General features: G+C 68.9%; 54 protein-coding genes and 3 pseudogenes (1 of these 57 only partly in view). 33 read left to right on the top strand and 24 right to left on the bottom strand.

The genetic code is table 11. From position 1 onward, the window contains the following. The 3 genes from ON37_RS20740 to ON37_RS20730 form a co-directional block, all read left to right on the top strand. On the top strand, positions 1 to 166 hold the 3' portion of the coding sequence (locus tag ON37_RS20740) for a CHAP domain-containing protein (RefSeq protein ID WP_051031838.1). It extends 443 nt beyond the left edge of the window; only the last 166 of its 609 coding nucleotides appear in the window; the start codon falls outside the window, past its left edge; the stop codon is at positions 164 to 166. 198 nt (positions 167 to 364) lie between these two features. Beyond that, positions 365 to 1495 (top strand): hypothetical protein, encoded by a 1131-nt coding sequence (locus ON37_RS20735; protein WP_040721581.1) that lies wholly within the window; start codon positions 365 to 367, stop codon positions 1493 to 1495. A 211-nt stretch (positions 1496 to 1706) separates the two neighbouring features. Next, positions 1707 to 2438 (top strand): DUF1906 domain-containing protein, encoded by a 732-nt coding sequence (locus ON37_RS20730; RefSeq protein WP_040721580.1) that lies wholly within the window; start codon positions 1707 to 1709, stop codon positions 2436 to 2438. Between the two features lie 15 nt (positions 2439 to 2453). On the opposite strand, the gene ON37_RS20725 is transcribed toward ON37_RS20730, so the two are convergent. After that, positions 2454 to 2768 (bottom strand): hypothetical protein, encoded by a 315-nt coding sequence (locus ON37_RS20725; RefSeq protein ID WP_040721616.1) that lies wholly within the window; start codon positions 2766 to 2768, stop codon positions 2454 to 2456. Between the two features lie 337 nt (positions 2769 to 3105). Then, a pseudogene (locus ON37_RS20720) lies at positions 3106 to 3885 on the bottom strand (Rv1157c family protein); the annotation flags it as partial. Positions 3886 to 4263: 378 nt separating this feature from the next. Between ON37_RS20720 and ON37_RS20715 the strand changes: the two are divergent. Then, a complete protein-coding gene (locus ON37_RS20715; protein ID WP_245553287.1) occupies positions 4264 to 5457 on the top strand; it encodes a mannosyltransferase in 1194 nt (397 codons plus the stop codon). Here the strand turns inward: ON37_RS20715 and ON37_RS20710 are convergent. After that, the gene (locus tag ON37_RS20710; RefSeq protein WP_040721578.1) at positions 5448 to 5741 is read right to left on the bottom strand and encodes a 4a-hydroxytetrahydrobiopterin dehydratase; all 294 of its coding nucleotides are present in this window, start codon (positions 5739 to 5741) and stop codon (positions 5448 to 5450) included. The two genes, ON37_RS20715 and ON37_RS20710, sit on opposite strands and share 10 nt — an antisense overlap. Before the next feature lie 28 nt (positions 5742 to 5769). Next, positions 5770 to 5946 (bottom strand): hypothetical protein, encoded by a 177-nt coding sequence (locus tag ON37_RS33535; protein WP_085997354.1) that lies wholly within the window; start codon positions 5944 to 5946, stop codon positions 5770 to 5772. Between the two features lie 201 nt (positions 5947 to 6147). Here ON37_RS33535 and typA point away from each other — a divergent pair, with 201 nt between their 5' ends. The 8 genes from typA to ON37_RS20675 all read left to right on the top strand — a co-directional run bounded on the left by typA (position 6148) and on the right by ON37_RS20675 (position 15064). Continuing rightward, positions 6148 to 8049 (top strand): translational GTPase TypA, encoded by a 1902-nt coding sequence (gene typA / locus ON37_RS20705; RefSeq protein ID WP_040721577.1) that lies wholly within the window; start codon positions 6148 to 6150, stop codon positions 8047 to 8049. Positions 8050 to 8199: 150 nt separating this feature from the next. Then, positions 8200 to 9918, top strand: a complete 1719-nt coding sequence (locus ON37_RS20700) for an ABC transporter family substrate-binding protein (RefSeq protein WP_083893162.1) — start codon at positions 8200 to 8202, stop codon at positions 9916 to 9918. After that, positions 9915 to 10814, top strand: a complete 900-nt coding sequence (mshB, locus tag ON37_RS20695) for an N-acetyl-1-D-myo-inositol-2-amino-2-deoxy-alpha-D-glucopyranoside deacetylase (RefSeq protein WP_245553284.1) — start codon at positions 9915 to 9917, stop codon at positions 10812 to 10814. The genes ON37_RS20700 and mshB overlap by 4 nt, the downstream gene beginning before the upstream one ends. A gap of 62 nt (positions 10815 to 10876) precedes the next feature. Next, positions 10877 to 11035, top strand: coding sequence for a hypothetical protein (locus ON37_RS33530; protein WP_167669881.1), 159 nt, complete (start codon positions 10877 to 10879; stop codon positions 11033 to 11035). An 8-nt stretch (positions 11036 to 11043) separates the two neighbouring features. Beyond that, positions 11044 to 11466, top strand: coding sequence for a hypothetical protein (locus ON37_RS20690; protein ID WP_174362128.1), 423 nt, complete (start codon positions 11044 to 11046; stop codon positions 11464 to 11466). 251 nt (positions 11467 to 11717) lie between these two features. After that, on the top strand, positions 11718 to 14216 hold the full coding sequence (locus ON37_RS20685) for a sensor histidine kinase (RefSeq protein WP_168441226.1): 2499 nt from the start codon (positions 11718 to 11720) through the stop codon (positions 14214 to 14216). Next, a complete protein-coding gene (locus tag ON37_RS20680) occupies positions 14209 to 14598 on the top strand; it encodes a roadblock/LC7 domain-containing protein (RefSeq protein ID WP_040721574.1) in 390 nt (129 codons plus the stop codon). The genes ON37_RS20685 and ON37_RS20680 overlap by 8 nt, the downstream gene beginning before the upstream one ends. Positions 14599 to 14692: 94 nt before the next feature. Further along, on the top strand, positions 14693 to 15064 hold the full coding sequence (locus ON37_RS20675) for a DUF742 domain-containing protein (RefSeq protein WP_040721612.1): 372 nt from the start codon (positions 14693 to 14695) through the stop codon (positions 15062 to 15064). A 6-nt stretch (positions 15065 to 15070) separates the two neighbouring features. On the opposite strand, the gene ON37_RS20670 is transcribed toward ON37_RS20675, so the two are convergent. The 3 genes from ON37_RS20670 to ON37_RS20660 form a co-directional block, all read right to left on the bottom strand. Beyond that, complete coding sequence (locus ON37_RS20670; RefSeq protein WP_040721573.1) at positions 15071 to 17026, bottom strand: GMC family oxidoreductase; 1956 nt, start codon at positions 17024 to 17026, stop codon at positions 15071 to 15073. Between the two features lie 61 nt (positions 17027 to 17087). Beyond that, positions 17088 to 18866, bottom strand: a complete 1779-nt coding sequence (locus ON37_RS20665; RefSeq protein ID WP_083893156.1) for a PH domain-containing protein — start codon at positions 18864 to 18866, stop codon at positions 17088 to 17090. A gap of 34 nt (positions 18867 to 18900) precedes the next feature. Further along, entirely contained in the window at positions 18901 to 19416 is a 516-nt protein-coding gene (locus tag ON37_RS20660) for a PH domain-containing protein (protein WP_040721572.1), read from the bottom strand. Between the two features lie 142 nt (positions 19417 to 19558). On the opposite strand from ON37_RS20660, the gene ON37_RS20655 reads away from it, so the two are divergent. From ON37_RS20655 to ON37_RS20635, 5 genes are all read left to right on the top strand, one after another. Further along, a complete protein-coding gene (locus tag ON37_RS20655) occupies positions 19559 to 22141 on the top strand; it encodes a bifunctional FO biosynthesis protein CofGH (RefSeq protein WP_040721571.1) in 2583 nt (860 codons plus the stop codon). 243 nt (positions 22142 to 22384) lie between these two features. After that, entirely contained in the window at positions 22385 to 22708 is a 324-nt protein-coding gene (fdxA, locus tag ON37_RS33865) for a ferredoxin (RefSeq protein ID WP_040721570.1), read from the top strand. 14 nt (positions 22709 to 22722) lie between these two features. Then, the gene (gene dapC / locus ON37_RS20645; RefSeq protein WP_040721610.1) at positions 22723 to 23829 is read left to right on the top strand and encodes a succinyldiaminopimelate transaminase; all 1107 of its coding nucleotides are present in this window, start codon (positions 22723 to 22725) and stop codon (positions 23827 to 23829) included. Positions 23830 to 23997: 168 nt separating this feature from the next. Further along, positions 23998 to 25635: an L-glutamate gamma-semialdehyde dehydrogenase gene (gene pruA / locus ON37_RS20640; RefSeq protein ID WP_040721569.1), complete on the top strand. Its 1638-nt coding sequence runs from the start codon at positions 23998 to 24000 to the stop codon at positions 25633 to 25635. 40 nt (positions 25636 to 25675) lie between these two features. Beyond that, entirely contained in the window at positions 25676 to 26809 is a 1134-nt protein-coding gene (locus ON37_RS20635; RefSeq protein WP_040721568.1) for a proline dehydrogenase family protein, read from the top strand. Position 26810: 1 nt separating this feature from the next. On the opposite strand, the gene ON37_RS20630 is transcribed toward ON37_RS20635, so the two are convergent. After that, entirely contained in the window at positions 26811 to 27677 is an 867-nt protein-coding gene (locus ON37_RS20630) for an oxygenase MpaB family protein (protein WP_040721567.1), read from the bottom strand. Between the two features lie 165 nt (positions 27678 to 27842). Here ON37_RS20630 and ON37_RS20625 point away from each other — a divergent pair, with 165 nt between their 5' ends. Beyond that, complete coding sequence (locus tag ON37_RS20625) at positions 27843 to 28487, top strand: TetR/AcrR family transcriptional regulator (protein WP_040721566.1); 645 nt, start codon at positions 27843 to 27845, stop codon at positions 28485 to 28487. 46 nt (positions 28488 to 28533) lie between these two features. On the opposite strand, the gene ON37_RS20620 is transcribed toward ON37_RS20625, so the two are convergent. Then, on the bottom strand, positions 28534 to 29379 hold the full coding sequence (locus ON37_RS20620; protein WP_040721565.1) for an oxygenase MpaB family protein: 846 nt from the start codon (positions 29377 to 29379) through the stop codon (positions 28534 to 28536). 133 nt (positions 29380 to 29512) lie between these two features. Here ON37_RS20620 and ON37_RS20615 point away from each other — a divergent pair, with 133 nt between their 5' ends. After that, positions 29513 to 30937 carry an acyl-CoA synthetase gene (locus ON37_RS20615; RefSeq protein ID WP_040721564.1) on the top strand — a complete coding sequence of 475 codons (1425 nt, stop codon included), beginning with the start codon at positions 29513 to 29515 and terminating at the stop codon, positions 30935 to 30937. Positions 30938 to 31008: 71 nt separating this feature from the next. Next, positions 31009 to 31380 carry a PPOX class F420-dependent oxidoreductase gene (locus ON37_RS20610; protein ID WP_040721563.1) on the top strand — a complete coding sequence of 124 codons (372 nt, stop codon included), beginning with the start codon at positions 31009 to 31011 and terminating at the stop codon, positions 31378 to 31380. Positions 31381 to 31442: 62 nt separating this feature from the next. Here ON37_RS20610 and dapD read toward each other — a convergent pair whose 3' ends face one another. Then, positions 31443 to 32396 carry a 2,3,4,5-tetrahydropyridine-2,6-dicarboxylate N-succinyltransferase gene (gene dapD / locus ON37_RS20605; RefSeq protein ID WP_040721562.1) on the bottom strand — a complete coding sequence of 318 codons (954 nt, stop codon included), beginning with the start codon at positions 32394 to 32396 and terminating at the stop codon, positions 31443 to 31445. A 97-nt stretch (positions 32397 to 32493) separates the two neighbouring features. On the opposite strand from dapD, the gene dapE reads away from it, so the two are divergent. Genes dapE through ON37_RS20575 form a run of 6 tightly spaced genes read left to right on the top strand, consistent with a single transcriptional unit; the run spans position 32494 to position 38631 of the window. Next, a complete protein-coding gene (dapE, locus tag ON37_RS20600; protein ID WP_040721561.1) occupies positions 32494 to 33594 on the top strand; it encodes a succinyl-diaminopimelate desuccinylase in 1101 nt (366 codons plus the stop codon). An 18-nt stretch (positions 33595 to 33612) separates the two neighbouring features. Continuing rightward, positions 33613 to 34416 (top strand): LOG family protein, encoded by an 804-nt coding sequence (locus tag ON37_RS20595; protein WP_040721560.1) that lies wholly within the window; start codon positions 33613 to 33615, stop codon positions 34414 to 34416. After that, the gene (locus ON37_RS20590) at positions 34410 to 34964 is read left to right on the top strand and encodes an LOG family protein (RefSeq protein WP_040721559.1); all 555 of its coding nucleotides are present in this window, start codon (positions 34410 to 34412) and stop codon (positions 34962 to 34964) included. The genes ON37_RS20595 and ON37_RS20590 overlap by 7 nt, the downstream gene beginning before the upstream one ends. A gap of 58 nt (positions 34965 to 35022) precedes the next feature. Continuing rightward, positions 35023 to 36792: a long-chain-acyl-CoA synthetase gene (locus tag ON37_RS20585; RefSeq protein WP_040721609.1), complete on the top strand. Its 1770-nt coding sequence runs from the start codon at positions 35023 to 35025 to the stop codon at positions 36790 to 36792. A gap of 46 nt (positions 36793 to 36838) precedes the next feature. Then, complete coding sequence (folP, locus tag ON37_RS20580; protein WP_051031835.1) at positions 36839 to 37711, top strand: dihydropteroate synthase; 873 nt, start codon at positions 36839 to 36841, stop codon at positions 37709 to 37711. Beyond that, positions 37708 to 38631 carry a glucosyl-3-phosphoglycerate synthase gene (locus tag ON37_RS20575; RefSeq protein ID WP_040721558.1) on the top strand — a complete coding sequence of 308 codons (924 nt, stop codon included), beginning with the start codon at positions 37708 to 37710 and terminating at the stop codon, positions 38629 to 38631. Before folP ends, ON37_RS20575 begins: the two co-directional genes overlap by 4 nt. 42 nt (positions 38632 to 38673) lie before the next feature. Here ON37_RS20575 and ON37_RS20570 read toward each other — a convergent pair whose 3' ends face one another. From ON37_RS20570 to sigE, 5 genes are all read right to left on the bottom strand, one after another. Further along, the gene (locus tag ON37_RS20570) at positions 38674 to 39504 is read right to left on the bottom strand and encodes a hypothetical protein (RefSeq protein WP_040721557.1); all 831 of its coding nucleotides are present in this window, start codon (positions 39502 to 39504) and stop codon (positions 38674 to 38676) included. A gap of 127 nt (positions 39505 to 39631) precedes the next feature. Continuing rightward, a complete protein-coding gene (tatB, locus tag ON37_RS20565; protein WP_040721556.1) occupies positions 39632 to 40093 on the bottom strand; it encodes a Sec-independent protein translocase protein TatB in 462 nt (153 codons plus the stop codon). A gap of 9 nt (positions 40094 to 40102) precedes the next feature. After that, entirely contained in the window at positions 40103 to 41680 is a 1578-nt protein-coding gene (locus tag ON37_RS20560) for a S1C family serine protease (protein WP_051031849.1), read from the bottom strand. Next, positions 41665 to 42054, bottom strand: coding sequence for an anti-sigma factor (locus tag ON37_RS20555; RefSeq protein WP_040721555.1), 390 nt, complete (start codon positions 42052 to 42054; stop codon positions 41665 to 41667). Before ON37_RS20555 ends, ON37_RS20560 begins: the two co-directional genes overlap by 16 nt. A gap of 67 nt (positions 42055 to 42121) precedes the next feature. Beyond that, positions 42122 to 42739: an RNA polymerase sigma factor SigE gene (gene sigE / locus ON37_RS20550; protein WP_051031848.1), complete on the bottom strand. Its 618-nt coding sequence runs from the start codon at positions 42737 to 42739 to the stop codon at positions 42122 to 42124. Between the two features lie 380 nt (positions 42740 to 43119). Between sigE and ON37_RS20545 the strand changes: the two genes are divergently transcribed. The 5 genes from ON37_RS20545 to ON37_RS20525 all read left to right on the top strand — a co-directional run bounded on the left by ON37_RS20545 (position 43120) and on the right by ON37_RS20525 (position 47569). Continuing rightward, positions 43120 to 43767: an O-methyltransferase gene (locus ON37_RS20545; RefSeq protein ID WP_174362127.1), complete on the top strand. Its 648-nt coding sequence runs from the start codon at positions 43120 to 43122 to the stop codon at positions 43765 to 43767. 149 nt (positions 43768 to 43916) lie between these two features. Beyond that, positions 43917 to 44570 (top strand): TetR/AcrR family transcriptional regulator, encoded by a 654-nt coding sequence (locus tag ON37_RS20540; RefSeq protein WP_040721554.1) that lies wholly within the window; start codon positions 43917 to 43919, stop codon positions 44568 to 44570. A gap of 24 nt (positions 44571 to 44594) precedes the next feature. Continuing rightward, positions 44595 to 45539 carry an ABC transporter ATP-binding protein gene (locus ON37_RS20535; protein WP_040721553.1) on the top strand — a complete coding sequence of 315 codons (945 nt, stop codon included), beginning with the start codon at positions 44595 to 44597 and terminating at the stop codon, positions 45537 to 45539. Then, on the top strand, positions 45536 to 47194 hold the full coding sequence (locus tag ON37_RS20530) for an ABC transporter permease (protein WP_085997353.1): 1659 nt from the start codon (positions 45536 to 45538) through the stop codon (positions 47192 to 47194). Before ON37_RS20535 ends, ON37_RS20530 begins: the two co-directional genes overlap by 4 nt. A 126-nt stretch (positions 47195 to 47320) precedes the next feature. Further along, positions 47321 to 47569, top strand: coding sequence for a hypothetical protein (locus ON37_RS20525; protein WP_040721552.1), 249 nt, complete (start codon positions 47321 to 47323; stop codon positions 47567 to 47569). 9 nt (positions 47570 to 47578) lie between these two features. Here the strand turns inward: ON37_RS20525 and glgC are convergent, their stop codons facing one another. Further along, positions 47579 to 48793, bottom strand: coding sequence for a glucose-1-phosphate adenylyltransferase (glgC, locus tag ON37_RS20520; protein WP_040721551.1), 1215 nt, complete (start codon positions 48791 to 48793; stop codon positions 47579 to 47581). 176 nt (positions 48794 to 48969) lie between these two features. Here glgC and glgA point away from each other — a divergent pair, with 176 nt between their 5' ends. After that, entirely contained in the window at positions 48970 to 50139 is a 1170-nt protein-coding gene (gene glgA, locus ON37_RS20515; RefSeq protein ID WP_040721603.1) for a glycogen synthase, read from the top strand. On the opposite strand, the gene ON37_RS20510 is transcribed toward glgA, so the two are convergent. Next, on the bottom strand, positions 50115 to 50600 hold the full coding sequence (locus tag ON37_RS20510; RefSeq protein ID WP_083893155.1) for a DoxX family protein: 486 nt from the start codon (positions 50598 to 50600) through the stop codon (positions 50115 to 50117). The two genes, glgA and ON37_RS20510, sit on opposite strands and share 25 nt — an antisense overlap. A 129-nt stretch (positions 50601 to 50729) precedes the next feature. Here ON37_RS20510 and ON37_RS20505 point away from each other — a divergent pair, with 129 nt between their 5' ends. Then, complete coding sequence (locus tag ON37_RS20505) at positions 50730 to 51584, top strand: sigma-70 family RNA polymerase sigma factor (protein ID WP_051031834.1); 855 nt, start codon at positions 50730 to 50732, stop codon at positions 51582 to 51584. Between the two features lie 72 nt (positions 51585 to 51656). On the opposite strand, the gene ON37_RS20500 is transcribed toward ON37_RS20505, so the two are convergent. The 7 genes and pseudogenes from ON37_RS20500 to ON37_RS33860 all read right to left on the bottom strand — a co-directional run. Then, a complete protein-coding gene (locus ON37_RS20500; RefSeq protein WP_051031846.1) occupies positions 51657 to 52544 on the bottom strand; it encodes a putative RNA methyltransferase in 888 nt (295 codons plus the stop codon). 170 nt (positions 52545 to 52714) lie between these two features. Beyond that, positions 52715 to 52882: a DUF3117 domain-containing protein gene (locus ON37_RS31890; protein WP_064902036.1), complete on the bottom strand. Its 168-nt coding sequence runs from the start codon at positions 52880 to 52882 to the stop codon at positions 52715 to 52717. A 181-nt stretch (positions 52883 to 53063) separates the two neighbouring features. Beyond that, positions 53064 to 53636, bottom strand: coding sequence for a DNA-3-methyladenine glycosylase I (locus tag ON37_RS20495; protein WP_040721550.1), 573 nt, complete (start codon positions 53634 to 53636; stop codon positions 53064 to 53066). A gap of 731 nt (positions 53637 to 54367) precedes the next feature. Next, positions 54368 to 54649, bottom strand: a pseudogene (locus ON37_RS20490) (DivIVA domain-containing protein); the annotation flags it as partial. A 136-nt stretch (positions 54650 to 54785) separates the two neighbouring features. After that, positions 54786 to 55922 (bottom strand): Mrp/NBP35 family ATP-binding protein, encoded by a 1137-nt coding sequence (locus ON37_RS20485; protein WP_040721549.1) that lies wholly within the window; start codon positions 55920 to 55922, stop codon positions 54786 to 54788. A 140-nt stretch (positions 55923 to 56062) separates the two neighbouring features. After that, complete coding sequence (locus tag ON37_RS33525; RefSeq protein ID WP_040721598.1) at positions 56063 to 56902, bottom strand: lytic transglycosylase domain-containing protein; 840 nt, start codon at positions 56900 to 56902, stop codon at positions 56063 to 56065. 163 nt (positions 56903 to 57065) lie between these two features. Next, a pseudogene (locus tag ON37_RS33860) lies at positions 57066 to 57291 on the bottom strand (lytic transglycosylase); the annotation flags it as partial.

Here is a 57291-nt window from a genome sequence, read left to right as displayed (position 1 = left end):
CGTGATCTACGCGCCGGGCAGTCCGTTCGGTCAGCACACCAACTTCGTCATCGCCGCGAGCGACCGTTCGCTGACGACGATCGGCGGGAACGAGCGCGGCGCCGTGCGAATTCACCGCTACGACCCGGCAACGATCAGCGGTATCGTCGGGTTCGGCCACATGTGAAACGTTTTCGTCCAGTGGTGGGCGACCACGATTCGGTGGGGGAGGTGTCGCGACGCCGGACCCTACGATGTACCCGGCGGCGCCCGGCAGCGCCGTCGTCTGCGGTCCCCGTCCTGCTGTCCCCTCATCCGCAGGACGGGGATCTGCGTGTGTAGGTGATCGCGTGTGTAGGTGATCGTTGGCGAGGAGTGGGAGTACATGGCACAGCCCGGCGCGCACGACGGAACCGAATGGATCGACTACTCCGAGTTCGGCGAACGCTTCGTCGTACACGCGGTCAATCGCGACCGGATCGAGGCCGCGGTGTCGGGTATGGCCGGGCGGGGAATGAGTATCGGGCCGTTCTCGATCGGTCCGGCCGGCCTGGCCGGCCTGGTGGCCGAGGGCAAGGTCGGCAAGCCGGTCATCGCCCGCAGCGAACCGCACGTGACCTTCGAGGTCCGGGTGCCGGTATCGATGCACCTCACGGTGACTCTGGGTGGTCAGCAGTTTCGGATCGAAGCGACCGTCGAGATCGACCTGACCTTGCACGCGCGCACCGCCGACCCGCTGCTGATCGTGATCGACATCCCCCGGGTGCGTTCGCGGGACGTGAGTTTCGCGGTCCGGGCCGAGGCCGTCGGTGCGGCGGTCGACGTCCTGCTCGACCCGATCGCCTCGCTGGTTCGGCGCGAGGTCGCGAGCCGGCTCAACGCCATGCTCGCCGATCCGGCGGCCCGGCGCGGCCGGGTCTTCGATATCGAGGCGATCATGAACGGGACCCGGTCCGAGCATGTGGCGCGCGCGGAATTCGAGTGGATCGACTATGGCGAGTTCGGGCGGCGGTTCTTCCCGTTGATCGTGACCGCCGACCGGGTGCGCGACGTGGTCGAGGGGTTGGCCGGGCGCGTGATCGAGGTGGGCCCGATCCGTACCGGCCCGGGCGATGCGGCGACCGTCGAGGTGTCCGGAACCGTGCGGATGCCCCGGTTGTCGCGGCGGACGGGCGATGCCCCGGTGTCGTTCGATCTGATGATCCCGGTGGGTCTCGACATCACCGTCGACGTGCTCAAGGCCAATCGCTACCGCGCCGAGGTGGAGGTATCGCTCGTGCTGGTGGCCCGTGCCGCCGACCCGCTGCTGATCGTCGTCGACGTGACGCCACCACGCAGCGGTGATGTCAGCGTCGAACTGCAGGCCGAAGGGTGGCGGGCCAAGGTGCTGGGATCGGTCGGCAAGATTCGGCAGCAGATCGCCGCGCAGGTCGCCCAGGTGATCCGTGGTGAACTGGCCGATCCGCGCGGCCGCACGATCGACGTGGCCGCCCGCATCGACGCGGCCATCTCCTGACCTGTTACCTCTGGTGTTCATGTGACGTGGTTGGTCTAGCGGTTCACATGTGGGTGTGGTGAAATGAGTCCACGTTCGAGGCTTCCGGCGCGTGGATGACAGGCGTTGTCGTCGGGGAAGGCGCGCCGGGCAAGCTGGCATTTCCACCGGTCCGCGGGGTGGCCGGCAGCAGGTGAGATCTCTATATCGCTGTAGCGCGAAGGAGTTTTCGATGCGTTCCGTTCCGATGTCCCGCCGCACCCTCTTCGGATATGCCGGCGCCGCCGTGACGGCCGCCGGTCTGGCCGCAGTCGCCCCGGCGGCCGTCGCGCCCCGCGCGGTCGCCGACAAGGGCCTCGGCACTCTGCTCGACTACGCCGGCGGCGTGCCCGACGCCGCGGCGATCCGTGCGGCCGGCCATGCCGGCGCGATTCGCTACGTCTCCGACCGCCGTCCCGGCGCGGAGTGGATGGCGGGAAAACCGTTGCGCGCGAGTGAGGTCGACGCGCTGCACGCCGCCGGGCTCACGGTGGTGTCGTGCTACCAGTTCGGCAAGGGTGCCACCGCGGACTGGAAAGGCGGGCTCGAAGCCGGCAAGCGCCACGCCGACCGGGGACTGCAGCTGCACCGGGAGGCGGGCGGTCCGGACGGTGTCCCGATCTACGCGTCGATCGACGACAATCCGACGCCGGTGGACTTCGCGACGCTGATCGCCCCGTATCTGGAGGGCTGGAAGTCGGTGCTCGGCAACGAGAACGTCGGGGTCTACGCCAACGCGCCGACCATCGAACTGGCCCACGTGGCCGGCCTGGGTTCCTGGTATTGGCAACACAATTGGGGCACGCCCAAGGGATTCGTGCACCCGGCCGCGAATCTGCACCAGATCGAGATCGACGAGCGCTCGGTCGACGGTGTGGGGGTGGACGTCAACACCATCCTTACCCCCGAATACGGCCAGTGGTGAGCCGCGGCCCTCGACCTATGTCTGGCAGTGGCAGGTCGGGTCGGCGAGCAGGTCGGGCTCGTCCGGCACGACCGTGAGCCTGGGCCGCGCCTCCGGGGCGTCGCGCACGCCCATCCACGACAGCAGCGACCACCGCGACAGGCCGGAGAACGCGGAACCGAGGCTGAAGAACGATCCGGCCGATCCCACCGACAGCACCGATCCGACGCTGCCGATGGAGAGGATGGAGTAGGCCGAACCGATCGAGAGGATCGAGCGCTCGGAACGGATCGACAGGATCGAGCGATGGGATCGCGTGGACAGGACCGAACGATAGGACCGTCGCGACATCACCGAGCGGCGTGATCGTCCGCGCCGGGCGGAGACGCCGGTGTCCGGAGCGAGTGGTGCAGACCGTTCGAGCTGATCGACAGTCGACATACCTAGCGGTCTACCACAGTCGTGCGGCTGCCACGGCACATTGACGGCAAACGGCCCGGAGTGTCGCGTTCGCGAACTCCGGGCCGAAATCGGTGGCCGGTGACGGCCGCCGTGGGGATCAGTGCTGCGGTTGTGCCACCGCGGCGGGCTGGGTGGCGGCGCCGGCGGGGGCCTGCGGTGCGACGTGTGCGGCCGGGACCGCGGCGGGCTCCGGCGCGACATGGGCCGCCGCCTGCGAGTCGCCGGGAGCGACCGTGAACAGACCCAGGGTGGGCAGGAACGAGCAGGTGATCGGGGCCTGATCGGCGGCCGGCTGGGTCGTGAGCGACCCGGCGATCACGGAGACCACGCGGCCCGGGCCGGTGTCGACGATGGCCGAGAGGGTGGCCGGACCGTCGGGGTTGATGTGCGCCTCGTCGGTCAGTGCCACGGTGCCGCCGCGGTGGTTGTCCAGGTTGTACCACTGCACGGTCATCGGCGGGTTCTGCTGCGGGGTCAGGCCTTTGGTGCCCAGCGCGGTGAAGACGAAGCCGGCCTGCCCGGCGGCCGGGCCGGGCGGGGGCAGTTCGGCCGGGCCGGGGACGGCCAGTGCGGTGCCGACCGAGTCGGCGCCCGGGCCGATGCAGTTCTTCCCGATGGTCGGGTACAGGAACTGCGCGATCGCCGGACCGTTCTTCGGGATGTCGGGACCGCCGCCGCCGCTGCCGTCGAGGAAGGCGACGATGGCCTGCAGCGTCTGCTTCACCTGCGGCGGCAGGCCCGCGCGGTCGAGCAGTTGGATGGCCTGGTCGAGGATGGTCTGAGCGCCCGGCGAGGCGATATTGCCCGCCTGGGCGGCGGCGCCGACGATGGCCGGTGCCAGCGACGCGATCGCGTCGACCGGAACGCCCTCCGGAACCAGCGGAACATCGGCCGCCGAGGGCTTGGGTGCCGGTTCGGCAACCGCGGTCGTCGACGCGGCGAGTGTCGCGCCGGCTGTCAGGGCCAGCACGGACAATGCGAACCGCGTTCCTCTGGTGCGAAGCACTGGTGTTGCCGTCCTTAACCTCGGGGTTACCTCGTCATCGATGCGAGAACATCGGGCGATGCGGGCATCGCTTCGCGACACTCTAAAGACAGTGCCGCCGTGTTGTACAGCCGTGGGGTGATCTTGCCCGCACTGCTCGAGAATTCCGATCACCACGCCCGGCGAGTTATCAGAACATAACCGCATCGCGCTGTAACGCAAGTGAACAGTGATGCGTTTGTTATCCGCGCGCGACGCTCGCCGATTGCCCGAGGGGCCCGGACTCGCCGGAGCGAAGCGCAGGCAGAATGACAGCCCGTGACCCGACACCTCCGTTTGGCCGACCTCCGCGTGGCAGGGGCCGTCCTGGCCGTATCGGTGCTGGCCCGGCTGGTTCTCATGCTCGTTCTTCCGCACGGGCTCGACGTGGTCGACCTGCGGGTCTATGTCGAGGGGGCGGCCAATCTCGGCAGCGGGCATCTCTACGACTTCGTCTACGCCGACAAGACACCGGATTTCCCGCTGCCGTTCACGTATCCGCCGTTCGCCGCGGTGGTGTTCTATCCGCTGCACTGGCTGCCGTTCGGGTTGGTGACGCTGCTGTGGTTCGGGTTGATCGTGGTGGCGCTGTACGCGTGCGTGCGGATCACCCTGGCACTGCTGTTCGGCGCGGCCGCGGCCGAGCCGAGATGGCGTGCGGCGGCGATGATCTGGACGGCGGTCGGGCTGTGGCTGGAGCCCACCCGGACCACCCTCGATTACGGGCAGGTCAATGTCTTTCTGATGTTGGCGGGGCTGGCGGCGGTGTATTCGACGCGCTGGTGGCTGTCGGGCCTGCTGGTCGGGGTGGCGGCCGGGGTGAAACTGACGCCCGGGGTGACCGGGCTCTATTTCCTCGCGCAGCGGCGGTGGGCGAGCGCGGTGTGGTCGGCGGTGGTGTTCGGTGCGACGGTCGGAGTGTCCTGTGCGCTGTCGTCAGCGGAGACACGAACCTATTTCGGGCCGCTGCTGGGGGACGCGAACCGCATCGGCCCGGTGGGGTCGGTGGTCAATCAGTCGTTACGTGGCGCGCTGAGCCGGATCCTCGGCCACGATGCGGGGGCGCCCTGGTATGTGGCCGGGCACCGGATCCCGTTCGGGCCGTGGTGGCTGGCGGCGGTGGCGATCACGGTGGTGCTGGCCTGGTTCGCTTGGCGCGCGGTGGGTTTCGACGACCGGCTGGGTGTGCTGCTGGTGGTGCAGCTGTTCGGGTTGATGGTCTCGCCGATTTCCTGGTCGCATCATTGGGTCTGGCTGCTGCCGCTGATGATGTGGCTGCTGTACGGGCCGTTGCGGTCGGTCGCGGGCGCCCGGGTGGTGGCCGGGTTCTGGCTGGTGACCACGATCGTCGGAATTCCGTGGGTGCTGACCTTTTTCCAGCCGACGATCTGGGAGATCTCCCGGCCCGGCGGGCTGGCCTGGCTCGGTGCGATCTACGTCTTCGGCGTGGTGGTGACGTATCTGTGGATCATCCGGGCGGGGTCGCGCCGGGAGCGTGCGGGCACGACGGAACCGGCGCCCGCGCCGGGTTCGGTGGGCGCCGGTCAGCTCTGATCGGCGAGGCGGTCGATCTGGCCGGCCAGCGCCAGATCCTTGCGGGTGATACCGCCTTCGGAATGGGTGGACAGGGTGAAGGTCACCCGGCGCCACCGAATATCGATATCGGGATGGTGGTTGACCTTCTCGGCCGAATCGGCGACCCGTCGCACCAGATCGATCCCGGCCAGGAAGGACGGGGCTTCGACGGTACGGGAGATACTGGCGCCGGTGCGGGTCCAGCCGGGCAGTTCGCGCAACCCAGCGGCGATCTCGTCATCGGAGAGCAGTGGGGTACTCATACCTCGGTTCTACCCCAGCCGAGGCGGCTCAGGCCGCACGCGCGTGTTTGAGAGCCTTTTTGAGATCTTTGCCCTTGACCCCGGCGGCCTGGCATTTCTGCATTTTCGCTATCACGACAGGGCATTTCAGGCAGCGCTTCTTCTTGCGGCAGCACTTCTTCTTCGGTTTGAGGTGTGCGACCTCCTTGGCCTTCACCTTGCCCATGACCCCAGCCTAAGGGGTCGGACCGGGAGTGGCAGACCCGGAGCACCCGGGACGAATCCGATGCCGACAACGGCCGCCGGCCGGGTTTCGGTACTGTGTACCTGGCCGCATGCCCGGTGAGTCTCGGAGTCCACCCGTCTTGTTCGGATCCGCTACGGCGCGGGTCGGCCGCCACCCTTTCATTCAGCAGGAGGATTCAACGTGTCGTCTGTCGAGTTCCGCAATGTCGCCATTGTGGCTCATGTCGACCACGGCAAGACGACGCTGGTCGATGCCATGTTGCGGCAGTCCGGCGCGTTCGCCGAGCGGGCCGAGCCGGTCGACCGGGTGATGGACTCCGGTGATCTGGAGCGCGAGAAGGGCATCACCATTCTCGCGAAGAACACCGCGGTGCATCGCCATCACGCCGACGGCAGCGTCACCGTCATCAATGTCATCGACACCCCCGGCCACGCCGATTTCGGTGGTGAGGTCGAGCGTGGCCTGTCGATGGTCGACGGCGTGGTGCTGCTGGTCGACGCCTCCGAGGGCCCGCTGCCGCAGACCCGGTTCGTGCTGCGCAAGGCGCTGGCCGCCTCGCTGCCGGTGATTCTGGTGGTGAACAAGACCGACCGTCCGGACGCCCGGATCGAGGAGGTCGTGGAGGAGAGCCACGATCTGCTGCTGGATCTGGCGTCCGATCTCGACGACGAGGCGTCCGAGGCGGCCGAGCTGGCCCTGGACCTGCCGGTGCTCTACGCCTCCGGCCGGGAGGGCAAGGCCTCCACGAAGCGCCCCGAGAACGGCAGCGCGCCCGACGCCGAGAATCTGGACGAGCTGTTCGACGTGCTGCTGAAGTACGTGCCCGCGCCGAAGGGGGATGCGAGCAAGCCGCTGCAGGCGCATGTGACCAACCTCGACGCCTCCCCGTTCCTCGGCCGGATCGGTCTGGTCCGCATTCACAACGGCACCCTGCGCAAGGGCCAGAACGTCGCCTGGCTGAGCGCCGAGGGCACCAAGACCGTCAAGATCACCGAGCTGCTGCAGACCGTCGGCGTCGAGCGCAAGCCGGGTGAGGAAGCGGTCGCGGGTGACATCGTCGCCGTCGCCGGCATCCCGGAGATCATGATCGGCGATACCCTCGCCGACGTCGACAACCCGGTGGCGCTGCCGCGGATCACCGTCGACGAGCCGGCCATCTCGGTGACGATCGGCACCAACACCTCGCCGCTGGTCGGCCGGGTGCAGGGCCACAAGCTGACCGCGCGCATGGTGAAGGCGCGCCTGGATCAGGAACTGGTCGGCAACGTGTCGCTGCGGGTGCTCGACATCGGCCGTCCGGATGCCTGGGAGGTCCAGGGCCGTGGCGAGCTGGCGCTGGCCATCCTGGTCGAGACCATGCGCCGGGAGGGCTTCGAGCTCACCGTCGGTAAGCCGCAGGTGGTGACCAAGACCGTGGACGGCAAGATCCACGAGCCCTACGAAGAGCTGACCATCGACTGCCCGGAGGAGTTCCTCGGCGCGATCACCCAGCTGCTGGCCGCCCGCAAGGGCAAGATGGTGCAGATGAGCAACCATGCCGCCGGGTGGGTGCGGATGGAGTTCATCGTTCCCTCGCGCGGCCTGATCGGCTTCCGCACCGACTTCCTCACCGAGACCCGCGGCACCGGTATCGCCAACGCGGTCTTCAACGGATACGCCCCCTGGGCCGGTGAGATCCGCGCCCGGCACACCGGGTCGCTGGTCTCCGACCGGGCCGGCACCGTGACGCCGTACGCCATGATCCAGCTCGCCGACCGCGGTCAGTTCTTCGTCGAGCCGGGTGCGGACACCTACGAGGGACACGTGGTGGGCATCAACCCGCGTGCGGAGGATCTCGATATCAACGTCACCCGGGAGAAGAAGCTGACCAATATGCGCTCGGCCACCGGCGACGTGCTGGAAACCCTGGCCAAGCCGCTGCAGCTCGACCTCGAGGGCGCGATGGAGTTCTGCGCCGCCGACGAATGCGTCGAGGTGACCCCGGAGATCGTCCGGGTGCGCAAGGTGATCCTGAGCGCCACCGAGCGTGGCCGGGAGGCGTCGCGGCGCAAGGCCCGCGATCGCGCGGCGCAGGGCGCCTGAGGCTGTGGATTCCGGCGGCCCGGCGCGGTTCCGCACGCTGCCGTCTCCGGGCCGCCGCTCCCACCGCTAAGGTTTCCGATCGTGAAGTCGGGAGTAGGTAGCCGCGCCGTAGGGCGGGTGGCGGTTCTGTTGCTGGTGCTGGCGGTGGGCATGCTCACCGCCTGCACCGCGAATCCGCCGCCGCCGATCGAGAGCACCGACAGTCCGAAGACGACGCCGGCCAAGCCGACCAAATCGACCGTCGTGGTGGCGGTCGACGACATCGGGATCGGCTTCAATCCGCACCTGCGGTCGAATCAGTCCCCGGCCACCAATGCCGTTGCGTCCATGGTGTTTCCGAGCCCATTCCGGCCGGTGCCCTCGCCGACGGTGCCCGGTGGGACCGATTGGGTGCCGGACAACGCGCTGATGGTCTCGGCCGACGTGACCGCGCCCGAACCGTTCACCGTCACCTACAAGATCCAGAATCAGGCGTCGTGGTCCGACGGTGCGCCGATCGCCGCCGAGGATTTCCGGTACCTGTGGCAGCAGATGATCAGTCAGCCCGGGGCGGTGGATCCGGCCGGCTATCGGTTGATCTCGGATGTGGCCTCCTCGGAGGGCGGCAAGACGGTGACGGTGACGATGAGTCAGCCGTATCCCGCGTGGCGGCAACTGTTTTCGGATCTGCTGCCCTCGCATCTGCTCAAGGATTCACCGGGCGGATTCCAGAAGGCGCTCGCCGTGGAGCGCGGCCTGATCGATCAGAACCCGATCTCCGGCGGGCAGTTCCGGGTCAAGCAGGCCGATGCGGGGCGCGAGGAGATTCTGCTCGAACGCAACGATCGCTACTGGGGCACACCGGCGGTGCCCGATCAGATTCTGTTGCGGCGCGGCGGGACCGCGGCGCAGCTGGCCGAATCGCTGCGCGCGGGGGACGCGCAGATGGCGCTCGTCCACGGCGGTGTCGCGACGCAGGCGCAGCTGGCCGCGATCCCCGCGGTGCGGACCGCGATCATGCCGCAGGCCCGGGAGATGCAGCTGGTGTTGAACGGGCGCACCGGCGATCTGGCCGATCCGCGGGTGCGGCACGCCGTGCTGGGGCTGCTGGATCCGGCGCTGCTGGCCTCGGTCGGCGCCGAGACCGGCGCGTGGGTGGAGCCGGTGCGGGCCCAGGTTCTCGCCCCTTCGGATCCGGGTTATGTGCCGACCGCGCCACCGCGGATGGCTGCCGATCAGGCGTTCGGATTGCTCGGCGAGGCCGGATTCGGCCGGGCGCCGGAAACCCCGACGGCTGGCAACTCCACGACATCGCCCGCGCCGCAACCGCGTCCGGTGGCCAAGAACGGCCGCACCCTGACGATCCGGATCGGTGCCGTGGACAAGGATCCGACCACGCTGGCGGTCGCGAATACCGCCGCCGACCAGTTGCGGAGCGCCGGGATCGACGCCTCGGTCCGCAGCCTGCCCGCCGACGAGCTGTACGGCAAGGATCTGTCCGACGGCACGATCGACGCCGTGGTCGGCTGGGAGCGGGCCGGCGAGGATCCGGCGACGATTTTGGCCTCGCGCTACGGCTGCCCGCCGGTGGCCGTGCCGGGGCAGGAGGATACGTCGCAGGCCGATGCCGTCCGCAAGGCGCCCGGCAATGTGTCCGGTGTGTGCGACCCCGCACTGCAACCACAGATCGATGCGGCACTGCGTGGCGTCGACGTGCCGAAGGCGATCGGCGACGCCGAGCCCCGGCTGTGGGAGTTGGCGACCGTGCTGCCGATCGTGCAGGACACCGGGGTGGCCGCGGCCAGTTCCCGGATGGACGGTGTGTCGCTGAGCGGATCGATCCAGGTGGGGATCTTCGGCGGCGCCGCGACCTGGCGGCGGCTGTCGTGACCGAAACCGGCGGCCTGGTTCTGGTGCACGCCCATCCGGACGACGAGACCATCACCACCGGCGGCACCATCGCGCACTATCGCCGCCGCGGTTACCCGGTGACGGTGGTGACCTGCACGCTCGGCGAGGAGGGCGAGGTGATCGGGGACCGCTGGGCGCAACTGACCAGCGCCCACGCCGATCAGCTGGGCGGTTACCGGATCGGGGAGCTGACCGCGGCGCTGGCCGCGCTCGGCGTCGACGCGCCGTATTTCCTCGGCGGCGCGGGTCGCTGGCGTGATTCGGGGATGACGGGCACGACCGCCGATCCGAAGCCCATGGTTCCGACCCACCCGCGGGCCTTCGTCGATTCCGGTCCGGCGGCGGTGGCGGAACTGACCGAGGTGCTGCTGCGACTGCGCCCGCGGGTGGTGGTCGGCTACGACCCGCGCGGCGGGTACGGGCATCCGGACCATCTGCGCGCCCATCGGGTGACCATGGACGCAGTGGCGGCAGCGGCCGAAAAGGGTTGGGACACACCGAAGCTCTACTGGACCGTCACCGATGCCGACGTGCTGCGCCGGCATACCGAGGCGCTGGCCCGCCGGACCGTCGATCGGCTGCCCGGTGCGCTGCCGCGGGGGTGGCGGCTGCCCGCGACCGGTGAGCTGGCCTGCGTCTCGAGCGATACCGTGACCACCACCGTCGACGTGTCGGAGGTGCTGGCCGCGAAACGAGCGGCGCTGCGCGCGCATGCCACTCAGGTCACGCTCGCCCCGTCGGGCCGCGAATTCGCGCTGTCGAACAATATCGCCCAGCCGGTGCTGCCCGAGGAACACTATGTGCTGGTCCGTGGTCGGCTCGGTCCGGTCGGTCCCGACGGCCGCGAGGACGATCTGTTCGCCGGACTGGCCTGAGCGCCGACGGATCGGGCACGCGGGCTGGTCGCATCGCGGACCGGTCGGCTTAGACTGCTCGCATGTACAACTGGAGCCTGCAGGACGCCATCGTCGCGTTCGTCGAGAGCCAGAAGCCGAACTGGCAGGCGCAGCACGATCTGTACCTGTCGGTGCTCTACGGTTTCGTCGATCTGCAGAGTCATCTGTTGACCCTGCTCGGCTTCCCGCCGGTACCGTGACAACTGCGGTGACCAGCCGGGCGACGACGGAGCCCGGTGGATCGAGGTATGTCTGGCCGGTGCTGGGCGGGTTGCTGGCGGCGGTGCTGGTCTTCGACGGGTTTCTGTCGGTACTGCTCGAGGTGCTGTACCTGCCGCTGTACCTGGGCGCCACGCCGTTCCCGATCGCGGCGCCGGTCGCGGCGGTGGTGAACGTCGCCCTGGTGATGGGGATGCGCGCGGTGGCGACGCGTCCGGCGGCGATGGGGCTGCCGGTGATCGGCTGGCTGTTCGGTTTCCTGATCTGCTCGACCACCGGTCCCGGTGGCGATGTGCTGCTGACCGACACCTGGACGTCGCCGCTGCTGCTGGCCTGCGGCATCGTGCCGGTTGGTTTCTACCTGTTCTGGCAGGCGTTCCTGCGGCCGAAGGAGGTCGCCGCCGCGCGCTGAGCCGGCGCGTGTGCTGGAAACCTCTGTCCGGCAACGGATCTCCGCGATCGGCTGTAGCGCTTCCGAGGGTCGGTTAGTCTCTCAGCGTTATCTGTGGTTCTGCCGTCTTCGGGCGGTGCGGTGAGGAAGTGGGGGCCGGTTGCTCAGCTGGCCGGTTGGCTCGGGTGCGCCGATGTCCGAATGCGCGCGGGCGCTGCCCGACAACAGGAAGATCTTCCGTGGTTGAGTGGTCGAAGCTTCCTGGTCTGCCTGTGAAAAGTCGTTCGCGCTGGTTCGGTCTGGTCAGTCGCGGGGTGCGCGGCCGGGTCAGCGTGCGGGTGCGCCTGCTGGCGATCGTGCTGATCTCGAGTATCACGCTGCTCGCCACCGGCGTGGGTGCGGCCGGATATCTGGTGCGGTCGGGCCGCGATGCCCGCGACTGGGCCGAATTGGCGTCCAGCACCGCCGAACCCGCCGCCGCGATCATGACGACCTTCGGCGAGGAACGCCGGCTGTCGATGCTGCAGCTGGCGGGCGACCCCACCGCCGCGGACCGGTTGGTGGCGGCCCGGCAACGCTCAGACGAGGCCCTGGCCGCGCTCACCGCCAAAGGCGACGAGGCGCAGAAGATGAATCAGGACGGGTCCGGAGCCGATATCGCCGCCTACGGCCAACTGCTGGCGCAACTACCGCTGGTGCGCCGCGGCATCGACTCCGGTCAGGCGCCGCCGGAACAGGCCTTCGGCCTGTTCAGCACGTTCATCGCGGCGATCGTGGATGCCTCGATGCTCGCCGCGCGGCTGGCGCCGAATGCCGGAATCGCCGTACAACTCGGCTACGCCGTGGAGGTGCTGCGGGCGTCGGAGGCCCTCTCCAAGGCCGTCGCGGTCGGCGAACTGGCGTTGACGACCGGGGCGTCCACGCCCGCGCAGCGGACCCGGTTCACCGACTACCTGGGTGAGTTCCGCGGCCATGTCGGCTATGCGCAGACGGTGCTGAAAGGGGAGCGTGCGGCGCAGCTCGACGCGATCGTGCACAGCGGACCCTGGGGGCAGGTCAACGAGATGGCCGACGCGATCGCCGCCCGGGGTCTCGTTCCAGCCGAGGCGGATACCGAATCATCCAGCCGGACAAGTGATTCCGGGCGCGCGCACACCACGCGGGACGCGGTGCAGCCGGCCCTGCCGATGACGATGCAGGCCTGGCGGGACAGTTCCGCCCAGGTCGGCTCCGAACTGCTGCAGCTGTGGCAGGACAAGAGCCGGGACGCGCACGCCGCGGCCCGGTCGGAGGGTGATCGCACCGCGGTCGGATCGCTGTTCGGTGGCGGAGCGGTCCTGGTGATCTCGGTGCTGGCGTTTCTCGCGGCCCTGGTGCTGGCGAATCGATTCATCGGCCGGATGCGTCGCCTGCGTCGCGACACCCTGGAGCTGGCCGACGAGCGGCTGCCCGACATCATGCGCCGAGTGTCGGCGGGCGAGGCGGTGGACGCGGTGAGCGAGGTGTCCCGGCTCGACTTCGGAACCGATGAACTCGGTCAGGTCGCGCAGGCCTTCAACCGAGCACAGGTGGCCGCGGTATCGGCCGCCGTCGCGGAGTCGAATACCCGCGCCGGTATCAACACGATCTTCCTCGACATCGCCCACCGCAGCCAGGCGCTGGTTCATCGCCAGCTGGCGCTGCTGGATCAGGCCGAGCGGCGCGAGGAGAACGCCGATCAGCTCGAGTTGCTGTTCCAGCTGGACCATCTGGCGACCCGGGCGCGGCGCAATGCCGAGAATCTGATCATCCTGGGCGGCAAGCAGCCCGGTCGCCGCTGGCGGCATCCGGTGCCGCTGATCGAGGTGATCCGCGGCGCGGTCGCGGAGAGCCTGGACTACACCAGAATTCGGATCGGCCGCATTCCCCGCACGCGGGTCAGCGGTACGGCGGTCGCCGACCTGATCCACCTGCTGGCCGAGTTGATGGACAACGCCACCTCGTATTCACCGCCGCAGGCCCGGGTGGAGGTCCATGCGTCGGTGGTGGGTCGCGGAGTAGCGGTGGAGGTCGTCGACCAGGGCCTCGGAATGTCCGCCGACGAGCTCGATCGCCGTAACGAGATGCTCGCTCGCCCACCGGAATTCAGTGTCGCGGCGCTGTCCTCCGACACCAGGCTGGGATTGTTCGTCGTCGCGAAATTGGCGAATCGCCACGGCATTTCGGTGAAGCTGCGGGAATCGGCGTACGGCGGGGTGCGTGCCGTGGTGCTGATCGGCACTCGCGTGCTCGACGCCGGTGAGGGCGGGATCGAGTTCGACGAACCGGGTCCCGCGACCGGTGAATTCGCGGTGCTCGGCCCGGTGGAACGGGCGGCGGAGAGCTCGACGCCCGCTGCCGATGTGAGCCCCGAGAAGCATCCCGCCGGACCGGAACCCGCCGCGCCGGCCGACCCCGAGGACGGTCCACGCCGTTCGGCATGGTTCACCTCGGCGTCGGATCAGCGGGCTGCGAACGCGCCGGCGACGGGCGTGTTCGGCGCTCCGGTCACGGCACCGCCGACGGTGGTGCGCGCCGGGGCGGGCCGCCCGCCGCTGCCGCGCCGGATGCGCACGACCGGACGTGACGAGCCGCCCGCCGCCGGCGTGAACTCCGTCCGGCGGCGCACCGCCGACCAAGCTCGCAACCTGATCAGCGCCGTCGAGCAGGGAACTCGGCAGGGCCGCCGACCTGCTGCCGAATCCGGCTCGTCGACACCACCTTTCGACACGAACGAGGGCGAAGATGACTGATGCCAACCGCAGTGATGTCGGGTGGCTGCTCGATGATCTGGTGAAGGGTCTCACCGGCGTCCGCTACGCGGTCCTGCTGTCCACCGACGGCTTGCTGCTGGGTAATTCGGCACAGCTGGAAACCTCCGATGCCGAGCGGTTCTGCGCGATGGCCTCGGCGCTGCACAGCCTGGCCCGCAGCGCGGGACATCATTTCGACGCCGGCGGGGTCTGCCAGACCATGGTGGAGCTCGATCGGGCGGTGCTGTTCATCACGGCGGCCGGTGACAACGCCTGTCTGGGCCTGCTGGCCGCGGAGAACGCCGATCTCGGGATGGTGGCCTACGCGATGAATCAGACCGTGCAGCGGGTCGGCTCGCATCTGGCGGTCGATCGGCGATGACGCCGGGCCGGAGCCGGGGGCGGCGCGGCGTCCGCACGCCGCCGTCGCCGGTATCGGATCGGTCGCTGTCGGCCGGCCGCCTCGGGTGGCGGCCGTGAACGACGGGGACGCCTGGTTCGACGACGAAGCCGGACCGCTGGTCCGGCTGTACGCGGTCACGCACGGCCGGGGCCGCAGCACCCGGCCGGAGCTGGATATGCTCACGCTGGTGGTCGACAACGGCCGCGGTTCGGCCCTGCACCGCCACGAACCCGAATACGAGGCGATCGCGGAACTGTGCCGCACTCCGCAGTCGATCGCGGAAGTCGCCGCGCGGCTGGCGCTTCCGCTCACCATGACCAAGGTGCTGGTCGGTGATCTGATCGACGACGGGCGGCTGGAATTCCGGCAGCCGCGCCAGGCCGAGGCCGGCCCCGGTGACGTCAGCCTGCTGCGGGCGCTGCTGGACGGTATCCGCGGGCTCTGATCCGGCTCACCGCAGCCGCGCGGCGAGCCGTGTCGCGTTCATGTAGGCGATCGCCTCGATGGACACCATCGGGTTGACCCCCGACGCGGTGGGAAAACAGGAGGCGTCGGCAACGACGACATTCGGCACGTCCCAGGTCGCGCCGTCCGGGTCGACGGCCGACATGCCGGGTGTGCCGCCCATGCGCGCCGAGCCCATGATGTGCAGCGCGCCCATCGCGCACTGACCGGGTTCGTAGCCGGCGGCGGCGCAGGCGGCCGCGAATTCGGCGTGCGATCCGCTGCGGCCGGGCCGGTAGGACGGTCCCGCCTGGTGTCCGGAATAGATGCGCCGTGCCCCCGCGGCCTCGAGAATCTGTGCGGCTCCGGTGATTCCGGTGTGGAGATGACGGCGGTCGTAGTCGGACAGCCGGTACGAGACCACCGGTTCGCCGTCCTTGTCGATGCGGACGCTGCCGTGATCGCGGTCCCGGGTGATCACCCCCAGCGCCACCGATTTGTGCAGCTCCAGCAGGTTCGCGCGGTAGTCCGCGGCGCCCCGCCAGTTCATGAACCCGACGCCCATGCCCGGATGGATCGGCCCGGTCTCGTAGATGACGCCGTACCCGTTGCCGTCCAGATCGCGGTGCTCGCGGCTGATCCGCGCCTGCATGCCGCCCTCCCACGGCCGGATCGGCTCGTCGAACACCCCGAAGACCGCGGCTGCCGGATGGAGCCGCAGATATCTGCCGATGTTCTTGTTGGCCAGACCCGAGCGCCGCAACAGCGCCGGAGTCTGCACGGCCCCGGCGGCGACCACGACCGCGCGGGCCCGTACCTCGATCGGCGCGCCGGTCGAACTCGTCGCCGAAACGCCTTCGGCGCGACCGTGTTTCACGTCGATCCGGCGCACGTCGGCGTCGACCACGAGGCGGGCGCCGTGCGCGGCGGCATCGGCGAGCCAGGTCTTGGTGACCGACTGTTTGGCGCCGACGCGGCAACCGTAGGGGCACCGGCCGCATTCGACGCCGGCATCGCAGGCGTCGCCGACATTGCGGGGCAGGGTGTCGATATCCCAGCCCAACGCGGTGGCGCCACGCTCGAGCACACTGTCGCGCGCCGAGAGCGGGGAGTGGCGATCGTTGACGCCGAGGCGCCGGGTCACCGCCTGCAGGGCGGCGGTGTACTCATCCTCGGCGAACTGCGGCACGCCGAGGCCGGCCCATTCGGCACGCACATCGTCCGGGGTGGGCAGTGCGGTGCTCCAGTTGACGACCGTGCCGCCGCCCAGACAGGTCCCCGCGACGAGGGTGATCTGGCCTTCGCTGGTGGCCGGTGGTCCCGGTGCGTACAGCGCGAGCAGGGCGTCGAGTTCGCCGCGGCCGAAATCGCGGTCGTCGTAATAGTTTCCGCGCTCCAGCACGATCACGTCGAGTCCCGCCGCGGCCAGTACCGCGGCAGCGGTACCACCGCCGGCGCCCGAGCCGACGACGACGACATCGCAGCTCATGGTGGTCGCCGCCGTGGGTCGTACGACCGGTAGCGGCGGCGCCGGTGCCGAGGCGAGGGCGCCGGGCGGGCCCGGATAGTCGATGGCCTTCCAGAGCGGATGGCTGCCGGTCGGGCCGGGTGTGACGTTGTAGGACAGCAGCGCGGCCTGTTTGAGAGCCTGAAAGAGGATGCGCTTCAACGGAAGCCGGGAATCACCGAGGCGCAGCAGCACCTGTTCGCGTTCGGCCGGGGTGAGCGTGGAGAAGCGGCGGGCCCGGGTACCCAGCAGAAAGCCGGTGACCCGCATGTCCCAGAGGTCGAGCAGCGTGGTGAGCTGTTTGCGTTCGGCGGCACGGGGATTGCGGCGCAGAATCTCGAAAACCGTGTCCACGGAACCGAGTTCGGTGGCCGAGGGCAGCGTCTGCCCGTCGCCCGGGGTGAACGTATCGCAGATGATGCCCAGCGCGGCGCGCTGTCTCGCCGTCGGTTCCATGAAATCTCACCCTTTCACAACGTCGGGTGTGTTGTACCACGGAGTGTGAATAGGCGCTTACTTAATTGCGTAAAGTGCCGGAGCTGGCTGATTGTTCGCCAGAATTATCGCTTACATACGCGGTGCTGACGACCGCATCGGTCCCGGCGTGCGCGGTCGGCCCACGCTCGCCGAGCAGGCCCGGGGTGACCTGCTCGATCAGCGTCCACGCCCGCTCCACCGGCAGATCGACGATGCTGTATTTCTTCTTTCCGGCCGCACTGGCCGCGACCACGGTCGCCAACCCGGCTCGGCGTTGGAAGTAGCTGCGCCGCACGGTCCAGCCGATCACGCCCGGCGCCTCCAGACAGTCGCGATCGCGATCCAGCGATCCGCGGCGGGTGATCAGCCACACCGGTCGCACTCCGTCCGACGGAATCACCGCATGCCCCAGGCCGCGATAGCGGTCGTGGGCCAGCGCGGCGGAGGCCACGGCGAACACCCCGAGCACGATCCATGCCCACATCGGAACGGGCTGTCCCGCCAGCGATACGAGGAGCAATGCCGCCAGCCCGCCCCACACCGGAACGAAGGCCCGGGTGTACCGGCGCCATCGCGCTCGCGGCCCGTGCCGGTCGAGCGTCACCAGGGCCGGCGCGGCGGCCGTCGGCTCGTCGCCCCAGAGCTGGTCCCACCGCGGCGCGTTCTCGGGGGTGGCCGCGCCCGACCGGCGCGAAGGGCTCATCAGGAGGGCGGCGAGGGTGCGGTCGACAGCGGTGCGCGGCGCCTGGGGCAGCAGCTTCTGCCGCGGGCTGGTGCCGGTCATGATGGCCTCGAGTTCGGCGCCGCCCGCCAGTCGGAGCAACAACGGTTCCTGCACGGTCGCGCCGCGCAACCGGCTCAGGTCGAGGGTGGTCCGGCGGGTGGTGAACAAGCCGCTGCGGATATGCAGGGCCGCGCCGTCGTCCACCACCCGCAGCCCGAAATATGTGCCGAGGTAGTGGATGCAGGCGGCGATGGCCGCGATCACCAGCAGCGCCGCCACGGCCGCGGTGACGGCCAGCGCGATGAAGACCGCGCTGTGCCTGGTCAATCCCTGGATCGCATGGGAGCGCACCAGCACATCCGCCACGCCCACCTTCGCGCCCAGACCGATCACCGGCCCGACGATCGCCAGTCCGGTCAGCGACAGCGGCGCATAACGCACCCACTGTGGCCGCCAGTGCCCGATCTCGACACCGGCCTCGGGTTCGCCGTCCCCGCCGGTGAGCGCTCGCCGCAGCGCCGCCCGCCGGGCCGTTCGCGACGGGCGGGGCCCGGGCGCGAGGTGTTCGCGGCCGCGTTCGGATTCGGCGACCAGGTGGTCCGCGGCGTGAACGCTCGCCCGGGCGGTGCTGTCCTCGGTATCGGTGTCGCCGGGCTCGGCTCGTTTCAGCAGCAGCGCCCGCAGTTCCGGCACCTGGCGCGCGTCGACGCCGTCGAGATGGAAGCGTTCCTCGCGCTCGGCATGCCGGCCGGTTCCGATGACGAGCACCACCAGGCCGAGTAGTCGATGCATGACATCGGCGTGCACATCCACCGACCGGATCCGGGAGCGCGGCACGGTCAGGGTGCGGCGTTGCAGCAGGCCGCGGCGCAGCTGCACGCTATCCGGCCCGATCCGGTAGGCGGTGGTGAACCAGCGGGTGAGCGCGAAAACGACGATCACCCCGGCGACGATCGGGCTCCACGCCGGATTGTCGCTCTGGCTGCCGAGGACGACCGCGCCGAGCAGGACCGGAACGAATCTGACCAGCTCACGTACCGGATGGATCAGCAGCATCCGCTTGTCCAACCGCCGCCAGGGCTCGGGTCCGCTCATCGTGCACCCATCGTGACCGGTGCCGGTGCGGCGATCACGTCGCGTCCTCGCGATGCAGCGCCGCGATATCGGTCAACCGCCGCACGGTCCGTTCGGCCACCGCGAGATCCAAGGCCGCGATCCGCACCGCGCCCGCGGACGACGCCGTCGTGACGGTGACGGTGGCCAGACCGAACAGCCGTTCCAAGGGGCCGCGATGGGTGTCGACGGTCTGCACGCGGGTGATCGGCGCGACCCGGCTCTCCTGGGTGAACCACCCGGTGCGGGTGTACACCGCGGTGTCGGTCACCTCCCACCGGTGCACCGCGTACCGCCACAGCGGTACCACGACGACGGCCGCCACCCCCAGCATCGCCGCGGCGACGATCGAGGCCACCGCCCAGGCTCGGTGCCCGGCATCCAGTACGGCCCACAGGACCGTGCCGACCAGCATCAGCGCCCAGAAGACGGCCGGACCGGTGGCCCACAGCAGCGGTGCCCGGGTGCTCGCCCGCCATGCCGGTGCGGCCATGATCGTGCCCGGCGGTGCGATCTCCGGCGGGCTGCGCATGTCGCCATCGTGGCACGAACTCGCGGTGTCGCGCCGAAACCGGCGACGAAACTGGGTCGGCGATCCAGGAATAACCCGCGAAGGCCGCCGGGTTGACTCACGTCACAGGGCACCGAAGGGAGAACAGTCGGATGGTTGGCGCATGATCGACGGCGTGACAGAGCAACCGAACACCCCACCTCCGCCCTCGGCCATGCGCCGGGCGCTGCGGCGCGCGCGGGACGGGGCGACGCTCAATCTCGACGAAGCCGTGGTGCTGCTGCACGCACGCGGTGCGGACCTGAAGGATCTGTGCGCGTCCGCGGCGCGGGTGCGCGATGCCGGTCTGCGCGATGCGTACGGCGGCGAGGCGCTGCCCATCACCTATTCGCGCAAGGTGTTCATCCCGCTGACCCGCCTGTGTCGCGACAAATGTCATTACTGCACGTTCGTGACGGTGCCCGGCAAGCTGCGCGCCGCGGGGCACGGTATGTACCTCGAACCCGACGAGGTGCTCGAGATCGCTCGCAAGGGCGCCGAACTGGGTTGTAAGGAAGCGCTTTTCACCCTCGGTGATCGACCGGAGGAGCGCTGGCCGGAGGCGCGGCAGTGGCTGGACGAGCGCGGCTACGATTCCACCCTCGACTACGTGCGCGCGATGTCGATCCGGGTGCTCGAGGAGACCGGCCTGCTGCCGCATCTGAATCCGGGCGTGATGAGCTGGGCGGAGATGTCGCGGCTCAAGCCGGTCGCTCCGTCGATGGGCATGATGCTGGAGACCACCTCCGAGCGGCTGTTCACCGAACGCGGGCAGGCGCACTACGGCAGCCCGGACAAGGATCCGCAGGTCCGGCTGCGGGCGCTCACCGATGCCGGGCGGCTGAGCATTCCGTTCACCACCGGGATCCTGGTCGGGATCGGCGAGACCTATGCCGAGCGCGTCGACTCCATCCTCGCGATCCGCAAGTCGCACAAGGCTTTCGGGCACGTGCAGGAGGTGATCGTGCAGAACTTCCTGGCCAAGTCCGATACCGCCATGCGCGACACCCCCGACGCCGACCTGGCGGAATTCCGGGCCACGATCGCGGTGACCCGGTTGCTGCTGGGGCCCAAGATGCGGATCCAGGCGCCGCCGAATCTGGTCTCGCTCGATGAATGCCGTGCCCTGATCGAGGCCGGTATCGACGACTGGGGCGGAGTCTCGCCGCTGACCCCCGATCACGTGAATCCGGAGCGGCCGTGGCCGAACCTCGAGCTGCTGGCCGAGGTGACCGCACAGGCCGGCTATGTGCTGACCGAGCGCCTGACGGCCCATCCGAAATATGTGCTCGCCGGGAACCCGTGGATCGACCCGCGGGTGCAGGGACATGTTGCGGCCCTGGCGGATTCGCGCACCGGACTGGCACGTGCGGTGAATCCGGTGGGCCGGCCCTGGCAGGAACCGGATCAGTCCTGGGAGTCGCTGGGGCGTGTCGATCTCAATACCGCGATCGACACCGAGGGCCGCAATACCGAAGCGCGCAGCGACTCCGGGCTGGACACGGACGGGCTCGGCGCCTTCGGTGACTGGGAAACCGTTCGCGAACAAGTGCTTTCGTTGAGCGCCCCGGTGAAACTCGACACCGATGTGTTGAGTGCCCTGCGCGCCGCGGAGAAGGATCCGGCCGGACTCACCGACGATCAGTATCTGGCCCTGGCCACCGCCGACGGCCCGGAACTCGACGCCATCGCGGCACTGGCCGATCAACTGCGCCGCGACGCCGTCGGCGACGACGTCACCTATGTGGTCAACCGCAATATCAATTTCACCAACATTTGCTACACCGGCTGCCGGTTCTGCGCGTTCGCGCAGCGCAAGGGTGATGCCGACGCCTTCACCCTGTCCGCCGACGAGGTCGCCGAGCGTGCCTGGGAGGCCTACGTCGAGGGCGCGACCGAGGTGTGTATGCAGGGCGGTATCGACCCCGATCTGCCGGTCACCGGGTACGCCGACCTGGTGCGCGCGGTCAAGAAGCGGGTGCCGTCGATGCATGTGCACGCGTTCAGTCCGATGGAGATCGTCAACGGCGCTTCGCGCGGCGGTCAGAGCGTGCACGATTGGCTCGCGGCGCTGAAAGAGGCTGGGCTGGACACGATTCCGGGCACCGCCGCCGAGATTCTGGACGACGAGGTGCGCTGGGTGCTCACCAAGGGCAAACTGCCCACCTCGGCCTGGATCGAGGTGATCACCACCGCGCACAAACTCGGCATCCGATCGAGTTCGACGATGATGTACGGCCACGTCGACAACCCCAAGCACTGGGTCGGTCATCTGCGCGTGCTGCGCGGCATCCAGGACGAAACCGGTGGCTTCACCGAGTTCGTACTGCTGCCGTTCGTGCACCAGAGCGCCCCGCTGTATCTGGCCGGCGCCTCGCGGCCGGGACCGACGATCCGGGACAACCGGGCGGCGCACGCGCTGGCCCGCATCATGTTGCACGGCCGCATCGCCAACATCCAGACCAGCTGGGTGAAGCTGGGCGTCACCGGCACCCAGGTGATGCTCAACGGCGGTGCGAACGATCTGGGCGGTACGTTGATGGAGGAGACGATTTCCCGGATGGCCGGATCGGAACACGGTTCGGCGAAGTCGGTGGCCGAACTGATCGAGATCGGCGCGGGGATCGGTCGTCCGGTGCGGGAGCGCACCACCACCTACGGCGTTCCGGAACACCGGGTCTCGGCCCTGCCGCTGACAGTGGGCTGATCGGACGGCGGCGCCGCCCGGCCGTCGGGTCCTCCGCACCGACGGCGGCGGCGCCGCACCTGTTGCCGGACCGGCAGCTGAGACTCCACCGGCCCGGTGAATCGGACACCCTCGGATTCGGCGCGCCCCACCGCGCCGGATTCGAAAAGTTAGGCAAGGCTGACCAGTTGTAATGTGAGTCGCCGGGATACTGTTGCGCGGGCGGAAGTGTCCCGCAGGCAAGGACAGACTAGGAGAACGGCAGTGCCGTACATCATCGCTGAACCGTGCGTTGACGTGAAGGACAAGGCGTGCATCGAGGAATGCCCCGTGGATTGCATCTACGAGGGTGGCCGCATGCTGTACATCCATCCGGACGAGTGCGTGGACTGTGGTGCATGTGAGCCGGTGTGCCCGGTGGAGGCGATCTTCTACGAAGACGACACCCCGGATCAGTGGAGCGGCTACGTCAACGCCAATGTCGACTTCTTCGACGACCTCGGTTCGCCGGGTGGTGCGACCAAGGTCGGCAAGACCGACTACGACCCGCCGTTCATCGCCGCGCTACCGCCCATGGCGAACGAATAGGTAGCGCCCCGGTGATCCGCGATCGTGTGCGGGTCAGCAGTCTGCTGCCCGATTTTCCCTGGGACACCATCGCCGCGGCCAAGGCGCGTGCTGCCGAACATCCCGACGGCATCGTCGACCTGTCGGTGGGCACCCCGGTGGATCCGGTCGATCCGCTGATTCGCAATGCGCTCGCCTCGGTCGCGGAGGTGCCCGGATATCCCGCCACCTACGGCACCCCGGAGCTGCGCGCGACCGCCGTCGCGGCGGTGGCGCGCCGGTTCGGTATGACCGGGATCGATCCGGACGCGGTGCTGCCGGTGATCGGCACCAAGGAATTGATCGCGGGCCTGCCACGGCTACTCGGCCTCGGCCCGTCCGACCTGGTGGTGATTCCGGAGGTGGCGTACCCGACCTACGAGGTGGGTGCGCTGCTGTCCGGTTCGCGAATGCTGCGGGCGGACGGTATGACTCGGCTCGGCCCGGAGTCGCCCGCCCTGATCTATCTGAACTCGCCGTCGAACCCGACCGGTCGGGTGCTGGGGGTGGACCACCTGCGCAAGGTGGTTTCCTTCGCCCGCGAACGCGGTGCGATCGTCGCCTCCGACGAGTGCTACCTCGGGCTGACCTGGGACGCCGAGGCGGTCTCGATCCTCGACCCGCGGGTGAGCGACGGCGACCACACCGGCCTGCTCGCCATCCACTCGTTGTCGAAGACCTCGAATCTGGCGAGCTACCGGGCCGGGTTCGTCACCGGTGACGTGGCATTGGTGCGCGAGCTGCTGGAGGTGCGCAAGCACGCGGGCATGATGGTGCCCTATCCGATCCAGGCGGCGATGACCGCGGCCCTGGCCGACGATCGACACGAGGCGCACCAGCGGGAACGCTACCGCGCCCGGCGTGAGGTATTGCGAAAGGCATTGGTGGACGCGGGTTTCCGCATCGATCATTCCGAGGCGGGCCTGTACCTGTGGTCGACGCGCGGCGAGAACTGCCGGACCACCCTGGACTGGCTGGCCGAACGCGGCATCCTCGCCGCGCCGGGCGATTTCTACGGTCCGGCCGGAACCGAGCACGTCCGGATCGCGCTGACCGCCACCGACGAGCGGATCGCGGCCGCCGCCGTCCGGTTGTCCGCCTGAGCTGCCCGGCCCGTCACCGCGCGGGCGCGTGCACCAGATGCAGCAGCGGGTACGGGCGCCCGTCGGCATCCGCGCGCGGGCAATCGATCGGCAGCCTCGATCGCGCGACGCGCGCGGTACTTGCCGATTTGGCGCAGCCTCCGGCAACGACCGGACTAACCTGGGGTGATGGACGCTGTCACGGTTGTCCCGACTCCGGCGAACGAGCCGGTTCACTCGTATGCGCCGGGGAGCCGGGAACGAGAATTACTACTGGGCAAACTCGCCGAGATCTCCGGGCGCGTGGTCGATGTGCCATTGGTGATCGGCGGCAAGCATCGGCCGGGCACCGGCCGCCGCTCCGATATCGTGATGCCCCATCGGCACAGCCACGTGCTGGGCAGCTACACCGATGTCACGCAGGAGGAGGGGCGGGCCGCGATCGAGGCGGCGACGGCCGCGGCGCCGCAGTGGCGGTCCCTGCCGTTCGACGAACGCGCCGCGGTGCTGCTGCGGGCCGCCGATCTGCTGGCCGGACCGTGGCGGGAGACGGTCGCGGCGGCCACCATGCTGGGCCAATCGAAGTCGGCCTATCAGGCCGAAATCGACGCACCGTGCGAACTGGTGGATTTCTGGCGGTTCAATGTCGCCTTCGCCGGTCACATCCTGGCCCAGCAGCCGGAATCCGCTGCGGGCGGGTGGAATCGGATGGACTATCGGCCGCTGGAGGGGTTCGTCTACGCGATCACGCCGTTCAACTTCAGCGCGATCGCGGGAAATCTGCCGACCGCCCCGGCCCTGATGGGCAATACCGTGGTGTGGAAGCCCTCGCCCACCCAGACCCTCGCCGCCTATTACACGATGCGGGTGCTGGAAGAGGCCGGGTTGCCGCCGGGGGTGATCAATCTGGTCACCGGGGACGGTCTCGAGCTGTCGGAGGTGGCGCTGACCGATCCACGGTTGGCCGGTATCCACTTCACCGGATCGACCCGGACGTTCCAGCACCTGTGGCAGCAGGTCGGTGCGAATATCGGTAGATACCAAGGATATCCGCGGCTGGTGGGGGAGACGGGCGGTAAGGATTTCGTCCTCGCCCACCGCTCGGCCGATCCGGATGCGTTGCGGACCGCGCTGATTCGCGGCGCCTACGAATATCAGGGGCAGAAGTGTTCGGCCGCCTCGCGTGCCTACCTGCCGCGGTCGCTGTGGCGGGAGATGGGCGACGATTTCCTCACTCAGGTCGACGAACTCGCCTACGGCGATGTCGCGGATCTGACGAACTTCGGTGGCGCGGTGATCGATCGGCGTGCATTCGACAAGAATGTCGCGGCGATCGAACGGGCGCGCGCGGCCGGGCTGGGCATTCCGGCCGGCGGCACCTACGACGACAGCGAGGGGTGGTTCGTCCGGCCGACCGTCCTGCTGGCCGATACCCCCCGCGACGACGCGTTCACGACCGAGTACTTCGGGCCGGTCCTGGCGGTGTACGTCTACGACGACGATGATCCCGAAGCCTTCGATTCGATGCTGGCGGAGGTGGATTCGGCCGCGCCGTACGCGCTCACCGGTGCGGTCTTCGCGCGCGATCGGGTCGCGATCGACCGGGCCGCCACCGCGCTGCGCTTCACGGCGGGCAATTTCTACATCAACGACAAACCCACCGGCGCCGTGGTCGGCCAGCAACCCTTCGGCGGTGCGCGCGCCTCCGGCACCGACGACAAGGCCGGGTCGTATCTGAATCTGCTGCGCTGGGTGGCGCCGCGGACGCTCAAGGAGACCTTCGTCCCGCCGACCGATCACCGCTATCCGCATATGGAGTCCGAATGAGCGGCGAACCGGTGGCGGGCGCCGGCGCGGCGGTGCGGCGATGAACCCGTTACGCCCCGCGATCCTCGCCGCCGCCGGTTCGTCGCGAATGAAGCGGGCCATCACCGGTTTTCCGGTGACGGCCGAGGTCGTGCATCGCTTCGTGGCGGGGGAATCCCGGGCCGACCTCGCCCCGGTCGTGGCCGAGCTGCTGGCGAGTGGCCGCATGGTCAGCGTCGACTTCCTCGGCGAGTACACCACCGAACGATCGATGGCCGACGACGCGGTCGCCGAATATCTGGCCCTGATCGACGAACTGGCCCGCTGGCGGCGAGCGGCGGGCCTCGACCGTGATTCGACTGCCCGGCCGCGCGGTGCGATGCGCCGGCACGTCGACGGGGAAGCGGCCGGGCCGCGGCCGGACGGTTCCGGTGGCGGGAACCGGGCGCGGCAACCCGGTGCGACGACCGCCGGGGCCGCTGTCGACGCTTCCCGCGCGGAACCGGGCACGCCCCCTCGGCCGGCGCAATCCATTGCGCCGGTGGAGGTTTCGGTGAAGCTCTCGGCGCTCGGTCAGTCGCTGGGACTCACGGGCCCCGAGATCGCCGCAGCCAATTTACGGACGCTGTGCGAGCGAGCCCAGCAGGCTGGGGTGTGGATCACCGTCGACGCGGAAGATCACACCACCACCGAAACCACGGAGTCGACCGTGCGGGCGCTGCGTCCGGACTATCCCTGGCTTGCGGTGGCCACCCAGACCTATCTGCGCCGGGCCGAGGAACGCTGCCGGATCGCCGCGGCCGAGGGCGCTCGAATTCGCTTGTGCAAGGGCGCCTATCGGGAACCGGAGAGTGTCGCCTATCAGCGCGGCGCCGATGTGGACGAATCCTATCTGCGCTGCCTGGAACTGCTCATGGCCGGCTCCGGATACCCGATGGTTGCCACCCACGATCCGGTCATGATCACCGCCGCCCACGACCTGTCCGGCCGCAACGGCCGCGCCCCGGGCGATTTCGAATTCCAGATGCTCTACGGCATCCGTTCGATCGAACAGCGCCGGCTCGTCGAGGCCGGTCACGCGGTGCGGGTCTACGTGCCCTACGGCACCCAGTGGTACGGCTACCTGATGCGCCGGTTGGCCGAACGCCCGGCCAACCTCGGCTTCTTCCTGCGGGCGCTGGCCGAGCGTCGATGAATCAGACCAGCGGCCGGCCGAATCGGCGGCGCAACCGCATATCGGCGAGATAGAAGTTGAACGGAAAGATCCGGACGACGGTGGGCATGCGCCTACACACCGCCGAGATCGCCCGCAGAACGAACCGGAACCGGCGTTCGTCGCGCGCGGTCCAGCGCATCCCCATCTGGTCGCGCAGATGCTGCGGGAGCAGCGCGGTGACGGTGAAGCGGTGGAAGCGCCCGGCCAGCAGCTGGATCAGGCGCGGCTGCATCTTCAGATCGATCAGATCGTCGAAATAACGCCGCAGCGGTTCGTCGATGGTCTTGGTGGCGAGGTTTTCCTCCCAATACGCGTAGAAGGCCTCCCGGTCGGCCGGCCACAGCTCCGGCCGCATCTGCAGACCGGTACCGAGCCGGATGCTGTAGCGGTAGAACCGTTCGGCGAGTTCGGGATCCATCGGTCCGCGCATGCGCTGATACAGATCGTCGACGCCCCAGTACAGGCAGGCCGCCACCCACAGCTGCAACTTCGGATCGAAGGCGTTGTACTTGACCGGGCTGTTCGGGCCCGAACGCACCGGTCGATGCGATGCGTTGACCGCTTCCCGGTAGCTGCGCACGTCCTCCTCGTTGCCGAGCCAGGCGACAGCCAGATAGGTCAGCGTGGTGCGCAGCCGCTTGATCGGGTGCAGCGTCACCTTCCCGCTGTCGACCGTGCTCTCCAGCACGCCGTAGCCCACGGGCGGGTGGCTGAGCTGCATGATCACGTTCGCCGCGCCGCCGAGGAAGGCGGCGACGCCGTCGATGTGTTCGCGCACCGTCTCGGGGGTCAGCTCGTCGCCCGGAACCTCGGGCTGGTACTCGCTCGCGCGCAGGGGGGCGGTCATCGTCGACTCGTCTCCTGTTCCTCCTCGCCGACCGGCGAGAGAATATGAGAAGCTTTCATATAAACCTTCTCATCGGGTCGGCATCGTGTCAATCGGGGTGCCTGACCATATGGGATGATGAGAATGTCACCGTGTCCACGACCCGGGCGGATGAGAGGAAGGGCCATGACCGAATCGACCGGACTGTCGACTCGGCTCTTGCCGCTGGTTCGCGGCGCGGGCCCGGAGGATCGCAATCAGACCACGGTACTGGACGCCGCGCTGCTCGCATTCCTGGATTTCGGTATCAAACGCACCAGCATGGTCGAGGTGGCCCGCCGCGGCCGGCTGTCGCTGGCGACGCTGTACCGGCGCTTCGCCGGGAAATCCGATCTGATTCAGGCGGTGGGGTTGTGGCAGGCGCGCCAGTTCGTGGAACAGGTCGATGCCGCGGTGCAACGCCAGATCGATCGTGATGCCAGCGCGGAGGATCAGATCGTCGAGCTGTTCGTCGCCTTCCTGGACGGGTTGCGCGGCAACAAGTTGCTGGACCGGTTGCTGACCACCGAACCGGAGATCGTACTGCCCTATCTGACCGTGCGGGGCGCACCGGTGATCGAGCTGGGTCGCGATTACGTCGCCGAATTCATCGGCCGGTTGCAGGCGGAAGGCAAACTGCCGCAGTACGATCCACGCCCGCTGGCCGAGCTGGTCGCCCGCAACGCGTTGTCGCTGGCCCTGACTCCGCAGACGCTGATTCCGGTGGACGACGAGGCCGCGTGCCGGCAGTTCGCCCGCGACCACGTGGTACCGGGATTCCGGATTCCCTGATCTCGAATCCGAATGTGGCCCTCGGGTTTCGACGCTTCCCGAACGGCTACACCAGCCGCAGTCCGAGTCGCCGCCGCATGCGCATATCGAACAGGTAGAGGTTCACCGGGAACATCTCGAGCTGCCGCGGAACGCGTTGCTCCACCGCGCCGACCGCGTGCAGCAGCCGAGCCAGGCGTCGATCGTCCGCATCACTCCACGGCATATCCATCTGGGTGCGCAGGTGCTGCGGGAGCAGGCCCGCGACCATCCAGCGGTGAAAACGCCCGAACAGCAACGGGATCGGCTGCGGGAACATCTTCAGGTCCACCAGGTCGTCGAAATAGGCGCGGATCGGCGGGTCGATGTGCGTGGCCGCGAGCTGTTCGGACCAGTACCGGTCGAAGGCCGCGCGATCGACCGGCCACATCGCCGCCGGCATCTGCAAGGTGGTCCCGAAGCGGGCGGCGTGCCGATAGAAGGCGTCGGCCTCGGCCGCGGGCATCGGACCGTGCATCCGCTCGTAGAGGTCACGCGCGCCCCAGTACAGGCAGGCGGCCACCCACAGCTGCAGCCGCGGGTCGAAGGCGTTGTAGCGCACCGGACTGTCGGCCGTCGAGCGCACCCGGCGATGCTGCCAGTTCACCGCCGCGCGATAGGCGGCGCGTTCGTCGTCGCTGCCCAGCATGGCCACCGCCAGATAGGTGAGGGTGGTCCGGGTGCGTTTGACCGGATGCAGCATGACCTTGCCACTGTCGACGGTGCTCTCCACCACGCCGTAGCCGACCGGCGCGAGCGACAATTGCATGATCACGTTGGCCGCGGCGCCGAAGAAGGCGGCGGATCCGTCCAGATGGGCGGCGACGTCGTACGCGGCGGGCGGTTGCGTCGCGGTGCGAAGTGCTCTGGTCATCGTCGACCCCCAGCTCGCGTGAGAAGGCTGTAGGTCAACGGTCTCACCGCCTCAGGGTGGTGTCAACGCCCGGCCGCAACGGCAATGAATTCGCAATCGGCCGGCTGCTGGGCGGTGTTGATAGGTTGATGCGGTGCGCCACAGTTCCTCACCGCTGTTGCCCTCGTTGAATCCGGCCGCCGTGGCCGCCGGGTACGACATTCCGGATGCGGTCACCATCGACGGTGTGACCCTCTCGCGCAGCGATCTGGTCGGCGCGGCGACCTCGGTCGCGGAGCGGATCGCGGGCGCCGACCGGGTGGCGATCCTGGCTCGGCCGACCGCGACGACGGTGCTGGCCGTCCTGGGTTGCCTGATCGCCGGCGTCGCCGCGGTTCCGGTCCCGCCCGATGCCGGAGCGGCCGAACTCGACCACATCCTCGCCGATTCGGGCGCGCGCGCCTGGCTGGGTGCGGCGCCCGAGCAACCGAGCCTGCCGGTGATCCCGGTTCGCAGGCATGCCCGTTCGTGGCACAGCTATTCCGAACCAGCCCCGGACACAACGGCTTTCATTCTCTATACCTCGGGGACGACCGGAGCCCCCAAGGGCGTCGTGCTGAGCCGGGGCGCGATCGCGGCCGGGCTGGATGCCCTGTTCGACGCCTGGTCGTGGACCTCGAAGGATGTCCTGGTGCACGGACTTCCGCTGTTCCACGTACACGGCCTCATCCTCGGCGTCCTGGGGCCGCTGCGGATCGGGAGCCCGCTCGTCCACACCGGCAAACCGACTCCCGCGGCCTATGCCGCGGCGGCGGGCACCATGTATTTCGGGGTACCGACGGTGTGGTCGCGGATCGTCGAGGACCCCGCCGCGGCAAAGGAATTGGCGAAGGCGCGACTGCTGATCTCCGGTAGCGCGCCGCTGCCGGTGCCGATCTTCGAGCGGTTGCGGGAGCTGACCGGCCAGGCGCCGGTGGAGCGCTACGGGATGAGCGAAACCATGATCACCCTGTCCACCCGGGCCGACGGCGAACGCCGGCCCGGCTGGGTCGGGCGGCCCGTCGCCGGCGTCGAAACCCGGCTGCGCGACGAAACGGGTGCGCCCGTGCCGCACGACGGGGAGAGCATCGGTGGTCTTCAGGTGCGCGGCCCGATGCTGTTCGACGGCTATCTGAACCGCCCCGAGGCCACCGCGGCCTGCTGGACCGAGGACGGCTGGTTCGTCACCGGTGATGTGGCGGCCATCGATCCGGAGGGATTCCATCGCATCGTCGGCCGGGAGTCGGTGGATCTGATCAAATCCGGCGGATATCGCATCGGCGCGGGCGAGATCGAAACCTGTCTGCTCGGCCATCCGGCGGTCGCGGAGGTGGCCGTGGTCGGCGTCGAGGACGCGGATCTGGGCCAGCGCATCCGCGCCTATGTGGTGCCGCGGGCGGAGACGGCGATGTCGGAACGGGAACTGATCGACTTCGTCGCGCAACAACTCTCGGCGCACAAGCGCCCCCGCGAGGTGCTGATGGTGACCGAGTTGCCGCGCAATGCCATGGGCAAGGTGCAGAAGAAGCTACTGGGGTGAGCCGTCGGTCCCCGCCGCCTGGAACGGGGCGGGGTTGACCTGCACCGCACTCGAGGTTCTAAGGTCGGCGCATGATCGCAACGCTGTCTGCAGCCCAGATCGAGTATCTGGCAGGTCAACGCCTGGGCCGGCTGGCCACCATCCGCCCGGACGGCTCGCCGCAGAACAACCCCGTGGGGTTCCGCTACAACGAGGCGCTGGGCACCATCGACATCGCGGGCCGCGATATGGGCGCCTCGCAGAAATTCCGCAACCTCGACAAGGAGGAGCGGGTCTCCTTCGTCGTCGACGATATCGCCTCGGTGGACCCGTGGCAGGTGCGCTGTCTCGAAATCCGCGGCGTGGCACAGGCTTTGCGTGATGTGGACACCTATCTTCCCGGCGGCTCGCGAGAGCTGATCCGGATCACGCCGCAGCGGGTGCTGGCCTTCGGGATCGAATAGCCGAATTCCCCCACACGCGCGATGCCCCCTTCCGAACCGGAAGGGGGCATCGCGCGGACGGATCAGTTGGCGTGCAGTGCCGCGTTGAGCTCGATGCCGGTGCCCTTGCGGGCGACCACCTCGACGCTGCCGGTCAGCGAGTTGCGCCGGAACAGCAGATTCGACCGGCCGGACAGTTCGGCGGCCTTCACTGTGCCGCCGTCGGGCAGGGCGACCTTGGTACCGGCGGTGACGTAGAGGCCCGCCTCGACCACGCAGTCGTCGCCCAGGGAGATCCCGAGTCCGGCGTTCGCGCCGAGCAGGCAGCGTTCGCCGATCGAGATGACCTGCTTCCCGCCACCGGACAGGGTGCCCATGATGGACGCGCCGCCGCCGACGTCCGAGCCGTCGCCGACGACCACACCGGCGGAGATGCGGCCCTCCACCATGGACGCGCCCAGGGTGCCGGCGTTGAAGTTCACGAAACCCTCGTGCATGACCGTGGTGCCCTCGGCCAGATGCGCACCCAGGCGGACCCGGTCCGCGTCGGCGATGCGCACGCCCGCGGGCAGCACGTAGTCGACCATGCGCGGGAACTTGTCCACGCCGTACACCGTGACCGGGCCACGGGCGCGCAACCGGGCGCGCACCAGCTCGAACTCCTCGACCGCGCACGGGCCGTGGTTGGTCCACACCACGTTCGCGAGCAGGCCGAACTGGCCCTCCAGGCTGGTGCCGTGCGGCCGGACCAGGCGATGCGAGAGCAGGTGCAGCCGCAGGTAGACGTCGTGGGTGTCGATCGGCGCCGCCGACAGATCGGCGATCGTGGTGCGCACGGCGACCACCTCGACCCGGCGAGCCTCGTCGGGGCCGACCAACTCGGCGAACCGAGCGTATTCGGGGTCGGTGGGGCTCAGCTGGGCGGTGCCGGATTCGTCGAATTCGCCCAGTTCCGGGTACGGGTACCAGGTGTCGAGGACCGTCCCGTTCACGGTCACCGTCGCTAGGCCGACTGCGGATGCTCCCTGAGTGCTCACGGCAGCTCAGCCTACTGGGTGCGGGTCACGCGGTGGTGGGCTGCCCGGCGGGCCGTTCCGCCCGGTCGTGAGGCGAGCGAACAATTAGGCTGGTCCGGTGACCATCGATCTGCGCGCCGACCCGATTTCGATCACCGCGACCCTCGTCGACATTCCCAGCGTCTCCCGCGACGAGGCGGCGATCACCGACACCGTCGCCTGGGCGCTGCGGGAGCAGACCGAGGGCTTCGAGGTTGTGCGGCACGGCAACACCGTGCTGGCGCGCACCAACCGCGGGCTGCCCACCCGGGTGATCATGGCCGGACACCTCGATACGGTGCCCATCGCGGACAACGTGCCGGGTCGATTCGAGACGATCGACGGCGAGGAGGTGCTGTTCGGCTGCGGCAGCGTCGATATGAAATCCGGCGATGCGGTGTTCCTGCACCTCGCCGCGACCGTCGCCGACCCGGTCTGCGATCTGACCCTGATCTTCTACGACTGCGAGGAGATCGCCGCCGAATACAACGGCCTCGGCCGGATCGAGCGGGAACTGCCCGAATGGCTCGAGGGTGACCTCGCCATCCTGGGGGAACCGTCCGGCGCCTGGATCGAGGCGGGATGCCAAGGGACGCTGCGGGTTCGGCTGGGACTGTCCGGTACGCGCGCCCACACCGCGCGAGCCTGGCTGGGCGACAACGCGATTCACAAACTCGCCCCGGTCCTGCAGCGACTGCGCGACTATTCGCCGCGCGAGGTCGAGATCGACGGCTGCACCTACCGCGAGGGATTGTCGGCGGTCCGCGTCGAGGGCGGCGTGGCCGGCAACGTGGTGCCCGACGAAGCCGAGGTGCTGGTCAATTTCCGCTTCGCCCCGGACCGCAGCGTGGACGAGGCCACCGAGCATGTGCGGGAGGTGTTCTCGGGTCTGGACGTGAGCTTCGAGCGCACCGACGGCGCGCCGGGGGCCCTGCCGGGGCTGTCCGCGCCGGCGGCCAAGGATCTGGTCGAACGGGTGCACGCGCACGGCGGTGGTGGCGTGCGGGCCAAATACGGCTGGACCGATGTGTCCCGGTTCGCCGCCCGGGGCATTCCGGCGGTCAACTTCGGTCCCGGTGATCCGAATCTGGCGCACAAGGTCGACGAGCGGGTACCCACCCGCCAGATCACCACGGTCACCGAGATCCTGCGCAACTATCTGACCGGGCAGCGGGCCTGAACCGGTAGGTTGGCGACTATGTCCACCGACTCCGACGCCGTACCCACCAGATCGCCGAAGTCGACTCCGAGGTTCCGCGGCCCGATCATGTTGCGCCGGGAGCGTAAACAGGGGGTCGGCACCACCGACCAGCATCTGCTCGACGGTCGCGGCCCGACCGACTGGGTGCATACCGACCCCTGGCGGGTGTTGCGGATCCAGAGCGAGTTCGTGGAGGGCTTCGGGGCACTCGCCGAAATTCCGAGGGCGGTAGCGGTTTTCGGCTCGGCGCGGACACCGGTCGACACCCCGGAGTACGAGGCCGCCCGGGCGATCGGCGCCGCCCTGGCCCGTGCCGGTTTCGCGGTGATCACCGGTGGGGGACCCGGTGTGATGGAGGCGGCCAACCGCGGCGCCAGCGAAGCCGACGGTTATTCGGTCGGCCTCGGAATCGAATTGCCGATGGAACAGGGCCTGAACGAATGGGTCGACCTCGGCATCAACTTCCGGTACTTCTTCGCTCGTAAGACGATGTTCGTCAAATATTCGCAGGCGTTCATCTGCCTGCCCGGTGGCTTCGGCACCCTGGACGAACTGTTCGAGGCGTTGACACTGGTGCAGACCCACAAGATCACCCGCTTCCCGATCGTGCTGTTCGGCACGCGGTACTGGGCCGGACTGGTGGACTGGTTGCGGGATTCGGTGGCGGGTTCGGCCAAGATCGCACCCGCCGATCTGGCGTTGCTGCACGTCACCGACAGCGTCGACGAAGTCGTCGAGATCGTGCTGCGGGCGGCCGAGCGGCGCGAGCCGGGCGGCGCCGGTCCGGAGGATCAGTGGTGAGCGGGCGGCCGTTCGCGGTGTGCGTCTACTGTTCGGCCAGCGCCACCGATCCGGACGCGTTGCGGCTGGCCGCCGAGGTGGGCAGTGAAATCGCCCGCCGGGGTTGGGAATTGGTCTCCGGCGGCGGGCATGTGTCGATGATGGGCGCGGTCGCGGTCGCCGCCCGGGCCGGCGGGGCGCGCACCACCGGTGTGATTCCGAAGCGGCTGGTCCACCAGGAGGTCGCCGATGTGGACAGCGACGAACTGATCGTCACCGACACCATGCGCGAGCGCAAACAGATCATGGAGGATCGGGCCGACGCGTTCCTGACCCTGCCCGGCGGCATCGGCACGCTGGAGGAGTTCTTCGAAGCGTGGACCGGCGGCTATCTGGGCCTGCACGGCAAACCGCTGGTGGTGCTCGATCCGCACGGCCACTATCGGGGGCTGTTCGCGTGGCTGGACGAGCTGAGTGCGAACGGCTTCATCGGACGGCCCGCGCTCGATCGGATTACGGTGACCGCGGATGTGGCATCCGCCTTCGAAGCCCTGACCACGCCGGTCTGAACCGCCGGCCGGCAGCCTGCCGCACCGTCGCGGCGGCCGAGAACCGTTGGAGGAGAATGTGTCCGCCGAGGGCCGCAACACCGTCAGTCTCGTCGATCTGGTGCGCAACCTACCCGCGATGGCCCTCGAGCTACCCGGAATGATGCGCGGCGCCGCCGGCATGCTGGTGCGCTCGGACGACAAATCCTCGGTGGGACTGTATTTCCAGCGTGCGGCCCAGCGGTATCCGAATCGGCCGTTCCTGCGCTACGAGGGACGCGAATACACCTACGCCGAAGCCAATGCCGAGGTGAACTGCTTCGCGCAGGTGCTGCAGCGGCGTGGTGTGCGGCGTGGCGATGTCGTCGGTGTGCTGATGACCAACCGCCCGGAAACGCTGTTCGTGGTGCTGGCGACGGTGAAGTTGGGGGCCACGGTGGGCCTGCTCAACCACAATCAGCGCGAACAGGTGCTCGCGCACAGTTTCGGCCTGCTGAACTCGGTGGTCAACGTGATCGGCGAGGAATGCCAGGAGGCGGTGCGCTCGCTGCCGGAGCCGCCGGCGAATCTGCTGTACTCGGCCGAACTGCAGGAACTGGCCCGCGCCGCCGATCCCGCCGATCCGCCGGTCTGCGCCGATATCCGGGCCCGCGAGCGAGCGTTCCTGATCTTCACCTCCGGGACCACCGGCCTGCCGAAGGCCAGCGTCATGACCCATCTGCGCTGGACCAAGAGCATGGCGGGGCTGGGCGGGCTCGGTATCCGGCTGCGCGGCGACGACACCATGTACTGCTGCCTGCCGCTCTACCACAACAACGCGCTCACCGTCGCGCTCGGCGCCGTCCTGGGCGCGCGGGCGACGCTGGCGCTGGGCCGCAAGTTCTCGGTGTCGAACTTCTGGAGCGAGGTCATCGCGACTCGCACCACGGCCTTCATCTACATCGGCGAGCTGTGCCGATATCTGCTCAACCAGCCGGAATCACCGCGCGAGCGGGAACATTCGGTGCGACTGGCGGTCGGCAACGGATTGCGGCCGGAGCTGTGGGACGAATTCCGGCGGCGGTTCGGGATCGGCCGGGTGGTCGAGTTCTACGGGGCCAGCGAGGGAAATATCGCCTTCATCAACGCCTTCGGCGTCGATCGCACCGCCGGCTTCGGCCCGCTGCCGTACGCGGTGGTCGAATTCGACGAGGCCACCGGGAAGGCGCGGCGATATCCGGACGGCCGATTGCGGCGGGTGCCCTCCGGCGGCGTCGGCCTGTTGCTGGCGAAGGTCACCGCTCGCTCACCCTTCGACGGCTACACCGACAGGTCCGCGACCGAATCCAAGTTGGTGCGCAACGCCTTTCGCGAGGGCGACTGCTGGTTCGACACCGGTGATCTGGTGCGCGACCAGCATTGGCGCCATATCGCCTTCGTCGATCGGCTCGGCGACACCTTCCGCTGGAAGGGCGAGAACGTGGCGACCACCGAGGTCGAGGGCGCCTTCGACGGTGCGCCCGGAATCACCGAGGCGGTCGTCTACGGCGTGGACGTCCCGGGCGCCGACGGTAAGGCCGGTATGGCCGCGATCACGCTCGATCCCGGTGCCGAATTCGACGGCCGGGCGTTGGCGAGCCGGCTCTACGACCGCCTGCCCGGCTACGCCGTCCCGCTGTTCATCCGCGTCGTTCCGGAGCTGGAAACCACCTCGACGTTCAAGAGTCGCAAGGTGGACCTGCGCAAACAGGGCTACACCGTCGACGAGCACACCACCCTGTACGTGCTGACCGGCCGGGAGCGCGGCTACGTCCCCTTCTACGACAGTTATCCCGACGAGGTGGCCGCCGGCACCGCACCGCGTGGCTAGGTTGCGCCCGATCGGCGGAATCGGGCCGGCAATTACACTCGGCTCCATGAGCTCTCCGTTGTCGACCTTGTGCGGGAAGCCGGTGGCGACGGATCGGGCGCTGGTGATGGCGATCGTGAATCGCACACCCGACTCCTTCTACGACCGGGGCGCGACGTTCTCCGACGAGGCCGCGATGGCGGCGGTGGCGCGCGCGGTGCGCGAAGGCGCGGATCTCGTCGATATCGGCGGGGTCAAGGCCGGCCCGGGGGAGGAGGTCGACGCCGCCGAGGAAGCACGCCGGGTGGTGCCGTTCGTCGCCGCCATCCGGCAGCGCTACCCCGAGCTGTTGATCAGTGTGGACACCTGGCGCAGCGGGGTGGCGCGGGCCGCGGTGGCCGAAGGCGCCGATCTGATCAACGACACCTGGGCGGGGGCGGACCCGGACCTCGCGGGGGTGGCGGCCGAACTCGGGGTCGGCATCGTCTGCAGCCATACCGGGGGTGCGCGGCCGCGGACCCGCCCGCATCGGGTGCGGTACGCCGATGTGGTGTCCGAGGTCACCGATACACTGGTCCGGGCCGCCGAGGCGGCGCGGACCGCGGGGGTGGCGGCGGATGCGATTCTCATCGATCCGACCCACGATTTCGGGAAGAACACCTATCACGGGCTCGAACTGTTGCGGGCCGTGGACATTCTTGTAAATACCGGATGGCCGGTCTTGATGGCGCTGAGCAATAAGGATTTCATCGGAGAGACTCTTGGTGTCGGACTTTCCGAGCGATTGGAGGGCACATTGGCGGCAACCGCCTGGGCGGCCGCGGCCGGCGCGAGAGTCTTCCGAGTTCACGAGGTCGCCGCAACCCGGCGCGTGGTGGACATGATCGCGGCGATTCAGGGCATCCGGCCCCCCGCACGAACCTTGCGAGGTCTGGTATGACGTTCGATTGGACTGCCACGAATACGTGGGATCGGCCACAGTGGGCGATCGACGAATTGGTCGACGCGAAGGACGGGCGCACCGTCTCGGTGGTATTGCCCGCATTGAACGAGGAACGCACCGTCGCCGATGTGGTGGGCAGTATCCGTCCCCTGCTCGGGACGCTGGTCGACGAGCTGGTGGTGTTGGATTCGGGCTCCGTGGACGCGACCGCCGAGCGGGCGCGCGCGGCCGGCGCCCGGGTGATCAGCCGGGAAGAGGCCGTGCCGGAATTGGAACCGGTGCCCGGCAAGGGTGAGGTGCTGTGGCGGTCGCTCGCCGCCACATCGGGTGATCTGGTCGCGTTCGTGGATTCGGACCTGATCGATCCCGATCCGATGTTCGTACCCAAACTGTTGGGCCCGCTGCTGACCGTGGACGGAATGCACCTGGTGAAGGCCTACTACCGGCGTCCGCTGCGGCAGGGCGCGGCGGTGGAACAGCACGGCGGCGGCCGGGTGACCGAACTGGTGGCGCGCCCGCTGCTGGCGGCGCTGCGACCGGAGCTGTCGAAGGTGTTGCAGCCCTTGGGCGGTGAGTACGCCGGCACCCGGGAACTGCTGACCGCCGTGCCGTTCGCGCCCGGCTACGGCGTGGAAATCGGTTTGCTGCTGGATACTTTCGATCTGCTCGGACTGCAGGCGATCGGGCAGGTGAACCTGGGCGTGCGCACCCACCGTAACCGCCCGCTCTCGGACCTCGGAGTGATGAGCCGGCAAATCCTCGGAACGGTGCTGGGTCGCAGCGGGATTCGTGACTCGGGTGCCGCGCTGACTCAATTCCCGCTGGTCGGCGAGGAATTCACCGCACTCACCACCGATGTGCGGCTGGCGGACCGACCGCCCATGATCACGCTGCGGCCGGAGCAGGTCGCCGCCTGAATCCCGCGGCGGAGCGAACGACCGCTCGGTGGCGACAGCGATTCAGTGGCGATAGATGGGGGTCAGCAGATCCGCTTCGATGGGCTCACCGGTATTGCGGTCGTAGCGCACCCCGACCACGGCGGAGAACGTTCGCGTATCCGCGCGCTCGTGCAGGGTGGCCAGCCGGGTCGCGAGAAGCCGTACCGCCCCGAGTGATCCGGGCGGGTGCAGTCCGTCGATAACCAGCACGGTGCCGCGGCGATCCGGCCGCGGCAGCCGGGCCAGATAGGCGATGTCGTAGGGTTCGGTGCCGCCCGGACGGTAGATCCGCCGCGCGGCCCGGTCCTCGATCGCTCGTCGGACCCGCCCCGCGCGGGCGAGTGTGCGGCGCAGGCGCGGATCCGCCGCCACCAGATAGCGCAGACTGGGTGACAATTCGGGTCCGCCCAGGATGATCAGCCCGTCGCGGTCGAGGTTCAGCGGTCGGCCGGGCAGAAATCGCTCGACGGTGACGGTGAATCCCAGCTCCCGCAACAGTTCTGCCAATCGGTTCGGCGCGGCCGCGTCGGGTGCGCCGACCAGCGGTGCGGTGCGGGTGGCGGCCCGTTGGTCGGGCGTGAGGACGGTCAGCGGTCCGTGTCCGAAGAACAGGCCCTCCGGGACCGGGCCCTGGGTGCTGACCTGGTGAATCCGGGCACGTGAAAGTCCCGCTGCCGCACCGATCCTGGCGAAGGTCCAGCCCTCGGCATGCAGGTCCCGGATCACCGCTCGGCGGATGCGGGTGAGTTCGTTGATGGTCTGCTGGGCCGCCGCGACCCCTTCGGTGGCAGCCTTGAGACGCTCGACCTTGTCTTCGATCGCGAACACCCGTGCCACCTCATCGGCTGACATGTGCGAAGTCTAGATAGCTCGACAGCCGGATGCGTCTAGTCCGGTTGACGAATTCCGGGCTTCCGGTGAATCCGGTGAGCACAGCGGGCATTTCGCCGCTTCGGTAGCTGTCGTGATGCCCGGCCGATCAGGTCGCGTCGAAATCGATCGGTGGTTTTTCGTTGCGTTCGAGCGGTTTCGGCGGTTCCGGGACCGAATAGTTCGGCGTGGACGCGGAATTCGCCGGACCGGAATTTCCGCCGGCGGAATTACCGGAGCCGTTCGCCGAGTTCGCCGTGCCGAAGCTACCGGTGAACAGCGAGCCGTCACCGTCGAAAAGATGTTTCGTGACCACCGACCGCGGGGTCATCCCGCGCAACCCTTCGAGCGGTTTGCGCAGTTCGTTGAGTTCCTCGAGCGGTTTGCGCAGCTCGTCGAGTTCGGGTCCGAGGTCGTTTCGCAGCTGGCTGGTGGCGCCGGAGGCGTAGTCGCGAACCTGACGCAGACTCTGCGCGGTCCAGCGAATCGCCCCCGGAAGCCGCTCCGGGCCGAGAATCACCAGCGCGGCGACCACCAGGATCACCATCTCGGGCCAGCCGATATTGAACATAAGACCAGGCTACTGGGGCGGTTGCGGGGCGTTCTTGTCGGATTCCAGGGTCACCGGGACGGTGACCTGACGGCCGTCGCGGATCAGCTGTAGATCCACGGTCTCGCCGATCCGATGCGACTGCACCGCAACCGTGAGCTCGGCACGCTCGGTGACCTGCCGGTCACCTACTCGCACGATGATGTCGCCTTCCTTGATGCCGGCCTTTGCAGCCGGGCTGTTCGCCACGACGTCGGCGACCGCCGCACCACTCATGGCGTCGTTCTCGACCTGCTGGGTCCGTGCGCTGACACCGAGCCATGGGTGGTACATCACACCGTCGCGAATGAGGGTCTGCGACACCTCCTGGACCAGGTCCACCGGGATCGCGAAGCCCAGCCCGACCGAGCCGCCGCTCTCACTGCGGATCGCGGTATTGATACCGATCAGCCGGCCCTCGCCGTCGACCAGCGCGCCACCGGAGTTGCCGTGGTTGATCGCGGCGTCGGTCTGCACCGCGTCGAAGGCGCCCGCGGTGTCGTCGCCGGCCTCCGGGCTCTCCTGGATGGCCCGGTGCAGGGCGCTGACGATGCCCGAGGTGACGGTCTTGCTCAGACCCAGCGGCGAACCGATGGCCAGCACGTCGTCGCCGACCTGCACCTCGGAGGATTTGCCCAGCCGGGCCACGGTCAAATTCTTGACGTCGACCTTCAGCACGGCGAGATCGGTCTTGGGATCGCGCCCGACCAGCTGGGCGGGGGCCTTGGTGCCGTCGGAGAAGCTGACCTGGATCTTGGCGCGGCCGGACTTGTCCTGCGCGGCCATCGAGATGACGTGGTTGTTGGTCACGATGTAGCCGTTGCCGTCGATGACCACACCGGAACCCAGGGCGCCGTTGTCGCCGACGGTTTCCCGGATCGAGACCACCGACGGCAGCACCGCATCGGCCACCTTCGCGACCTGGCTGTGCGGCTTATCCGAATTGGACTCCTGCTGCAGTGCCACCTTGCGGGAGGTCAGCGCGGAGGTGTTCTCGGCGGTGAACCGGCCGACCAGGCCACCGACCACCCCGATGACCAGAGCTGCCACGCCCAGGATGGCGAGGGCCTTGGGCGCGACCTTGCCGCCGAACAGGACTTCGCGGGCGCTGAGTTTGGTGCCCGGCGGCAGCGGCTGCGGCGCGGGGGTGTGGATCGCCGGCTCGCCCAGCCGGGCGGCGGCCTGCGGGTCGCGCCAGGGATCGGCCGGGACGGCGGAGGCGGGGGCCTCGGTGGCGGCGTCGGGGTCGCGCTGCAACAGTTCGTCGGACCCGGCGGGGCGGCCGAACGCCTCGGCCAGCACCGCATCCGGCGGCCGATTGACCAGTTCCGGGGTGTCGTGGCGCGGAGCCGCGGTGGCCGTGGCGTGTGGGGCGAAGGATCCGACCTGCCCTTCGGGGCGGCGGAAGGCGCGTGCGGTGTGCTTGTCGATATCCGGGCGGTATACCGGGCGCGGCCCCAGAACGGGCGCGTCCGACGGCCTCAGGTTCCCCCTGTGGGCCGCCGAATCCGAAGGGGTGGACGGCGTCGATTCGGTGGTCACGTTCGTGAACTCTACTTGCGCCACCATCCCGTCCACCGCCTGCTCTCGAAACCGATTTCTCGATTCGAGGAGGAGGCGAAACGGAACGAATCCGCCCGCAGGCCGAGGAAACTCGCGCCACGAGACATGTTTTCGGAGGTACTTCCGGTGAGGTCGGCCAACGGGATCCGGCTGAGCGTGTCCTGGAGGCCCGTGGGTGCGGAGATCTGCATCTGCGCGGCCCGGCGCAGCGCGACCCGGGCCTGCTGCTGTGCTTCGACCTCGGCCGCGCATTCCGGGCAGCGGGACAGATGTTCGGCCGCGCGCAGATAGGCGTTCATTCTCAGCTCGCCGTCCACGTAGGCGACGACGGCCTCACTGGCCAGGTGTTCGGTGGGGGCGAAACGACCCTCGCCAGTCATACGGATGCACACCCTTCCGACGGACTACAGCTTCGCCGGGCAGTGCCACGGCGCCTCGAGACGCTGTTTACCCGACCTTCTCCTCAGCGGTGAACCGCTGCTGAGAACCATTATGCGCAAGGTAGTCGCGCAGTGCCTGACGGCCGCGATGGATCCGGCTGCGCACGGTACCCAGTTTCACCCCGAGGGTAGCGCCGATTTCCTCGTAGGACAGGCCCTCGATATCGCACAGCACCACGGCGGCCCGGAATTCCGGCGCCAGCGCGTCGAGCGCCCGCTGCAGGTCCGGATCCAGCCGGGCGTCGTGATAGACCTGCTCCGGCCCGGGGCCCTCGGACGGCACGCGGTCGTAGTCCTCGGGCAGCGCCTCCATCCGGATGCGATTGCGCCGGCGGACCATGTCCAGGAACAGGTTCGTGGTGATCCGGTGCAACCAGCCCTCGAAGGTGCCGGGCTGATAGTTCTGCAGCGACCGGAACACCCGGATGAAGGTTTCCTGGGTGAGATCCTCGGCGTCCTGCGGATCGCCGGTCAGGCGGTAGGCGAGCCGGTAGACCCGGTCGGCGTGTTCGCGGACCAATTCGTCCCAGGACGGCATCACGGACCGGTCACCGGTGGCGTCGAAGGCGGCGGTACCGCTGAGCGCCTCGTCGTCGACGGCGGCCTCGAGCCCATCGCCGGGCACACGGGTATCGTCGAATTCTGTGCCGGTGTTCACATCGGGTCCGGCCGCACCGGGCAGCTCGTAATCCGACGAGACGCCGATCGGCAGACTCGACTCGGGCAGGGTGGCGTATTCGCGCGCCGCATCGACCTTGTGGATGGGGTGACCTCCTACTCGGGACCGTGGTAGGCGCACGACGACTGGTGGTCGTCGCGTACCGGGTACAACCCGCGACCTGAGTCCGGTGTTCCCGGGCGCCGTCCGGCGGTCGGCCGGCCCTTGCTTGGTCATTACTCTGGCGGTTCCCGATGTGCCGGTGGTATGGGGAGGCTGAGGGACACCTGAGAAAAACAGCGGCCGTCGTCGCGCCCCCGGGGTCGCACGCCGTTAGCCTCATATTCGTGAGCCACAACCCAGCGGCATCAGCCCTGCAGCGCAACCTCGCCTACGTGGAGGAATCCGTGGTCGAGGACGAGATCCTGATCGCCGCGCGCGAGCGGGCCACCGAACTGGGCGCCGCGCCGGTGCCGCCGTCGGTGGGCGCACTGCTCAGCATGTATGCCCAACTGCTGGGCGCCCGGGCCGTGGTCGAGGTCGGCACGGGCGCCGGAATCAGCGGATTGTGGTTGCTGGACGGTATGCGCGAGGACGGCACGCTGACCACCATCGACTCCGAACCCGAACATCAGCGCGCCGCCAAGGACGCCTTCCGGGCGGCCGATATCGCACCCGCCCGTACCCGGCTGATCAACGGCCGCGCCCTGGATGTTCTGCCGCGTCTCGCCGACGGCGCCTACGATCTCGTCTTCATCGATGCCGCGCCGCTGGAACAGCCGCAGTACGTGGAACAGGCCGTACGTTTGCTGCGCGAGGGTGGCGCGGTGCTGATGTACAACGCGTTGCTCGGCGGCCGGGTGCCCGATCCGGCGCAGCGAGACGCGGCGACGCAGGCGGTGCGGGCCGCGACCCGGGCCATCGCCGAGGATCCGGACCTGACCAGCGTGCTCATCCCGGTCGGCGACGGCTTGCTCTGCGCTTCCCGCGGCTGACGGTTCGGTCGTCCGTGACGGGCGGCCCGGCGGCGGTGCTGTCCGGAAATAGCTGATCCGACGCTGTAGACCTGCGCATTTACCTTTTCGGATTCCCTGACGGGAAAGTATTGCGTGCCGATTGAACGAGTGTTTAGTATATTGAACATGTGTTTAAGGGAGCAGCCGTACCGGAAGGATCCGCCTCGGATCTGAGCACGCCCGCTCGGATCCGGGACGCGGCGATCGTGGTCTTCGGAGAAGAGGGATTCGGGGTCGGGGTTCGGGCCATCGCCAAGGCGGCGGGGGTCTCGCCCGGACTGGTCAATCACCACTTCGGTTCCAAGGACGGCCTGCGCGAAGCGTGTGACGAGCACGTGCGGGCAGTCATTCGGACAGCGAAGACGGAATACGTACAACAGCCCTCGCCGAATTCGACGTGGAAGGCCCTCGCCGAGATCGAGGAGTTCGCGCCCTACACCGCCTACCTGATGCGCAGCTTTCAGGCCGGCGGAAAGCTGATGACCTCGCTGTTCGATCAGTTGCGCGCGGACGTGGAGGCCTATCTCGAGATCGGTATCGCGGCCGGCACGCTACGCCGGCCCCGAGACGTCGCGGCGACGGCGAACTACCTGGCGGTGCAGAACGGCGGCGGATTCTTCTTCTACCTGCAGCTCTACGCCGCCCGCCATGAAGAAAAGCTCGACTTTCGACAAGCGTTGCGCGAGTACGCCGACCAGATGATGCTGCCGGCGATCGAGGTCAACACCCACGGTCTGTTCGCCGACTCCTCGGTGCTGGACTCGCTGCTCGCCGAAATGTGAACCGTCATCTCACAAGGAGATTCGATGTCAGCGGCAATCGAGGTCCGGAATCTGCGCAAGGATTTCGGATCGGTACGGGCTCTCGACGGCCTCGATCTGGAGGTCGCCGAAGGCGAGGTACACGGCTTCCTCGGACCCAACGGAGCCGGCAAATCCACCACCATCCGCATCCTGCTCGGCATTCTCGCGCGCACCTCCGGGCAGGCGCGGGTGCTCGGTCGCGATCCGTGGACCGATGCGGTCGCGTTGCACAGCGACATCGCCTATGTGCCCGGCGATGTCACGCTGTGGCCGACGTTGTCGGGCGGCGAGACGATCGACCTGCTGGCGCGGATGCGCGGCGGACTCGACGCCGGGCGGCGAGCCGAGTTGATCGAGCGATTCGAACTCGATCCGCGCAAGAAGGCGCGCACCTATTCCAAGGGCAACCGGCAGAAGGTCGCCCTGGTTTCGGCCTTCTCCTCGAATGCCCGGCTGCTGTTGCTCGACGAGCCGACCTCCGGGCTGGACCCGTTGATGGAACAGGTGTTTCGGGAATGCGCGCGGGAGGCCGCCGAGCGCGGGTGCACCGTCCTGCTGTCCAGCCACATCCTCTCCGAGGTGGAGGTGCTGTGCGAGCGGGTGACGATCATCCGCGCGGGCCGGACCGTGGAAAGCGGCACGCTCGCCGATATGCGCCACCTGAGCCGCACCTCGATTCAGGCCGAATTGATCGGTGACCCGGGCGATCTCGGTGCCATCGCGGGGGTCGAGGATGTCACCGTCGAGGGTCATATGCTGCACTGCCAGGTCGACGGCGAACATCTCGGCGAGCTCATCCGGGTGCTCGGCGATGCGGGGGTGCGCAGCCTGGTGAGCCAGCCGCCGACGCTGGAAGAGCTGTTCCTGCGCCACTATTCGCTCGACGGGCAGCCCGCCGCCGATTCCCGCGAAGCCGCGGACCGCGCACTCAGCGAGGCGGCGAAATGAGCACCGCCACCATCGCCCGCCCGTACGGTGGTTTCGCCGAATCCGCCCGGGGCGGTTCGGAATTCACCGGCACCGGCCAACTGCTGCGGCTGGCGCTGCGCCGCGACCGTATCGTGCTGCCGCTGTGGGTGCTGCTGTTGTCGCTGCCCCTGGGCAGTGTGTACGTGGGCAGCATCGACAAACTGTATTCCTCGCCCGCCGATCTGGAAGGTTTCGCGCGGACCGTCCTGTCCAGCCCCGCCCAATTGGCGATGTACGGCCCGATCTACAACACCACCCTCGGCGCGGCCGGTGTGTGGAAGGCCGGGGCGTTCTACACCCTGATCGGCATCGCCACCATTCTGACCGTCATCCGGCACACCCGCGCCGAGGAGGAAACCGGCCGCGAGGAACTGCTCGCCTCCACCCGGGTCGGACGGTTCGCCCCGCTGACGGCAACCCTGCTGCTGACCTGCGGCGCCTGCCTAGCTGTCGGACTCGTCGCGACGGTGAGCATCGCCGGAGCCGGGGTCCCGGTCGACGGCTCGCTGGCCTTCGGCGCCGCACTGGCCGCCTCCGGTATCGTCTTCGCGGCCGTCGCGGCGGTGACCGCGCAGCTCAGTGCCGGCGCCCGGATCGCCCGGGGGATCGCCCTGGCCGTTCTGGCGGTGACCTTCACGCTGCGCGCGATCGGTGACGCCCGGGCCGCCGACGGTCCGACCGACATCCTGACCTGGTTGTCCCCGCAGGGCTGGTCGCTGCAGGTCCGTCCGTTCGCCGGCGACCGATGGTGGGTGTTGGTGCTGCACGCGGTGGCCGCGACCGTACTGATCGCCGTGGCGTACACCCTGCTGCGCCGGCGCGACACCGGCGCCGGCCTGATCGCCGAACGTCCCGGTCCGGCGGCCGGCTCGGCCCTGCTGAGCGGACCGCTCGGGCTGGCGTGGCGGCTGCAGCGCGGCACCCTGCTGGCATGGACGGTCGGGCTGGCACTCTACGGCCTCATCATCGGCAGCGTCATCCACGGCATCGGTGACGAGATCGGTTCCAGCCAGGCCGTGCGCGATGTCATCGCGCGACTCGGCGGTTCGCAGGGTGTGGAACAGGGCTTCCTCAACACCGCCTATTCGATGGTGGGGTTGGCCGCGGCGGCCTACTCGATCTCGGCCGCGCTGCGAATGTTCGCCGAGGAGAGCAACGATCGCGCGGAAATCGTGCTGACCGGAGCGGTCGGCCGGATCCGCTGGGCGGCAACACATCTGATCTTCGCCTTCGGCGGACCGGTGCTCGCGCTGTTCATCTCGGGCGCGATCGGTGGACTCGCCTACGGGATCGCCGCCGACGATCTGGGCGGCAAGGTCCCGCAGACCCTGGGCGCCGCGCTGATCCAGGTTCCGGCGGTCTGGGTCTTCACCGCCGCCACCGTGCTGCTGTTCGGGCTGCTACCCCGGTGGACCCCGGTCGCGTGGGGGGTGTTCACCGCCGGCGTCGCCGTCTATCTCCTGGGCTCGATTTCCGGTGTGCCGCAATGGGTTCTGGATGTCAATCCCTACGCTCACCTGCCGAAACTGCCGGCCGAGGAGTTCCGTGCGACGCCGGTGCTCGCGCTGGTCGCGCTCGCCGCGGCCCTCACCGCCGTGGGGCTGGCGGGCTGGCGTCGACGCGATCTGCGCTGAACGCCATCGCAGGTCACCGCCCGGCCGCGACAGATTTCGCGGCCGGGCGGTCCGCTTCCGGGAGCGGTCGCGGTGCCGAGCCGATACCATTGGCACAGTGGGTAATTCGGTGCGGGGAGGCGGGGAGTGTACGAGCGCGGAATACTGATCGAGGTCGCGCCCCGTGGCTGGCTGATTCTCGCCATCGTCTGCCTGGGCGGCGCGGTCTTCGTGGCGCTGCTGGTGATGCTGCTGGTCAGCAATGACAAATTCGACGATCCGTCGCGAGCGCCGACCGTTCCGCCCGGAACCTGTACGCCGTTCTGCTACCGCCCGGGCACCCCCGGCGTCACCCAGCCGCCGCCTCCGGCCCAGTACCCGATGCCGGGTCGCTGACGGTCGGGTTCAGACCCACACACCCTTGCCGACGGTGACCACGCCGCCGTTGCTCACCGCGAACCGTTCCCGGTCGCGCTCGAGGTCGACGCCGATGATCTCGCCCTCGCCGACCATGACGTTCTTGTCCAGAATCGCGCGGCGCACCACCGCGCCCCGGCCGATCCGCACACCGGGCATCAGCACGCTGCCCTCCACGGTCGCCCCGTCCTCGATGAGCACGTTGGAACTGAGCACCGAATTGCGAACCGTCGCCGCGGACAGAATGCTGCCGGCCCCCACGATCGACTCCTGGGCCAGTCCGCCCTGGGCGAATTTCGCCGGCGCCAGATTCTCCGCCGCGCCACGGATGGGCCAATGTTTGTTGTACAGGTTGAAGATCGGATGGACCGAGACCAGATCCATATGGGCGGCATAGAAGGCGTCGATGGTCCCCACATCACGCCAATAGCCGCGGTCGCGGTCGGTCGAACCCGGGACGTCGTTGCGGGCGAAGTCGTAGACACCGGCCTGGCCCTGGGCGACCAGCGCCGGAATGATGTCGCCGCCCATATCGTGGTCGGAATCGACGTCGTCGGCATCGGCGCGGATCGCGTCGACCAGCACCTTGGTGGTGAACACGTAGTTGCCCATCGACGCGAAGGTCATATTCGGGTCGTCGGGGGTACCGGGCGGATGGACCGGCTTCTCCAGGAATTGCGTGATGCGTCCGGACTCGTCGGAATCGATACAGCCGAACGCCCCGGCCTCGCTGCGCGGTACCCGGATCCCCGCGACCGTGACCCCGGCCCCGGAGTCGATGTGGTGGGCCACCATCTGTTCGGGATCCATGCGGTAGACGTGGTCGGCGCCGAATACGACGATGTAATCGGGGTCCTCGTCGTAGATCAGGTTCAGCGACTGCATGATCGCATCGGCGCTGCCGGTGTACCAGCGCGGTCCGAGGCGTTGCTGGGCCGGCACCGGGGTGATGTATTCGCCGCCGAAACCCGACAGCCGCCACGTCTGGGAAATGTGCCGGTCCAGGGAATGCGATTTGTATTGAGTGAGTACGCAGATGCGCAGATATCCGGCGTTGACGAGGTTGGAGAGGACGAAATCGATCAGGCGGTAGGCGCCTCCGAACGGGACCGCGGGCTTGGCGCGGTCCTTGGTGAGGGGAAAGAGTCGTTTACCCTCACCACCGGCTAGCACTACCCCGAGTACGTGCGGCTGGCTCCTCACGGAATTCAACCTACCGTCCGAGGCCAGAGCCCGTCCGATGCCGGTTCGTCCGGCGTGGCCGTCCGGAGCGGGATGGCGGGTCGAGTGTGGTGGCGACCGGGCGCACGGATTAGGTTGGACCGGTGAGTTTCGCGGATGGCGGCCGCGAGCCGATTCTCCCGGTGGACGCCGACCGGCTGCGGGTCGCGATGCTGACCCGTGAGTATCCACCCGAGGTGTACGGCGGGGCCGGGGTGCACGTGACCGAGCTGGTCCCACAGCTGCGTCGGCTGTGCGACGTGACGGTGCACTGTATGGGCGCCGAGCGTGCCGACGCGGTGGTGCATCAACCCGATCCGATGCTCTACGCGGCCAATTCCGCCCTGCAGATGATGTCGGCCCAACTGCGGATGGCCGATTCCGTCGGCAACGTCGACGTGGTGCATTCGCACACCTGGTACACCGGGCTGGCCGGACACCTCGCGGCCACCCTCTACGGCATTCCGCACGTGCTCACCGCCCATTCGCTGGAACCGCGGCGGCCGTGGAAGGCCGAACAGCTCGGCGGTGGATACCGGCTCTCCTCCTGGTCGGAACGGGCTGCGATCGAGAACGCCGACGCGGTGATCGCGGTGAGCGAGGGGATGCGGCACGACGTCCTCGACGCCTACCCCACGGTCGATCCGTCCCGCGTCCACGTGGTGCACAACGGCATCGACACCCGGGCCTGGTTCCCCGGTGGACCGGTCGCGGAGGCCCGGGACGTACTCGCCGAGCTGGGGGTGCGCACCGACGCGCCGATCGCGGCCTTCGTCGGGCGCATCACTCGGCAGAAGGGCGTCGCGCATCTGCTGGCCGCGGCCCGCGATATCGATCCCGATATCCAGCTGGTGCTGTGCGCGGGTGCGCCGGACACCTCGGAACTGGAGGCCGAGGCCGAGCGCGCGGTGCGTGAACTCGCCGAGATCCGCGGTGGTGTCTTCTGGGTGCGCGATATGCTCCCGGCCGAGCAGGTTCGGCAAATCCTCTCGGCCGCAACGGTATTCATCTGCCCGTCGGTCTACGAGCCGCTCGGAATCGTGAACCTCGAGGCGATGGCCTGCGGTACCGCCGTGGTCGCCTCGGATGTGGGCGGAATTCCGGAGGTGGTCGCGGACGGTCAGACCGGTCGGCTGGTGCACTACGACCCGCGGCGGCCGCGCGAGTTCGAACGCGATCTCGCCGCCGCCGTGAACACGCTGGCCGCCGACCCGGATACGGCCGCGCGCTACGGCGCGGCCGGCCGGGCCCGGGCGATGGCGGAATTCAGCTGGGCGCAGGTCGCCGCCCGCACCACCGACCTCTACGACCGCATCCGTAAGGGCTGACGCCCGGGCAGGCAACGCTGCGCCGGGCGCAGGGCCCACGAGGCGATCGTCAGGACCGCCAACACGGTCAGCACCGCGACCTCGCCCCGGGCGTAGCCGGTCGTCAGATGCGAGACGATGGCACCGGTGTAGACGAAAAACGTTCCGGCATAAGCCCATTCCTTCAGCAGCGGCAGGCGCGGGAGGGTCAGTGCGATCGCCGCCGCCAGTTTCCAGGCGCCGAGGAGGACCAGGAAGTATTCGGGATAGCCGAGGTGGGTCACCACATCTCGGACGAACGGGATGCGGGCGATATCCCAGATGCCGCCCACCGCCGCTTCGGCGACGACGGCCGCGGTGGCGACCCGGTACCCGATGACGCGGTAGCGATCGGTCGTTGCCGCGCGTTCCGTGGATGGCGTCCGATGGGCGCCGGGCACGGACCCGGTGTCGACCGAATCGGTGTGGGGAAGGTCACTCATGAGCGTCTCCTCGCTGGCTATGGTGGACGCGGATACCGACACCGCGCCGGGCCCCGCAGGATGCGAGGGGACCGACGGCAGTCCCACGGATCCACTGATACGGCGGATCGCATGCCGAGGATGTGACGGGTGAGCGAGCGCGAACAGGCCCTGCGCCGACTGCACGAACAACGCCCGCGGCTGCGCGCCCTGGCCCATCGCATCCTGGGGTCCGCACGCGATGCCGAGGACGCGGTCCAGGAGACCTATCTGCGGATCCACCGCAGTCCACCGCACGGCGTCGGCAATCTCGACGCCTGGCTCACCACCGCCGTCGCGCACACCTGCCTGGACCGGCTGCGCGCCGAACGGGCCCGGCCGGAGCTGCCCAGCGGTACCGTGCTGCCGGATCCACTGCTGGTGAGTACCGACCACGGCCCGGAAGAGCAAGCGCTACTGGCGGATTCGATCGGGCTGGCCATGCAGGTGGTGCTGTCGCGACTGGCACCGGCCGAGCGGATCGCGTTCGTCCTGCACGACAGTTTCGGCGTGCCGTTCGAGCAGATCGCGGTGCTGCTGGACCGAACGCCGGCCGCCGCACGCCAATTGGCCGGCCGGGCCCGCCGCCGGGTGCACGAGGCTCCTGTCCCCGACGGTGATCGCGCGGCGCAGCGGCAGGTCGTCGACGCCTTCTTCGCCGCGGCCCGGCGCGGCGACTTCGATGCGCTGGTGGCTCAGCTGGATCCGCAGATCACCCTGCGGGCCGATGCGGGCCGGGGCACCGGTTGGGAAATCCACGGACCGGGCGATACGGCGCGGCGGGCACTGCTGTTCGCTCGGCCTTCCTCCGATGTGCGTCCGGTGCTGGTGAACGGCGCGGCCGGCGCACTGATCATGTTCGACGATCGGCCGGGAGTGCTGATCGGCTTCACGGTGACCGGGGGACGCGTCGCCGACATGTCCGTCTATGCCGAGCGGGAGCGGGTGGCTGCACTGCTCGGATGAGAGCGGCCGGCCATCGGTCCGGGCGGCGGACGATGGAGACCGGCATCGCCGAGCGCGGGAATCGCGATCGGCTCAGCGGTGGTAGGTGGTGACGGTGACCGATGCGGTCACCGGGACCGGGTTCGGGAGGGCGGCGATCAGATCGTGGCGGGATTCGGCGGCGTGGTGGGCCGACGGGCCCATGCCGACCACCTGCGCCACCGCCGCGTGCGCCAAGGTCATCGGATATTCCACGGTGTTCCGCTCACCGAGCCGAAAATGCGCGGACAGGGCGCCGGTCAGCCGCTCGTCCTTGTCGGCCTGCACGCCGACCATGCCGAGCGGCGCAATGAGCTCACCGAGATGGCGCGGGGTCGGCGTGACGACGACGAACCTGCCACCGGGCCGGAGCACGCGCGCGACCTCCTCGGGGTTGCGCGGCGCGAAAACCGACAGGACCCGGCTCAGCGCGTGATTCCGGATCGGCAGCCCACGCCACACGTCGGCAAGGACCGACGCCGCGCGGGGATGGACGCGAGCGGCTCGGCGCGCCGCCGGCTTCGACACGTCGAGCGCGATACCGCGAGCCTCCGGGACGGCATCCAATGCGGCGCACAGGTAATAACCGGTTCCGGCCCCGATCTCGAGGATCGTGCCGCTGTCGTCGACGTCCGTCGGTCGCGCCACGGCGTCGGCCACGGCGCGGGCGATGGGTTCGAAATATCCGGCGGACTGGAACCGGGCACGGGCGTCGAGCATGTCGGCGGTATCACCGCTCATCTTGGTCGCGGCGCCGGTCAACAGGCTGACATAGCCCTGTCTGGCGATATCGAAGCTGTGGCCGGATGCGCACAGGAGGCGGCGCTCTCGCACCACGACATCCGCGCGGCATTCCGGACAGGCCAACGCCGGGGCGACGGCCGCCAGCGGCGAAGCGGCGGCCGGGTGCCGATCCGTTGCCGACGATGCCGCACCGGGCATCGGCGCAGGCGTGAATTCCGGCTCACTCATGCCATGTGACCGGGGGACCGGCTACTCCGCCGAGCGGATCGAGGTGGCGCGCGCAGATCCGGCCATCGCAGCGGCCGGATCTGCGCGCACGGGGCCGCGCCGGCAATTTCGTCACCGGTTGTTTCGGTTGGGTCGAGCGGCTAGCTGGTGACCGCGGTGAGCTCTTTGCCGAGAGCTGCCGCTTCCTCCGGCGTGAGCTCGACGACCAAACGCCCGCCACCCTCGAGTGGAACCCGCATGACGATTCCACGCCCTTCCTTGGTTGCCTCGAGGGGACCGTCCCCGGTGCGGGGCTTCATGGCCGCCATCCTCTGCTCCCTCCAGATCCGCGCGGTCTGCTGCGCACTTCTCGGAACTAATGTGTGTTGTCACCAACAGACAGCCGCCGGACGCGAGGCACGCGTCCGGTGGGCTGCACCATGCCTATTCTTCCTTATCAGCGAACCGGCCGGGTACCTGAGTTCGAAAACCGACCGGCGTGGCGCGCGATCAACGCCGCAGATCGACCCAGCAATCGGCCAGATGATCGTCGACCATTCCGGTCGCCTGCATCAGCGCGTAGGCCGTCGTCGGGCCGACGAAACGAAACCCTCGTTTCTTGAGTTCTCTTGCGAGAGCTACGGATTCGGGTGTGACGGCGGGCACGTCGGCCAGTGTGCGCGGGCGCGGTCGCGCCGGCGGGGCGAAGGACCAGAGCAGCTCGTCCAGTCCCGGATTCAGCTCCAGCGCAACCCTGGCATTGGCGACACACGCGACGATTTTGGCGCGATTGCGCACGATGCCGGGATCGGCCAGCAGGCGTTCCACGTCGGCGTCACCGAATTCGGCCACCCGTTCGATGACGAAGCCGTCGAAGGCCGCTCGGAACGCGGGCCGTTTGCGCAGGATCGTGATCCACGACAATCCCGACTGGAACGCCTCCAGGCACATCCGCTCGAACAGCGCGTCGTCCCCGTGCAGTGGCCGGCCCCACTCGGTGTCGTGGTAGTCCCGATACAGCTGCGACGACTGCGACCACCCGCACCGCACCTTCCCGTCGGCGACTGCCGCCTCGACGCTCAACGCGGTCCTCCGGTGGCCGAATTCGGATCTCCGGGCAGCGGTGGGGGAGCCCAGGACCCCGTCGACCCGAGATCGGACGGCGCGGTGAATCCGCCCTGCGGGCCGCTACCCGGAATCCCGGTATTCGAGATTCCCGGACTCGCGGGCCCACCGAGGCCGGGCGGCTCCGGGACCGCCGGGATGCCCGGTGCGGTGCCGCCGAACCCAGCGGTGCTCGAACCTGGCCCGGGTTGGGCCGAGCCCGGTGCCGCGGGGGCCGGGAACTCGCTGGTGCCCGACGGCGGGACGGCGGCGCTGTTCGCGCTCGGTACGGCAGCGGCACTCGGATGCGCGGCGTCGAAACCGTTCGGGTTCGGCGATGGGCTGGGGCCGGGACCGCCGCTGGGCGTACCGGAGCCGGATGCGGGGATCGGGCCGGCCGGTGCGGGGCCGAACCCGGTGGCGGCGGGTGACGCGGGCTGTGCCGTGCCGAACGGGTAGGCGTCGGATGCCGCCAGGGTGGGCGGGTACGCGCCGCCGAATCCGTTCGTACCCGCAGCGCTCGCCTGGGGCGGCACGAAGCCCGCGCCGGGGGAGGCGGGGCCGGCCGGCGTACCCGGGAACGTGCCGGTGACGAAATTGGATGTGGTCCCACTGTCGGGCCCGAGGGTGTTGTACGGAGTCGAATTCGATTGGGGCGGTGCGGTTTCGGTGTGCCCGGCGGCGATCGTGGGGGCGCCGGCCGAGGTCCCGCCGCTGCTCTGCGCCAGCTGCGCCTCCAGCTCGTCGATGCGCGCGGCCAACCGGCTCAGTGCCCAGTCGACCTCGCCCGCCTTATAGCCCCGGAACACCTGCTGGAATCGCAACGCGCGCACGTCGGCCCCGCGAATCCCGGTGGCCGGCAGCACCGTCACCGTCGTGCCCTCGGGCAGCGGACCCAATTCCTCCCCGCGCCCGAACACCGCGCTGGCCACCAGGAACAGCAGCGCGGCCACCAAGCCGACGATGAGCACGTACAACAGCAGCGTGAGCATGTGTCGAGCTTAGGTGGCGACACCGACAGTGATCCCGGCAGCCAGGGCCGTCGCGGCGGCGTACCGGGGCTTCGCGGCGCGCAGCCGTGCGGGCGCGCCGCAGCCCTGTCCGGGATGGGCGCGTGCGCCCGGGCTTCTACAGGTGGCGGGTGGTGTCGATGCCCAGCGACATGCCCGCCAGACCGCGACGGCGCACGGCCAACTTGTCGGCGATACCGCGAAGCGCTCGAGCGGCAGGGTTTTCCGGGTCACGCAGCACGATCGGGGTGCCTTCGTCGCCGGCTTCGCGCAGTTCCTGGGTGATCGGAATCTGGCCGAGCAGCGGGACGTCGGCGCCGACCGCGCGGCTGAGGCGATCCGCCACGGCCTGGCCGCCGCCGGAACCGTAGAGGTCCATGCGGGAACCGTCGGGCAGGTCCAGCCACGACATGTTCTCCACCACGCCCGCGATGCGCTGGCGGGTCTGCAGGGCGATGGCGCCGGCCCGCTCGGCGACCTCGGCGGCGGCGGGCTGCGGAGTGGTGACCACCAGGATCTCGGCATTCGGGATCAGCTGCGCGATGGAGATCGCGACGTCGCCGGTGCCGGGTGGGAGATCCAGCAGCAGGACGTCCAGATCACCCCAGAACACATCGGCCAGGAACTGTTGCAGCGCGCGGTGCAGCATCGGGCCGCGCCACACCACCGGCGTATTGCCCTGGGTGAACATGGCGATCGAGATGACCTTCACATCGTGCGCGATCGGCGGCATGATCATCCGCTCCACCTGCGTGGGGCGCTGCTCGGTGCCGAGCATGCGCGGCACCGAGTGACCGTAGATATCGGCGTCGAGAACACCGACGGACAACCCGCGCGCGGCGAGCGCGGCGGCGAGATTGACGGTGACGCTGGACTTGCCGACGCCGCCCTTACCGGAGGCGACGGCATATACCCGGGTCAAGGAGCCGGGCTGGGCGAATGGGATGACCGGTTCGGCGGAATCGCCGCGTAACTGCTTGCGCAGTTCGGTGCGCTGCTCGTCGTTCATCACGTCGAGGTCGACCGTCACCGCGCCGACCCCGGCCACGTCGGCGACCGCCTTGGTGACCATGTCGGTGAGGGTGGTGCGCAGCGGGCAGGCCGCCGTGGTGAGGTAGATCTCGACGTGGACGCTGCTGTCCTCGCGAACCACGACGCTCTTCACCATGCCGAGTTCCGTGATCGGCTTGCGGATCTCCGGGTCGTTCACCTTTGCGAGCGCGCCCCGCACATCCGTTTCCGTAACCACTGGCATACGGCTGAGTCTAGCGACCGGAGCGACGCGGCCGGAGACGGCAGCCTGCGTAACCACGGAGGCCGCCGCGAAGGTCGCCAATTGATACAGCGACCGGAGCGACGCGGCCGGAGGCGGCAGCCTGCGTGACCGGGTCTCGCTCAGATCCGCGGTAGCTGGCTCGGCTTGGGGGCGACACCGGTGCGGTAGGCGACTTCCCAGGCCATCACGTTGGCGACATACGCCATCGAGTTGTTGTAGCGCATGATCGCCTTGGACTGCTGGGACAGATCCGACATGTCCAGTCCGCCCGAGCAGAGGTAGTTACCGGCGGTGAGGGCGGCGTCGAAGAGGTTCTGCGGGTCGGCGATCCCGTCGCCGTCGCCGTCCCCGGCGAACTTGCGCCAGGTTTCGGGTAGGAACTGCATGGGGCCGACCGCGCGGGTGTAGCCCTGCATCCCGCCGTCCAGTTCGTCACCGGTCGCGTGCACGACGTTGTTGCCCGCGAGGCTGCCGTCGAGGACCGGGCCGTAGATCGGTTCGAGGGCGACGCCCTTCGAGTCCGCCTTGCCGTAGGCGTGGTGGGATTCCACCTGACCGATACCGGCCAGCACCGACCACGGCATATGGCAGTCGGGCTGTTCCTGCGCCAGAATCCGTTCCGCGTTCTGATATGCCTCGTAGGCGATACCCGGAATGCCGTTCGGGCCGGCCGGCAGATCGGCGGCGACCCGACCCGCCGGCTGCGCAACGGTTTTCGAGATCGGGGGTCCCGGATGTTTTGCGGCACGCAGCGTTTCGTCCGCGGCCTCTTTTTTCTCGACGGCCTGCCGGGCGCCGTCGGGAGTGTGTTGCGGCAGAGCCACGGCGGTGAATTCGCCGGTGTTCACCTCGGCGGCAGAGGCGCCGACGGCGACGAGTCCCGCGGGGACGAGTCCGGTCAGTGCGATAACGGATCCGCGCCGGACAGGGGTGGCCGGCTGCTTACGGTGACGTCCCACGATGTGGTGACCCTCCAATGCTCGCTGTGAGCTTTTCGTGACACAACGAGATCAGATTACCGCATCCGAGACCTTTTCGTTACTGCTTCGTGACCGGGTGTCCCGTTTACGCCGAAACCCCTGCCTCAGCAGGGGTTCCGATCGTCGCGCGAGGGGGTGCGGCCTATCTCGGTGGGGCCGGCGGAGCGGGCAGCGGAATCACGATGCCGAACGGCAGCGTGATCCCCGGCGCCTGGGTCGGCGGGGGCGGTGCGGCCGGTGCGGGAGCCGCCGCCTCCGGCCCGGGTTCCGGTGTCTTGGAAGGCATTTGTGCCTGCTCCGGAGCCGGGCTGTCGTCCGGCCGGCCGGGCGCGGGCGGCTGCGCCGGGGCCCCGGGTGCGGCCTGCCCC

Source organism: Nocardia veterana NBRC 100344, assembly GCF_000308855.1.
GTDB classification, from domain to species: Bacteria; Actinomycetota; Actinomycetes; order Mycobacteriales; family Mycobacteriaceae; genus Nocardia; species Nocardia veterana.
Note: the sequence above shows the minus strand (reverse complement) of the source record. Positions and strands in the feature narration are given on the sequence as shown.

What these genes read in the sequence shown, in the direction of transcription:
- ON37_RS33530 (WP_167669881.1), top strand. Translation starts at nt 10,877, where the DNA reads ATGTACAACTGGAGCCTGCAGGACGCCATCGTCGCGTTCGTCGAGAGC.
- ON37_RS20620 (WP_040721565.1), bottom strand. Translation starts at nt 29,379, where the DNA reads ATGACCAGAGCACTTCGCACCGCGACGCAACCGCCCGCCGCGTACGAC.
- ON37_RS20530 (WP_085997353.1), top strand. Translation starts at nt 45,536, where the DNA reads ATGAGCACCGCCACCATCGCCCGCCCGTACGGTGGTTTCGCCGAATCC.
- ON37_RS20510 (WP_083893155.1), bottom strand. Translation starts at nt 50,600, where the DNA reads ATGAGTGACCTTCCCCACACCGATTCGGTCGACACCGGGTCCGTGCCC.
- ON37_RS20625 (WP_040721566.1), top strand. Translation starts at nt 27,843, where the DNA reads ATGACCGAATCGACCGGACTGTCGACTCGGCTCTTGCCGCTGGTTCGC.
- ON37_RS20535 (WP_040721553.1), top strand. Translation starts at nt 44,595, where the DNA reads ATGTCAGCGGCAATCGAGGTCCGGAATCTGCGCAAGGATTTCGGATCG.
- ON37_RS20670 (WP_040721573.1), bottom strand. Translation starts at nt 17,026, where the DNA reads ATGGAACCGACGGCGAGACAGCGCGCCGCGCTGGGCATCATCTGCGAT.
- ON37_RS20655 (WP_040721571.1), top strand. Translation starts at nt 19,559, where the DNA reads ATGATCGACGGCGTGACAGAGCAACCGAACACCCCACCTCCGCCCTCG.
- ON37_RS33535 (WP_085997354.1), bottom strand. Translation starts at nt 5,946, where the DNA reads ATGGGCAAGGTGAAGGCCAAGGAGGTCGCACACCTCAAACCGAAGAAG.
- ON37_RS20610 (WP_040721563.1), top strand. Translation starts at nt 31,009, where the DNA reads ATGATCGCAACGCTGTCTGCAGCCCAGATCGAGTATCTGGCAGGTCAA.
- ON37_RS20635 (WP_040721568.1), top strand. Translation starts at nt 25,676, where the DNA reads ATGAACCCGTTACGCCCCGCGATCCTCGCCGCCGCCGGTTCGTCGCGA.
- ON37_RS20710 (WP_040721578.1), bottom strand. Translation starts at nt 5,741, where the DNA reads ATGAGTACCCCACTGCTCTCCGATGACGAGATCGCCGCTGGGTTGCGC.
- ON37_RS20595 (WP_040721560.1), top strand. Translation starts at nt 33,613, where the DNA reads ATGTCCACCGACTCCGACGCCGTACCCACCAGATCGCCGAAGTCGACT.
- ON37_RS20725 (WP_040721616.1), bottom strand. Translation starts at nt 2,768, where the DNA reads ATGTCGCGACGGTCCTATCGTTCGGTCCTGTCCACGCGATCCCATCGC.
- ON37_RS31890 (WP_064902036.1), bottom strand. Translation starts at nt 52,882, where the DNA reads ATGGCGGCCATGAAGCCCCGCACCGGGGACGGTCCCCTCGAGGCAACC.
- ON37_RS20555 (WP_040721555.1), bottom strand. Translation starts at nt 42,054, where the DNA reads ATGACTGGCGAGGGTCGTTTCGCCCCCACCGAACACCTGGCCAGTGAG.
- ON37_RS20575 (WP_040721558.1), top strand. Translation starts at nt 37,708, where the DNA reads ATGACGTTCGATTGGACTGCCACGAATACGTGGGATCGGCCACAGTGG.
- ON37_RS20665 (WP_083893156.1), bottom strand. Translation starts at nt 18,866, where the DNA reads ATGAGCGGACCCGAGCCCTGGCGGCGGTTGGACAAGCGGATGCTGCTG.
- ON37_RS20485 (WP_040721549.1), bottom strand. Translation starts at nt 55,922, where the DNA reads ATGCCAGTGGTTACGGAAACGGATGTGCGGGGCGCGCTCGCAAAGGTG.
- ON37_RS20730 (WP_040721580.1), top strand. Translation starts at nt 1,707, where the DNA reads ATGCGTTCCGTTCCGATGTCCCGCCGCACCCTCTTCGGATATGCCGGC.
- pruA (WP_040721569.1), top strand. Translation starts at nt 23,998, where the DNA reads ATGGACGCTGTCACGGTTGTCCCGACTCCGGCGAACGAGCCGGTTCAC.
- ON37_RS20700 (WP_083893162.1), top strand. Translation starts at nt 8,200, where the DNA reads ATGCTCACCGCCTGCACCGCGAATCCGCCGCCGCCGATCGAGAGCACC.
- tatB (WP_040721556.1), bottom strand. Translation starts at nt 40,093, where the DNA reads ATGTTCAATATCGGCTGGCCCGAGATGGTGATCCTGGTGGTCGCCGCG.
- folP (WP_051031835.1), top strand. Translation starts at nt 36,839, where the DNA reads ATGAGCTCTCCGTTGTCGACCTTGTGCGGGAAGCCGGTGGCGACGGAT.
- ON37_RS20560 (WP_051031849.1), bottom strand. Translation starts at nt 41,680, where the DNA reads ATGGTGGCGCAAGTAGAGTTCACGAACGTGACCACCGAATCGACGCCG.
- ON37_RS20735 (WP_040721581.1), top strand. Translation starts at nt 365, where the DNA reads ATGGCACAGCCCGGCGCGCACGACGGAACCGAATGGATCGACTACTCC.
- ON37_RS20500 (WP_051031846.1), bottom strand. Translation starts at nt 52,544, where the DNA reads ATGCCCGGTGCGGCATCGTCGGCAACGGATCGGCACCCGGCCGCCGCT.
- ON37_RS20630 (WP_040721567.1), bottom strand. Translation starts at nt 27,677, where the DNA reads ATGACCGCCCCCCTGCGCGCGAGCGAGTACCAGCCCGAGGTTCCGGGC.
- ON37_RS20660 (WP_040721572.1), bottom strand. Translation starts at nt 19,416, where the DNA reads ATGCGCAGCCCGCCGGAGATCGCACCGCCGGGCACGATCATGGCCGCA.
- ON37_RS20570 (WP_040721557.1), bottom strand. Translation starts at nt 39,504, where the DNA reads ATGTCAGCCGATGAGGTGGCACGGGTGTTCGCGATCGAAGACAAGGTC.
- ON37_RS20680 (WP_040721574.1), top strand. Translation starts at nt 14,209, where the DNA reads ATGACTGATGCCAACCGCAGTGATGTCGGGTGGCTGCTCGATGATCTG.
- ON37_RS20715 (WP_245553287.1), top strand. Translation starts at nt 4,264, where the DNA reads ATGCTCGTTCTTCCGCACGGGCTCGACGTGGTCGACCTGCGGGTCTAT.